Origin of the sequence: Ligilactobacillus sp. WC1T17, from assembly GCA_900110005.1 — a bacterium.
GTDB classification, from domain to species: Bacteria; Bacillota; Bacilli; order Lactobacillales; family Lactobacillaceae; genus Ligilactobacillus; species Ligilactobacillus ruminis_A.
The window spans coordinates 1-57671 of the sequence record FOCC01000006.1; the positions used below are offsets into that span (position 1 = coordinate 1).

Annotated in this window: 61 protein-coding genes and 1 other annotated feature (1 of these 62 running past the window's edge); of the genes, 16 read left to right on the forward strand and 45 right to left on the reverse strand. The window is 40.0% G+C overall.

Annotated elements, in window-relative coordinates:
- Positions 1 to 21 precede the first annotated feature (21 nt).
- The 3 genes from BMX26_RS04690 (at position 22) to BMX26_RS04700 (ending at position 1773) form a co-directional block, all read left to right on the forward strand.
- A complete protein-coding gene (locus tag BMX26_RS04690; protein ID WP_075530309.1) occupies positions 22 to 258 on the forward strand; it encodes a hypothetical protein in 237 nt (78 codons plus the stop codon).
- 127 nt (positions 259 to 385) lie between these two features.
- The gene (locus tag BMX26_RS04695; protein ID WP_075530310.1) at positions 386 to 565 is read left to right on the forward strand and encodes a hypothetical protein; all 180 of its coding nucleotides are present in this window, start codon (positions 386 to 388) and stop codon (positions 563 to 565) included.
- A 290-nt stretch (positions 566 to 855) separates the two neighbouring features.
- The gene (locus tag BMX26_RS04700) at positions 856 to 1773 is read left to right on the forward strand and encodes a winged helix-turn-helix domain-containing protein (protein WP_075530311.1); all 918 of its coding nucleotides are present in this window, start codon (positions 856 to 858) and stop codon (positions 1771 to 1773) included.
- A 141-nt stretch (positions 1774 to 1914) separates the two neighbouring features.
- Here BMX26_RS04700 and BMX26_RS04705 read toward each other — a convergent pair whose 3' ends face one another.
- From BMX26_RS04705 to BMX26_RS04735, 7 genes are all read right to left on the reverse strand, one after another.
- A complete protein-coding gene (locus BMX26_RS04705; protein ID WP_075530312.1) occupies positions 1915 to 4419 on the reverse strand; it encodes an ATP-binding cassette domain-containing protein in 2505 nt (834 codons plus the stop codon).
- Between the two features lie 85 nt (positions 4420 to 4504).
- Entirely contained in the window at positions 4505 to 5452 is a 948-nt protein-coding gene (locus BMX26_RS04710; RefSeq protein WP_075530313.1) for an IS110 family transposase, read from the reverse strand.
- Positions 5453 to 5955: 503 nt separating this feature from the next.
- Positions 5956 to 6966 (reverse strand): NADP-dependent oxidoreductase, encoded by a 1011-nt coding sequence (locus tag BMX26_RS04715; protein ID WP_075530314.1) that lies wholly within the window; start codon positions 6964 to 6966, stop codon positions 5956 to 5958.
- Positions 6963 to 7406 carry an Rrf2 family transcriptional regulator gene (locus BMX26_RS04720; protein WP_225355205.1) on the reverse strand — a complete coding sequence of 148 codons (444 nt, stop codon included), beginning with the start codon at positions 7404 to 7406 and terminating at the stop codon, positions 6963 to 6965. Before BMX26_RS04720 ends, BMX26_RS04715 begins: the two co-directional genes overlap by 4 nt.
- Before the next feature lie 456 nt (positions 7407 to 7862).
- Positions 7863 to 8378, reverse strand: a complete 516-nt coding sequence (locus tag BMX26_RS04725; protein ID WP_082272484.1) for a cyclophilin-like fold protein — start codon at positions 8376 to 8378, stop codon at positions 7863 to 7865.
- A 12-nt stretch (positions 8379 to 8390) separates the two neighbouring features.
- Positions 8391 to 9392 (reverse strand): alpha/beta hydrolase, encoded by a 1002-nt coding sequence (locus BMX26_RS04730; RefSeq protein WP_075530317.1) that lies wholly within the window; start codon positions 9390 to 9392, stop codon positions 8391 to 8393.
- Between the two features lie 20 nt (positions 9393 to 9412).
- Positions 9413 to 9628 carry a hypothetical protein gene (locus tag BMX26_RS04735; protein ID WP_075530318.1) on the reverse strand — a complete coding sequence of 72 codons (216 nt, stop codon included), beginning with the start codon at positions 9626 to 9628 and terminating at the stop codon, positions 9413 to 9415.
- Between the two features lie 122 nt (positions 9629 to 9750).
- Here BMX26_RS04735 and BMX26_RS04740 point away from each other — a divergent pair, with 122 nt between their 5' ends.
- Entirely contained in the window at positions 9751 to 10623 is an 873-nt protein-coding gene (locus tag BMX26_RS04740) for a LysR family transcriptional regulator (protein WP_075530319.1), read from the forward strand.
- Here the strand turns inward: BMX26_RS04740 and BMX26_RS04745 are convergent.
- The 4 genes from BMX26_RS04745 to BMX26_RS04760 all read right to left on the reverse strand — a co-directional run bounded on the left by BMX26_RS04745 (position 10616) and on the right by BMX26_RS04760 (position 13872).
- Complete coding sequence (locus BMX26_RS04745; RefSeq protein WP_075530320.1) at positions 10616 to 10858, reverse strand: hypothetical protein; 243 nt, start codon at positions 10856 to 10858, stop codon at positions 10616 to 10618. The two genes, BMX26_RS04740 and BMX26_RS04745, sit on opposite strands and share 8 nt — an antisense overlap.
- 57 nt (positions 10859 to 10915) lie before the next feature.
- Complete coding sequence (locus BMX26_RS04750) at positions 10916 to 11614, reverse strand: TIGR00266 family protein (RefSeq protein WP_075530321.1); 699 nt, start codon at positions 11612 to 11614, stop codon at positions 10916 to 10918.
- A gap of 422 nt (positions 11615 to 12036) precedes the next feature.
- Complete coding sequence (locus BMX26_RS04755; RefSeq protein ID WP_075530322.1) at positions 12037 to 12453, reverse strand: bis(5'-nucleosyl)-tetraphosphatase; 417 nt, start codon at positions 12451 to 12453, stop codon at positions 12037 to 12039.
- 81 nt (positions 12454 to 12534) lie between these two features.
- A complete protein-coding gene (locus BMX26_RS04760) occupies positions 12535 to 13872 on the reverse strand; it encodes an NCS2 family permease (protein WP_412771400.1) in 1338 nt (445 codons plus the stop codon).
- A 546-nt stretch (positions 13873 to 14418) separates the two neighbouring features.
- Here BMX26_RS04760 and BMX26_RS04765 point away from each other — a divergent pair.
- The 9 genes from BMX26_RS04765 (at position 14419) to BMX26_RS04795 (ending at position 19807) form a co-directional block, all read left to right on the forward strand.
- Positions 14419 to 14733, forward strand: a complete 315-nt coding sequence (locus tag BMX26_RS04765; protein WP_075530323.1) for a metal-sulfur cluster assembly factor — start codon at positions 14419 to 14421, stop codon at positions 14731 to 14733.
- Between the two features lies 1 nt (position 14734).
- Positions 14735 to 14971 (forward strand): DUF1858 domain-containing protein, encoded by a 237-nt coding sequence (locus tag BMX26_RS04770; RefSeq protein WP_075530324.1) that lies wholly within the window; start codon positions 14735 to 14737, stop codon positions 14969 to 14971.
- Positions 14961 to 16340 carry a DUF438 domain-containing protein gene (locus BMX26_RS04775; protein ID WP_075530325.1) on the forward strand — a complete coding sequence of 460 codons (1380 nt, stop codon included), beginning with the start codon at positions 14961 to 14963 and terminating at the stop codon, positions 16338 to 16340. The genes BMX26_RS04770 and BMX26_RS04775 overlap by 11 nt, the downstream gene beginning before the upstream one ends.
- Before the next feature lie 11 nt (positions 16341 to 16351).
- Positions 16352 to 17023 (forward strand): NAD(P)H-dependent oxidoreductase, encoded by a 672-nt coding sequence (locus BMX26_RS04780; protein ID WP_075530326.1) that lies wholly within the window; start codon positions 16352 to 16354, stop codon positions 17021 to 17023.
- Positions 17024 to 17184: 161 nt separating this feature from the next.
- On the forward strand, positions 17185 to 17352 hold the full coding sequence (locus BMX26_RS09605) for a hypothetical protein (RefSeq protein ID WP_180366055.1): 168 nt from the start codon (positions 17185 to 17187) through the stop codon (positions 17350 to 17352).
- Between the two features lie 507 nt (positions 17353 to 17859).
- Positions 17860 to 18021 carry a hypothetical protein gene (locus BMX26_RS09610; RefSeq protein ID WP_173648032.1) on the forward strand — a complete coding sequence of 54 codons (162 nt, stop codon included), beginning with the start codon at positions 17860 to 17862 and terminating at the stop codon, positions 18019 to 18021.
- Between the two features lie 191 nt (positions 18022 to 18212).
- On the forward strand, positions 18213 to 19235 hold the full coding sequence (locus tag BMX26_RS04785; RefSeq protein WP_075530327.1) for a Gfo/Idh/MocA family oxidoreductase: 1023 nt from the start codon (positions 18213 to 18215) through the stop codon (positions 19233 to 19235).
- A 134-nt stretch (positions 19236 to 19369) separates the two neighbouring features.
- On the forward strand, positions 19370 to 19549 hold the full coding sequence (locus tag BMX26_RS04790) for a hypothetical protein (protein WP_075530328.1): 180 nt from the start codon (positions 19370 to 19372) through the stop codon (positions 19547 to 19549).
- 15 nt (positions 19550 to 19564) lie between these two features.
- On the forward strand, positions 19565 to 19807 hold the full coding sequence (locus tag BMX26_RS04795; protein ID WP_075530329.1) for a DUF975 family protein: 243 nt from the start codon (positions 19565 to 19567) through the stop codon (positions 19805 to 19807).
- Positions 19808 to 19948: 141 nt separating this feature from the next.
- Here the strand turns inward: BMX26_RS04795 and pyk are convergent, their stop codons facing one another.
- From pyk to rpsU, 17 genes are all read right to left on the reverse strand, one after another.
- Positions 19949 to 21709 (reverse strand): pyruvate kinase, encoded by a 1761-nt coding sequence (gene pyk / locus BMX26_RS04800; protein ID WP_075530330.1) that lies wholly within the window; start codon positions 21707 to 21709, stop codon positions 19949 to 19951.
- A gap of 57 nt (positions 21710 to 21766) precedes the next feature.
- A complete protein-coding gene (pfkA, locus tag BMX26_RS04805; RefSeq protein WP_075530331.1) occupies positions 21767 to 22732 on the reverse strand; it encodes a 6-phosphofructokinase in 966 nt (321 codons plus the stop codon).
- A 383-nt stretch (positions 22733 to 23115) separates the two neighbouring features.
- A complete protein-coding gene (gene tsf, locus BMX26_RS04810) occupies positions 23116 to 24141 on the reverse strand; it encodes a translation elongation factor Ts (RefSeq protein ID WP_075530332.1) in 1026 nt (341 codons plus the stop codon).
- Between the two features lie 96 nt (positions 24142 to 24237).
- A complete protein-coding gene (gene rpsB, locus BMX26_RS04815) occupies positions 24238 to 25032 on the reverse strand; it encodes a 30S ribosomal protein S2 (RefSeq protein WP_075530333.1) in 795 nt (264 codons plus the stop codon).
- Positions 25033 to 25221: 189 nt separating this feature from the next.
- Entirely contained in the window at positions 25222 to 26208 is a 987-nt protein-coding gene (locus BMX26_RS04820) for a D-2-hydroxyacid dehydrogenase (RefSeq protein WP_075530334.1), read from the reverse strand.
- Positions 26209 to 26408: 200 nt separating this feature from the next.
- On the reverse strand, positions 26409 to 27137 hold the full coding sequence (locus BMX26_RS04825; RefSeq protein ID WP_075530335.1) for a GntR family transcriptional regulator: 729 nt from the start codon (positions 27135 to 27137) through the stop codon (positions 26409 to 26411).
- A gap of 175 nt (positions 27138 to 27312) precedes the next feature.
- Positions 27313 to 28431, reverse strand: coding sequence for an RNA polymerase sigma factor RpoD (gene rpoD, locus BMX26_RS04830; RefSeq protein WP_075530336.1), 1119 nt, complete (start codon positions 28429 to 28431; stop codon positions 27313 to 27315).
- Positions 28432 to 28452: 21 nt separating this feature from the next.
- A complete protein-coding gene (dnaG, locus tag BMX26_RS04835) occupies positions 28453 to 30285 on the reverse strand; it encodes a DNA primase (protein WP_075530434.1) in 1833 nt (610 codons plus the stop codon).
- Positions 30286 to 30454: 169 nt separating this feature from the next.
- Complete coding sequence (gene glyS, locus BMX26_RS04840) at positions 30455 to 32530, reverse strand: glycine--tRNA ligase subunit beta (protein ID WP_075530337.1); 2076 nt, start codon at positions 32528 to 32530, stop codon at positions 30455 to 30457.
- Positions 32530 to 33447, reverse strand: a complete 918-nt coding sequence (gene glyQ / locus BMX26_RS04845; protein ID WP_075530338.1) for a glycine--tRNA ligase subunit alpha — start codon at positions 33445 to 33447, stop codon at positions 32530 to 32532. Before glyQ ends, glyS begins: the two co-directional genes overlap by 1 nt.
- 305 nt (positions 33448 to 33752) lie before the next feature.
- Positions 33753 to 34517 carry a DNA repair protein RecO gene (gene recO / locus BMX26_RS04850; RefSeq protein WP_075530339.1) on the reverse strand — a complete coding sequence of 255 codons (765 nt, stop codon included), beginning with the start codon at positions 34515 to 34517 and terminating at the stop codon, positions 33753 to 33755.
- A gap of 37 nt (positions 34518 to 34554) precedes the next feature.
- Complete coding sequence (gene era / locus BMX26_RS04855) at positions 34555 to 35457, reverse strand: GTPase Era (protein ID WP_075530340.1); 903 nt, start codon at positions 35455 to 35457, stop codon at positions 34555 to 34557.
- 11 nt (positions 35458 to 35468) lie between these two features.
- Positions 35469 to 35885 carry a diacylglycerol kinase family protein gene (locus BMX26_RS04860; protein ID WP_075530435.1) on the reverse strand — a complete coding sequence of 139 codons (417 nt, stop codon included), beginning with the start codon at positions 35883 to 35885 and terminating at the stop codon, positions 35469 to 35471.
- Entirely contained in the window at positions 35866 to 36348 is a 483-nt protein-coding gene (gene ybeY / locus BMX26_RS04865; RefSeq protein WP_075530341.1) for an rRNA maturation RNase YbeY, read from the reverse strand. The genes BMX26_RS04860 and ybeY overlap by 20 nt, the downstream gene beginning before the upstream one ends.
- Before the next feature lie 3 nt (positions 36349 to 36351).
- Entirely contained in the window at positions 36352 to 37194 is an 843-nt protein-coding gene (locus tag BMX26_RS04870; RefSeq protein ID WP_412771401.1) for a PhoH family protein, read from the reverse strand.
- 286 nt (positions 37195 to 37480) lie between these two features.
- Positions 37481 to 37924 (reverse strand): GatB/YqeY domain-containing protein, encoded by a 444-nt coding sequence (locus BMX26_RS04875; protein ID WP_075530343.1) that lies wholly within the window; start codon positions 37922 to 37924, stop codon positions 37481 to 37483.
- A 22-nt stretch (positions 37925 to 37946) separates the two neighbouring features.
- The gene (rpsU, locus tag BMX26_RS04880) at positions 37947 to 38132 is read right to left on the reverse strand and encodes a 30S ribosomal protein S21 (protein WP_003694124.1); all 186 of its coding nucleotides are present in this window, start codon (positions 38130 to 38132) and stop codon (positions 37947 to 37949) included.
- A 218-nt stretch (positions 38133 to 38350) separates the two neighbouring features.
- Here rpsU and BMX26_RS04885 point away from each other — a divergent pair, with 218 nt between their 5' ends.
- Positions 38351 to 39160 carry a pyruvate, water dikinase regulatory protein gene (locus BMX26_RS04885; protein ID WP_075530344.1) on the forward strand — a complete coding sequence of 270 codons (810 nt, stop codon included), beginning with the start codon at positions 38351 to 38353 and terminating at the stop codon, positions 39158 to 39160.
- A gap of 82 nt (positions 39161 to 39242) precedes the next feature.
- Here the strand turns inward: BMX26_RS04885 and BMX26_RS04890 are convergent, their stop codons facing one another.
- From BMX26_RS04890 to BMX26_RS04940, 11 genes are all read right to left on the reverse strand, one after another.
- On the reverse strand, positions 39243 to 40013 hold the full coding sequence (locus BMX26_RS04890) for a hypothetical protein (RefSeq protein ID WP_075530345.1): 771 nt from the start codon (positions 40011 to 40013) through the stop codon (positions 39243 to 39245).
- 306 nt (positions 40014 to 40319) lie between these two features.
- Complete coding sequence (locus tag BMX26_RS04895; RefSeq protein ID WP_075530346.1) at positions 40320 to 41192, reverse strand: YitT family protein; 873 nt, start codon at positions 41190 to 41192, stop codon at positions 40320 to 40322.
- A gap of 2 nt (positions 41193 to 41194) precedes the next feature.
- Complete coding sequence (gene msrA, locus BMX26_RS04900) at positions 41195 to 41722, reverse strand: peptide-methionine (S)-S-oxide reductase MsrA (RefSeq protein WP_143454866.1); 528 nt, start codon at positions 41720 to 41722, stop codon at positions 41195 to 41197.
- A gap of 1 nt (position 41723) precedes the next feature.
- Positions 41724 to 42359, reverse strand: coding sequence for an HAD-IA family hydrolase (locus BMX26_RS04905; protein WP_075530348.1), 636 nt, complete (start codon positions 42357 to 42359; stop codon positions 41724 to 41726).
- A gap of 2 nt (positions 42360 to 42361) precedes the next feature.
- Positions 42362 to 43300, reverse strand: coding sequence for an alpha/beta hydrolase (locus BMX26_RS04910; RefSeq protein ID WP_075530349.1), 939 nt, complete (start codon positions 43298 to 43300; stop codon positions 42362 to 42364).
- Positions 43301 to 43309: 9 nt separating this feature from the next.
- Entirely contained in the window at positions 43310 to 43756 is a 447-nt protein-coding gene (dtd, locus tag BMX26_RS04915; protein WP_075530350.1) for a D-aminoacyl-tRNA deacylase, read from the reverse strand.
- Between the two features lie 15 nt (positions 43757 to 43771).
- Positions 43772 to 45988: a RelA/SpoT family protein gene (locus BMX26_RS04920; protein ID WP_075530351.1), complete on the reverse strand. Its 2217-nt coding sequence runs from the start codon at positions 45986 to 45988 to the stop codon at positions 43772 to 43774.
- 39 nt (positions 45989 to 46027) lie between these two features.
- Positions 46028 to 46354, reverse strand: coding sequence for a hypothetical protein (locus BMX26_RS04925; protein WP_075530352.1), 327 nt, complete (start codon positions 46352 to 46354; stop codon positions 46028 to 46030).
- 34 nt (positions 46355 to 46388) lie between these two features.
- Positions 46389 to 47129, reverse strand: coding sequence for an RsmE family RNA methyltransferase (locus BMX26_RS04930; protein WP_075530353.1), 741 nt, complete (start codon positions 47127 to 47129; stop codon positions 46389 to 46391).
- Between the two features lie 2 nt (positions 47130 to 47131).
- Positions 47132 to 48022: a 50S ribosomal protein L11 methyltransferase gene (gene prmA, locus BMX26_RS04935; RefSeq protein WP_075530354.1), complete on the reverse strand. Its 891-nt coding sequence runs from the start codon at positions 48020 to 48022 to the stop codon at positions 47132 to 47134.
- 12 nt (positions 48023 to 48034) lie between these two features.
- Positions 48035 to 48523, reverse strand: a complete 489-nt coding sequence (locus BMX26_RS04940; protein ID WP_075530355.1) for a DUF3013 family protein — start codon at positions 48521 to 48523, stop codon at positions 48035 to 48037.
- A gap of 126 nt (positions 48524 to 48649) precedes the next feature.
- On the opposite strand from BMX26_RS04940, the gene BMX26_RS04945 reads away from it, so the two are divergent.
- On the forward strand, positions 48650 to 49609 hold the full coding sequence (locus tag BMX26_RS04945; RefSeq protein WP_075530436.1) for a nucleoside hydrolase: 960 nt from the start codon (positions 48650 to 48652) through the stop codon (positions 49607 to 49609).
- Between the two features lie 12 nt (positions 49610 to 49621).
- Positions 49622 to 49972, forward strand: coding sequence for a hypothetical protein (locus tag BMX26_RS04950; RefSeq protein ID WP_075530356.1), 351 nt, complete (start codon positions 49622 to 49624; stop codon positions 49970 to 49972).
- A gap of 43 nt (positions 49973 to 50015) precedes the next feature.
- On the opposite strand, the gene greA is transcribed toward BMX26_RS04950, so the two are convergent.
- From greA to pheS, 6 genes are all read right to left on the reverse strand, one after another.
- Positions 50016 to 50486, reverse strand: a complete 471-nt coding sequence (gene greA / locus BMX26_RS04955) for a transcription elongation factor GreA (RefSeq protein ID WP_075530357.1) — start codon at positions 50484 to 50486, stop codon at positions 50016 to 50018.
- A gap of 98 nt (positions 50487 to 50584) precedes the next feature.
- Positions 50585 to 51244 carry a uridine kinase gene (gene udk, locus BMX26_RS04960; protein WP_075530358.1) on the reverse strand — a complete coding sequence of 220 codons (660 nt, stop codon included), beginning with the start codon at positions 51242 to 51244 and terminating at the stop codon, positions 50585 to 50587.
- A gap of 20 nt (positions 51245 to 51264) precedes the next feature.
- Positions 51265 to 52320 carry an endolytic transglycosylase MltG gene (gene mltG / locus BMX26_RS04965; protein WP_075530437.1) on the reverse strand — a complete coding sequence of 352 codons (1056 nt, stop codon included), beginning with the start codon at positions 52318 to 52320 and terminating at the stop codon, positions 51265 to 51267.
- Positions 52321 to 52571: 251 nt separating this feature from the next.
- Positions 52572 to 53840, reverse strand: coding sequence for a peptidase T (gene pepT, locus BMX26_RS04970; RefSeq protein ID WP_075530359.1), 1269 nt, complete (start codon positions 53838 to 53840; stop codon positions 52572 to 52574).
- A 59-nt stretch (positions 53841 to 53899) separates the two neighbouring features.
- Positions 53900 to 54131, reverse strand: a binding site (T-box leader).
- A gap of 87 nt (positions 54132 to 54218) precedes the next feature.
- Positions 54219 to 56633: a phenylalanine--tRNA ligase subunit beta gene (pheT, locus tag BMX26_RS04975; protein WP_075530360.1), complete on the reverse strand. Its 2415-nt coding sequence runs from the start codon at positions 56631 to 56633 to the stop codon at positions 54219 to 54221.
- 5 nt (positions 56634 to 56638) lie between these two features.
- Positions 56639 to 57671, reverse strand: partial view of a phenylalanine--tRNA ligase subunit alpha gene (pheS, locus tag BMX26_RS04980; protein ID WP_075530361.1) — the 3' portion only. 14 nt of this gene lie beyond the right edge of the window; the window shows 1033 of its 1047 coding nt (coding positions 15-1047); its start codon lies off the right edge, out of view; its stop codon occupies positions 56639 to 56641.

Consider the following 57671-nt stretch of genomic DNA (forward strand, 5'->3'; position numbering starts at 1 on the left):
CTATAAAGGTGGTGATAGCTAATGATGTTTGAAATGATTTTGCTTGATAATAACGATAAATCTGTAACATATGAAGTTAGGAATCATGATAAAAATATAAAAATAGATAATATCACAGTTAATAAACACGATAAAAGCTATGTACTTGAATCAGGAAAAAAGATTGATAATCAATTTATTAGCGCCACTTACAGGGTGATTTTGAAATGTTTGGAGGATGGAAAATATCCCAAGTCATATGCAAATGGCTGGGGATAGATAAGGCGGATTAATAATTTTAAGACGACTATTGCTAGTCGTCTTTTTTATGCCCTTTTTCCGAGTTGCAGGGCTAAAAAAACAGCCGAGATTACAGGCTCCCAGGCCTTAAAACGTGAGGTACATCATGGACGATGCAACAGTAACAGATGAAACAGTAGCTGACGTAAAGGCAACGGCAACTGCTCCGGAACAAAAGAAAGTTGACGCCGATGAGATTGTTAAAAAGCTTCAAAAGCGCATTGGATTGGAACAATCAAAGAAGAACAGTTACAAATACGACCCTCTAAAATTGGAGGGTCGTTAAACTTAAAACCTTTATTAATTTATCCATCTTGAAACTTGAAAGGTGTGTTATAATTTGTGTACACCAATTTCGGGGAATCTCTTCCCCTACTCTTGGTATTTAATTATTTGAAGAACCTAGTTACAATGTCTATCAAGTTATCAATCAAATTGACTACCACATCTATTATCATGATATAACTGATAAGTTTTTTGTAATCAGGTTCTTTTTTGCAAATACGACCCTCCAAAATTGGAGGGTCGTTAAACGTAAAACAGTGGAAGGGTGAATGAATATGGGAAGGAGTACATATGTCAGTTCCAAAATATGATGAACTAATGAAACCATTGCTTCTGGCAGTACAGGACGGCGGCATTTATAAGATCAAGGATGTCACTGCCACGCTAGCTCATCAGCTAAATTTGTCATCAGAAGATATGGCAGAGATGCTTCCCAGCGGGAGACAGACGGTATTCAAAAATCGTGTGGGTTGGGCAAAGACCTATCTGAAAAAGGCAGGCCTACTGGACAGCCCTGCCCGTGCAACGATTGTAATCACTGAAGCGGGGAAGAAGGTAGTTGCTGAAAACCCGAAGACAATAGACGCTAAGTATCTGGAGCGCTTTCCTTCATTCGTTGAGTTCAAATCAATTCCTGTATCAACAGAGGATGGTGGAGGGAATCCGACAGCAGAAGTTTCTAAAGACCTGACACCGGATGATCAGTTGGAAGATGCCTACAAGGAGATCAATGATAGTCTTGCATCTGATCTGCTTACAGAAGTTTTAAAAATACCGCCATATACGTTTGAGAAGTTCGTTGTCGACCTGCTACTTAAGATGGGATATGGGAAGGCAGATTTTGGAAGCCATGCAACAGTGGCATCAGGCGATGATGGAATTGATGGAATCATCATGGAGGATAAGCTTGGCTTTTCTCTCATCTACATGCAGTCAAAGGAGTGGGCGGTTGATAAAGTTGTAGGTCAGCCTGATATACAAAGCTTTGTGGGGGCAATAGCGGGAAAGAAAGGCGATGGTCTTTTTGTGACGACCGCGAGGTTTTCACAAAAAGCAAAGGATTACGCACATTCGCACCATATCATACTTATTGATGGAGAGCGTCTTGCCAATCTGATGATTGAGTATAACTTCTGCGTATCGACTCGAAAGACATTTGAAATAAAGGCTGTTGACACAGATGCGCTGGCAGAATATCAGGATGATTGAATATTTTAACAAATACGACCCTCCAAAATTGGAGGGCCGTTAAACTTAATTGTACATAAATGGTACTATATGCAGGCAGACAAACATAGGCACATATTTTCTAACATCGTGTCATATATTATGCGGGATTTATTTACCTAATTATATGTATTGCCCGGTAATGCTCTCATTAAACTGTTTGATTTCGTCAGGAGTGCCACCCGCAACAATCCTGCCACCCTCTTTTCCACCTCCCGGTCCCATGTCGATAATGTAATCGGCATTTTTTATCACATCGAGATCATGTTCAATAACCACTACAGTAGCGCCGTGATCAATCAAAGTCTGAAAAACATGCAGCAGTGTCCTCACATCCTGTGGATGCAGTCCGATCGTCGGTTCATCAAAAACAAATACCGAGTCGCTCTGTCCTTTCCCCATCTCGCTGGCAAGTTTTAAACGCTGCGCTTCACCGCCGGAAAGTCCCGGCGTTTCCTCCCCGAGAGTCAGATAACCGAGCCCTAAGTTGTGCAGCACCTGCAGCCGCTGCTGCACGAGTTTAAGCCCGCCGAGTGCGTGCAGAACTTGATCCACACTCATATTCATCAGCTCCGGCAGGCTGTATTCCTGTCCATCCTTTGCCTTGCGGCGGATTTCAAAAGCTTCCTTTCCGTACCGGGAGCCCCGGCAGTCCGGGCAGGGAATCTTCACATCAGGCAGAAACTGAACGTCCAGTGAGATTTCCCCTGTTCCGTCACAGGTCGGACAGCGGAGCTTTCCCGTATTATAAGAGAAATCTCCTGCCTTGAAGGAGCGTTCCTTTGCGTCCTTTGTTTTCGCATAAACTTTTCTGAGTTCGTCGTGGACATTGGCGTACGTCGCCACGGTCGAGCGCACATTGATGCCGATCGGCGTCGCATCGATCAGTTTGACCTGTGTGATACCTTTCGCTTCAATGCTTTTCACATGTGACGGCATCCTCTGCCCGCTGATCTTTGCCTTCAGCGCCGGGATCAGGCTTTCGAGCACCATCGTCGTCTTTCCCGAACCGGAAACGCCCGTCACCACGGTAAGCCGTCCCATCGGTATCCGCACATCCAGAGGATGCACCGTATGAATCTCCCCTGTTTCCAGATGTATAACACCTTTCTCAAACATCGAATCTGTCTGCAAAACCGGACGGATTCTTGCTTCATACTGATCGGATAGGAACGGCCCGATGACAGACTGCGGATTCTTCGAAATGTCTTCGATTGTTCCCTCGGAAATCACCGTCCCGCCGTCTGCTCCGGCTCCTTTTCCCATCTCGATCATCCAGTCAGCATGCTTCAAAACCTGTGTATCATGATCGACAATGATAACGGAGTTCCCGTCCGCCCGAAGATCGTCCATTACGCCGGTCAGGCCCTTGAGATTATAGGGGTGCAGACCGATCGACGGCTCATCAAGAACATAGAGAACGCCGGTCGTGCGGTTGCGGACTGCCCTTGCAAGCTGCACACGCTGCCTTTCACCGGTGGAAAGCGTCGAAGCTGCCCGATCAAGCGACAGGTATCCAAGTCCCAAATCCATCAGCCGCTTTGAGACGTCCATGAAAGATTCGCAGATGTTTTCCGCCATGGGACGCATTTCTTCCGGAAGAGAAGCCGGAACACCCTGCACCCAGGGAATCAGTTCCGAGAGTGTCATCGCCGTCGCCTCATCCAGGCCGATACCCAAAAGCCGCGGCGCGCGGGCGGCTTCCGAGAGCCTTGTTCCATGGCAGTCCGGGCAGACGTCTTCTTCCAGATATTTTTCGAGCCGCTTCATTCCCTTCTCGTTCTTGACCTTGGCCAGGGAATTCTTCACCGAATTAACCGCGCTGTAATAATTAAAATCCATTTCCGCAGGTTCCAGCGTATTCGGATTGACGTAGTGGATGTGGTGCTTCTTCAGCTCGCCGTGATAAACAATCTCTTTCTCCTCTGGCGTCAAATCACGAAATGGAACATCTGTCCGCACGCCCATCGTCCGCACGATATCCTTCATCAGTGACCACATGAGCGTTCCCCAGACGACGACTGCACCTTCATCAATTGTCTTAGAATCATCCGGCACCAGCGCTGCCTCGTTCACGGTCTGGGTGACTCCAGTTCCGCCGCAAGTCTTGCAGGCACCGGTGCTGTTGAAAGCAAGCTCCTCCGCGCCGGGGCCGTAGAATTTCGCGCCGCAGACAGGACAGGTGATTTCCTGCATGGCCGCGACCGAAAGAGACGGCGAACAGTAATGTCCGTTAGGGCAGCGGTGACTCGCAAGCCGGGAAAACATCAGCCGCAGACTATTGAGCAGCTCCGATAGTGTACCGAACGTGCTGCGGATGCCGGGAACTCCCGGCCGCTGGCGCAGCGCAAGCGCCGCCGGTACATACCGGACATCATCCACATCCGCCCGTTCCGCCTGCGTCATTCTCCGGCGCGTATAGGTAGAGAGGGATTCCAAATACCTGCGGGATCCCTCTGCATACAGCGCACCAAGTGCAAGCGACGATTTTCCCGAACCGGAGACACCTGCAATCGCTACAATCTCGTTAAGCGGTACATCTACATTGATATTTTTAAGGTTATGAACCTTTGCGCCGCGTACCTCGATATACTTTGGCAGCATCTTCTGTCTGATCTCACCGGACATAACAATTACCTCTTTTCCATTTACTTTTCCCTTCTTGTGATTCATGATCGTTGTTTTGTTCTTGGTATTGATATTGTATCATATTTCAAATCCATATCAAGTACGCAATAAGTGCCTTACCACTATGAAATCTTCTTATATCGCCTATCTCCGCAATCAGTTTAGGTGCCAAGACATCCCCAACACCTCCCATCGCTCGTACAGTTTCATATTCAGGAAGTGTCTTTGCTAGTTCTTTCATTCGTGTTATTATCTTCAGTAAGGTACTGTCGATTTCTCGAAGTACCCTTACTGCTTCCAATACCAGCATTTTGGTCGATGGGGTATTGGCAGGCAATGTTGGGATACCATCAGATGCAAGATCATAAAGCGTAGCTGCTTTTGATCGGTTCTGGTGGTATTTCTTTTCGGCAGCCCAGGAAATATAGTCCTCAATAAAATCTTCTTTGGTCATCGCCGTTATATTATCGAAATGCCAGTACCTCTCTACGAAATCACTTAGTTTGTCCTTCCCGTTGCTCTCACTCCAACTGTGAAACTCCTTCTTTACTCCTGGCATTGTATAATCCAGCATATGCATTAATTCAAGCAGTGCCTTTACGTGAAGCTCCATGTAATGGCAATACTGCCTTCCCAAAAGCTTTAGTTCTGAGTACACATCATCACTTACTTGATGGTTTTCCAAGCGATACCAGTTGTCAATTCCATAGTTCGCGATAGTGATTGAATCCTGCTTATCGGTCTTTACCCTTCTAAGCCCTCTGGATGCATACTCCTTCATTTCAAAAGGATTAATCACAGCCACAAAAAAGTTCTGGTCTTGAAGCACTGACAACATTGGCAGATGATATATGCCGGTTGCCTCCATAACTATACGAATTTCTCCATCCAGCCGCTGAATCATTTGAATCAGATTCTTCAGCTCACTCTCTGTGTGCCTTACCTCAAATGGGCTTGCGACAATCTCCCCATAAAGTTTTAGTATGCACACTGTACTCTTTCCCTTTGAAACATCAATACCTACGCTAATCATGCATAACCTCCTGTACTTGAATTAGTAATTGTTTACCACCCACACTTATTACCATTCATTTTAGTTGGTTACACGAGAGCTTATCCCTACCTGCTTAAGCGAATACTTATAATAAGGGGTTGGCTGACAGTTTTTAATGCCGGATGTAATAATCCAAAAAGCTTCTCGCCATACCAATTACTCCCCTTATTATAAAAATAAGTGCAGATGTCAGAGGTAATTACTCTCTAACAACTACACTTTTATGGTACTAAAAGCTCCTTTCAATGACAGTCGTGTTGTTCGTTATCACTGAAAGGAGTGTTCGTTTCCAATTATACCGTTAATTAATGATGCTTACATAAACTACCACAATTTCGATATTTATGTAAGTCCAAAAATTCCATGTTGCCTCGATTCCGAAAGCTTCAAGTAGTTAGGTGCGGACATTGATTGGTAAATGGTCCAAGAAAATGTCAGCACCCCCGATGTAATCCGGCACAGCCAGACGCGCTATTTTACATTTACGCATCATGAACTTTAATGATTGTTTTCCCTTTGGAGCCGCCTCGCTTTACCTTATCCAATGCCTCATTTACCTGATTCAGGCTGAATACAGCGTCAACAGAAGTTTCCAGCGGATGATCCTTGTCAAAAAAGCCGGCTATCTTTTCCAACTGATTCCCATCCTCATGTACAAAGAGGAAATCATAGGTCTGGTTCTTTGCCGCCGCCATTTTGTCATACTTTCTTCCGGCCAGCTGAAAAAGTATTTTCTTAATAAGCGGCATCCTGCTTCTTTTTGCGAACCTGCCATTTGGCAGTCCTCTTAGAGATACCAGATTGCCGCCATTTTTCAACACCTTAAATTCATCAGGAAGCGCACGGTCGCCAAGCGTATCAAGAACATGGTCGACATCGGCTAAAACATCGACGTAGTTTTCTTTTTTATAGTCAATGAATTTCTCGGCGCACAGTTTTCTTACCCGTTCTTCATTTTCCGCACTGCCATTTGTATAAACATGCAGTCCAAGACTTCTTGCTATCGGGATCGCCATCGCACCAAGACTTCCTGTTCCTCCGGAAATGAACACGGATTCTCCCGGTTTAACCTGCATGATCTCGAAGGCCTGCATCGCTGTAAGAGCAGTAAGTGGAACTGTTGTCGCCTCCTCAAAGGACAGATTGTCCGGAATATGAGCCAGAGCAGATTCTTTCACTGCGGCATACTCCGCAAATGCACCGATCTTTTTAAGCGGCATCCTGCCATACACCCGGTCACCGGCTTTAAAACGTGTTGCTTTCTTCCCAGCTTTTTCAACAATCCCGGAAAATTCATTTCCAATAATGAGCGGCACCTTATAAGGAACGATCAGTTTTACTTCCCCGCGGATGATCATATTGTCCAGCGGATTCACGCCCGCCGCCATAATATGCACAAGGATTTCATCATCCTCCGGAACAGGTACCGGAAGATCCTGAATTTCCAGATCTGTGCCCTTTTTGTCATAATGAGTTAAAACTGCTGCCTTCATTGTATGGCCTCCTTGTTATTCTTCCTGATATATTCCTGCATATTGCCAATACAGTCTGCGAGCGTCATGCCCTGTAATCTTTTTTCCACACTTTCTTCCATGTCCCGAAACATACCTCCGAGAACCGGTCGGATATTATGCCCGACAATACAGGCATCATTCGGATTCTGATGGAGATCAAACAGATGCAGGTTGTCTGTCTTCATGACGGCCCTGTAGATATCAAGTAGAGAAATATCTTCCGGCTTCCTGACAAGCCGGAAACCACTGACTCCCCGGCGCCCCTCTATGATTCCGGCTTTACTTAATCTTGTGGTAAGTTTCCGGATATAGCTTGCATTTGTACCAACGCTTTCCGCAATCTGATCAGAATTCATGGGAGTCTCTGATTCAGAAATCAGAATCAAAGTGTGAATGGAAGATGAGAATTTTGTATCCACCGTCATACCTCCACCGTATAAGTCGCGATATACTCTGTGTCTTCCGGAGTCTGGATGCCCTTCTCTAGATAATCTCTCACCTGGTTCAGTGTCTTCTCCGGAATTGCCTGTTCCTTATATGTTCGAACGCTCTTTCTATTTCTAATAATTTCTGTATTCATTTCATTTCTCGCTTTCGTTGTTATACCTGTATCTGATACAAATACATTATCAGATGTGATTATCTGTGTCAATAATCACTTACTGTCAGTTTAAAGGGCATACTACCCGCGGTTGATCCACAGCAAAACCGCAAATGAGGAACGAAATATCGTAATCATGTTTGTCCAGGCGAAGGGCAGACTGAATATAATATCGATTGCTGCCCTCAGGCTTTACTGTAATAGCCTCATAGCTCTCATTGAGCTTATTTACTCTGTTTACAGTGATGTCAACCTCAGTTCCCTGCTCATAAAATTATTCCGTGCTGATGGTTATCTTAACATCTCCATTAGAAAGAAGCTCTGCCATCTCTGCCTCATCCTTATCAGATATATGACCAAGCCTTGTGTATGACCAGCTGTTGGAGCCATAGAACACTACCATCTGATTGCCCGAATAAAGTACGATGTCACCTGACCTCGTTGTTGTCTGTTTATCATCTCGTGGCAAGCTCTGTCCTATGGAACCCACCTGTTCAAAACCGCCATACATTGACATCTGAATGGTAATATCACCATCTTTAGCCATATCCCGCAGTCTCTCTACAGCCTGATTGTCTTCCCAATCTACATTAACTTTTGTATCGCCGATTTTCATTGTCATAGAACTATCTCCAATAGCTTCATCTGCTGCTGATTCATCTTTTTCTGATGTTGATATTTCAGTTACTGCATTCTGATTTTCACCGGATTTTATTGTATTTCCTGAACAGGCGCTCATACAAAACATGATTGTCATACAGAATGCTATCAAAATCATGTTTTCTTTCATATCAAGCATCCTTTATTTCAAATTCTCCTTAAAGAAGCTCTCTAGCTTGTCAAATGGAATATAATCCTTATCTCCGCCATCATATAGATCTGTATGCACCGCATCAGGAATTATCATAAGTTCTTTATTATCAGCATACTTGCTGTCTTTTACCATATCTGCATATGCATCCTTTGAGAAATAACATGAATGAGCCTTCTCTCCATGAACAAGTAAAACTGCACTTCTGATCTCGTTGCTATATTTAAGAATTGGCTGATTAACAAAGGATTCACAACCGATTACATTCCAGCCACCATTAGAATTAAGGCTTCTCTTGTGATAACCTCTGTCAGTCTTGTAGTAATCATAGTAATCTTTTACAAAGAAAGGCGCATCCTCAGGAAGTGGGTCTACAACTCCGCCGCCAAGCTTATACTCACCTGCCTTAAGGTCTTCAAGTCTCTGAGCGCACATGGCAGCCCTCTTCTGATACCTTGCTTCTTCGCTGTCCTCTAAGTCAAAATATCCATTAGCATTTACTCTTGTCATGTCATACATTGTCATTGCAGCTGTAGCTTTGATCCTTGTATCAAGAGCTGCTGTATTTACAGCCATGCCGCCCCATCCACAGATACCGATGATTCCAATCCTGTCAGGATCTACTTTTTCATTAAGTGAAAGGAAATCAACTGCAGCCATGAAATCTTCTGTGTTGATATCAGGAGATGCCATATATCTTACGTTCCCACCGGACTCTCCTGTAAATGATGAGTCAAATGCTATTGTTAAGAATCCTCTCTCTGCCATTGTCTGAGCATAAAGACCTGAGCACTGCTCTTTAACTGCACCAAATGGCCCGCATACAGCAATTGCAGGGAGCTTACCATCTGCATTCTTTGGAACATACATATCCGCTGCAAGAGTGATTCCATATCTGTTTACAAATGTGACTTTGCTATGGTCTACCTTATCACTTTTCTTAAAGGTTTTATCCCATTCCGTTACAAGGTTCAGTTCTTCTTTTCTGATCATTTTACATTCCTCCGTTTTAATTACTTTTCTTTTTGAATCTGTCTTATCAAAAAATCCATGTTATCAACTTTCTTCTGACTGTCATGAAGTTCGTCCATCAGATGGCACCGGCATTTTCGTAAATCCCGAAGTAATATTTCGGTATCGCCTTCTTCATACATTTTCTTCATGAAGCAAATCTGTTTATCGTCACAGCCCATGTCAGTAAGGCTTTCAAGAATCTTTTTGGTTTCCATCTTTTTTGCTCCTTCTGATTTTATAGTAAATCCTTGACCAGGTTTTCGCTAATGAATAAAATAAATATCATGATATTCGTTTTTGGAATAACACTTTAATCGTCAACTTTTAGGAGTTTTTCATGGAAATAAAAAATCTCAGATATTTTCTTGCAGTTGCAAGGGAAGAAAATATGTCAAAGGCTGCTGAGCAGCTTCATGTATCACAGCCTACTCTTTCAAAGACATTAAAATCATTAGAGGAAGAACTTGGGAAGAAATTGTTTGTAAGGCACAGTTTCAGCATTTCGCTTACGGACGAAGGGATGCTTCTACGTGACCGCGCACAGGATCTTGTGGCTATGTCAGATAAGATCGAACAGGAATTTAGTTCCCTGGATGATATAACAGGTGGGGATATTTATTTTGGACTGGCCGAGAGCTATCAGATAAGATATCTTGCCAGAGAGATCTATAAGTTAAAAGAAAAATACCCCAACTTCACTTATCATATAACCAGCGGAGATACTGAGCAGGTTACTGAAAAGCTTGATAAGGGCATTTTAGACTTTGCTGTACTATGTGAAACACCTGACAGCAATAAATATGAATATGTTAAGTTTCCGGAAGCCGATGTATGGGGAGCAATCATATCTTCATCTCATCCCCTTGCAAAGAAAAAATTCATCCATGTCTCTGACCTGATAGGACAACCTCTATTTGTATCTGAACAGAGCTGGAACAATGAGATCAAAGTGTGGGCGAAAGACAAATATCCGGAACTTAAGCTTGAAGGCTCTTTCAGACTATCCTATAACGGCTCTGTATTTGCAAGGGAAAACCTTGGAATACTTCTTACATTTAAAGATCTGATAAATACCGAAGGGACTGACATGGTATTCAGACCTCTTTCACCGGAACTGAAATCAGAGCTATATCTCATTTGGAATAAGTATCAGACCTTTACTCCTATTGCCGGTAAGTTTCTGGAGCAGATAAAAAGGGCTTTCAAGTAATTTTCATGAATATTCCGGTGCGCCGGAGGCGCCTGTCCGGTAACCTGGGAGGCAAGCGTACGGCAGAATGAGAAGCATAGGGCCCCTCATGTGCGGCGGAGCCGCCAGCAATGACAAATACGACCCTCCAAAATTGGAGGGTCGTTAAACTAAAAGCTTCGATTTTCCTTAAATAGCTGTCCTCTGCAATTTTATCCCATTTAATAACTGCTGTCTGAATAAACTGGTTATTCATAATCTTCCCCCCTCTTCCGCCTAAAAACGACCATTCATCTGAAGGAATATTTTTATTTTAGCTATTCGATGTATCAGGCAGGTAGGCTGTAAGTGAATCAACTAAGCTTCTAAGGTTACGGGTTTGGATTAAGACACGACCATTGCCGTAGAATTGGTTAACCAGTCCTTCGCCAGTAGTAAAGCCGAATATTCCGGAAGCAACCTGAATATTGTAGTCCAGACTGCTATCCCAGGCTACAACATGTTCATTGTCAATCGTCAGCGGTCTGTCTTGAGTAACAGTCAATTCTATGATATCGCCGAAAGCCGAGACCAGCATATCACCTTGTCCTTGGGTTTCCATAACAAAAAATCCGCCGGTTCCTCCCAAAAAGGCCCCGTCCATATTTTGCGAAACCATATTATAGGAAACTGAGCTGTCACAAGCTAAAAAGACGCCGGTGTTAAGGCGATATTGGCGGCTGCCAATAGGCAGGTTGACGATTTTGCCGGGAACGGACGGAGCAATACCAATAAAAGCCCCTTCAGCCTGTCCAGTAGCATGGGTCATAAAGAAGCTCTCGCCGCTGGTTAAAGACCGCCCCAAAGCACTGAGTAACCCGCCCAGGCCGCTTTTATTGGTGTTCATCTTTCCTTGCAGTTCAACGTTTGAAGAATAGGCCATTGCCCCGCGTTCAACCTGAATAGATTCGCCATAGCCGAGGTTAACTTGTACAATCGGACAATCAGAATCGCCGAGAATTTGGTAGTCCATAAGATTTCCTCCTAAGATTTTTAGTCGCATTGGGGATTAAGCAATTCGTATTTATACCTAATGCTTTACACCCCCAATCGCACATTTTATTGTTCATCTTTCAAAATGATTTTACTGTTATCATCATAAGGCATACAAATGGAAAATACAAACTATAAAAGCCACGTGATGTGCGGAAGTAAACGCGGTAGTCTTTAAAATCAAGCCAAAATAAGCCTCCACCATATAGGCAGAGACTTATTTTTAAAGTTGAGCGACCTTTCATTTTTGATAAGCCGTATTTGCAACAGACTAGAGATTTGCATATTGAATTAATTCAAACTAATTTTGCTTAATCTAGATATGGTTGGTTTAGTGTCCCAAAAGCTATAAATGTTTTCTATTATAAATAACCGTGAATGAATTCCATTCACGGTTAGCAGTTATTTTCCAATTAGATAAGTATTAACTTGATCTAAAAGATCTTTCAAATTATCATATGTCAGCCGTTCTCTGGCATTTTGGTAGTTAAACCAGCCGGCATTCTTGATTTCTTCAGCTTGCAGGTGCAAGTCTTGATCTTTTGTTAATTCAGCTGTATAAAGGGTCATTTGCTTGCGGTTGCCATTGGGCAAGTCATATTCAGTGTAGACGGAAAAATCAGTTTGAATGGGAAGTTCTAGCGTGGTTTCTTCTTTAATTTCACGTTGAGCCGCTTCTAAAAGGCTCTCATTTTCTTCAATGTGTCCCTTAGGAAAGCCCCAAAAATGTCCTTTATTCATACTTTGCAACAGCAAGTACTGAATCTCGCCTGTTTTTTTGCGGTAAATAACAGCACCGCTGGTAATTTCAATTGCCATAAAAACGCCTCATTTCTTCATTTTATATCATCTTACTCTATATTAAGCCATAAAAAAACACCTGCCAAGCAGGTGTTTTTTTTATCCGCGACTTAAGACCCAGAAGAAGACCAAGAAGACGAAGAATAAAGCATACATTAAAGCTGGTACTTCTTTACCACGCTTAGCAGCAATCATGGTAATAGGGTAAGCAATAACCCCTAAAGCCAAACCATCAGCGATACTGTATGTCAAAGGCATGCCAACCACGATCAGGAAAGCAGGGATAGCAATTTCCAATTTATCCCAGTTAACCTTAGCCAAGTTAGAAGCCATCAAAACGCCGACAATAATCAAAGCAGGAGCGGTAACATGGGTAGTAACAACGGCCAGCAATGGTGAAAAGAACATCCCAAAGATGAAAAGGACACCGGTTGTCACTGCGGTTAAACCAGAACGGCCCCCAACGGCAATCCCAGCAGATGATTCAACATAGGCACCAACAGGGGAAGTACCTAAAACAGTACTAACCAGCATGGCTGAAGAATCAGAAATCAACGCACGGCCAACACGTGGAATACGGCCATCTTTGCCGATGAAACCAGCCTGAGTGGTCAAACCAACTAAAGTACCGGCAGTATCAAAGAAAGCAACCAATAAGAAAGTTAAAATAACAATGACTAATTGGAAGGAATTGATATCACTAATATGCTTTAAAGCAACCCCAAATGTTGGTGATAAACTTGGTGCTGCTGAAACAAATGATGTTGGCAAAGCAGTCAAACCAGTAACAATCCCGAAAATAGTAGCGATAACCATGCCGATAAAGATAGCACCGGGAACATTTAAGACCATCAGCACAGCAATGACGAGCAAACCGACAACAGTAACCCAAGTTTCGCCTGAGAAGCTGCCTAACCCAACTAAAGTTGCACTATTCTTAACAACCAAACCGCCATCTTGTAAACCGATAAAGGCGATAAACATCCCAATACCAGCAGAAATAGCATACTTCAAATCTTGCGGAATAGCATTAATGATAGCTTCACGCAAATAGGTTGCAGACATGATAATAAAGATGACTGCAGCGATAAAAGCACCAGCTAAAGCTGTTTGCCAAGGAATCTTCATTCCGATACATACTGAGTAAGCAAAAAAGGCGTTAATCCCCAAAGAAGGAGCTGTTGCGATTGGGTATTTAGCAACAATCCCCATCATTAAACAGCCAAAAGCTGAAGATAAGGCTGTAGCTGTGAAAACAGCGCCTTTGTCCATACCAGAAGCCCCAAGCACTGTTGGGTTAACGAAAAGAATGTAACACATTGAAATAAAAGTTGTAAAACCAGCCAATAGTTCGCGTTTTACAGTAGTGTCAAGGGTTTTAATATTGCCATCTTCATCCTTGACTTTGAAAAAATAAGACTTAATTGCGTCCACAATAATTCTCCTTTACTTCGGTAATTAATACCGAATTTCTATAATTGCATGGTTATACTATACAACATTCGCAAAAACATGTAAATACCTATTACGCAAATAATTAACGTTCGGATTTTATGAGAGCCTTTTCTTAAAAAAAGCAACATACTCTAAAAAACGTCGTCACGGCAAAAGCCGAACTTTATTGCTTAATTAAAAAATTACCGTACAATACGCTAAAATTTTTGTGTGACTGCAATAATTAAAAGTATCTTGTCATTGTCAGTGCTTTTTTCTAAAAATAATCAGGTACTTTATAACATAATCGACACCGTCAAAATTAGTAAAAACATAGGCTTAATTGAAGCTGGAAAAAAGCTGTTGAAAGACCAGCTTGTTTGATAAACTTGAACTACCTACGATCAAAATTCTTGCCGCTTGTTTTTTCCTTAACAACCTACAATAATTGCAAGCATTCCAACTTATTTGCTCAAAATTATTTGTTATAATAAACTTGCGGTTTCTGCAAGGTGAAATCATAAAAAATAAGTAAAGGAATTGATTGAAATGACCCAAGCTGAACAAGTTCAAGCAATTTTAACTGCCCTAAGCCAAGTCATCGATCCTGAGCTAGGGATTGACATTGTAAATCTAGGCTTAGTCTATGACATTGAACTCAGTGGCAGTACCGCCACTGTTACCATGACTCTAACTACCATGGGGTGTCCTTTAGGAAGCTTTTTAGAAGAAGAAATCAAACGTCAGGTTACCAATGTTGACGGTATCTCAGCTTGCCTAGTAAAAATTGTCTGGTACCCCGTTTGGACCATGGACAGAATTAGCGATCAAGGAAAAATAGCTCTCGGAATTACAGGTGAATAAAATGCAAAAAGTAATTGATTTTCAAGTACCAATTTATGAATTAGCTCAAAAATACCCTGACTTTGTTGATACAATGGTTGACTTAGGCTTTACCAAGATTAAAATTCCCGGTATGCTAACGTCGGTCGGCCGCATCGTCAATCTTAATAAAGGATCACGTGCCATGGGAATTGATAAGGATAAAATTAAAGCAGCTTTTGAAGCTAAAGGATATGAGGTGATTAATTTTGACAACTAACGATGAAAGTTTACAAAGGCAAAAAAAAATTGTCGAAATTTTAAATATGCTCCATCAAGGCGGCGACTTTGATGAAGCCAAAAAAATTTTCAACGACACCTTTGATTCCGTAGATGTCTCCGAAATCACTTCCGCTGAACGACAACTGATTGCCAACGGGTTAAATCCGCAAGAGATTAAAAATCTCTGCAACGTCCATGCTGCCGTTTTCAAGGGCTCTATTTCAAACGACAGCGCAACACCAGCCTTACAAAAACCTGGTCATCCAGTAGCAACGATGAAATTAGAAAATCTGATTATCTCGTCTTTGATTGATGATGAGCTTTTGCCAGTATTAAAGAAATGGCAGCAAGATGGTAAAAATGAAAGCTACCTCACCCGCATGCGCAAAGCTTTAGCCGACTTGGCCACCATCGACAAACACTATACTAGAAAAGAAAATACCCTCTTTCCTTTAATGGATAAATACGGTATCACTGCACCGCCGCAAGTAATGTGGGGCGTCGATGATAAGATTAGAGGCTTAATTAAGCACGCCAACCAACTGGTTAAGCAAGATCCCCTGCCTGATAAATATGAGATTGAAACCGCCATCGAAGCTGCCTGCAAAGAAGTTACCGAGATGATTTTTAAAGAAGAAGCCATCATGATTCCAATGCTCGATGAAGTAGCAACCTCACTTGACTGGCAAATGGTCCGCGAAGATGAGGAAAATATGGAATATACTTTAATTCCTAAACCTATCATGTGGAAGCCGACTACAGCTGAAATTGAAGCTGATAAAAACAAAGATTCTTCTGAAATCGCCAAGGAATTAAACAAGATGGCACAAAATCTAGCCGCCAACCAAAACCTGACTGCAGAAGAAACAGTACCTTATAAAAAAGACCCCGCGTTAGCCGCCGGAGCCCAAGATTTGGCTCAAGCCCAACTGATTTTGCCAGATTTATCGCAAGCGGCGGTTTCCTTCACCTCAGGCGGAAAATTGTCGCCTATCGAAATCGAAGCGATTTTGCGGGCTTTACCGCTTGAATTAACGTTTGTCGATAAAAATGACAACGTTAAATGGTTCACCGGCAATCCTAATCCAATTTTTCCACGCACTAAAAGTGTCTTAGGCCGGTCCGTCTTCAATTGTCATCCGCCTAAAGCCTTACCCCAAGTCAAAAAAATTTTTGCCGACTTTCACGCCGGCAAAGAAACGGTGGTCACCCGCTGGTTTAACCTGCATGATGAAAAATTCATCTACATCCAATACATGGCCATTAAAGATAGCCAAGGCAATTACTTAGGCTGTCTGGAATCGGTACAGGATATCAAGCCATTACGCGAACTAGATGGTGAAATGCGCCGTCCTAACCAAAAATAAGAGGTGTTTTCATGGAAAAAAATGCAATTAAAGAAGCTTTGCTCACTGGAGCCCACTTCAGACGAGCTATTCGCGAATATACCGACCAAAAAATTACTAATGCCGACCTTGATTATATTTTAGAAATCGGCCGCATGAGTCCTTCTTCAGTCGGTCTTTTAGACTGGCGTATTTTGGTCTTTAATGATGGGCAAAGTTGGAATGAAATTAGAAAACATGCTTGGGGAGCTCAAAAGTCAATCGAACATGCCGCTGATACTTTCATCGTCTTTGTAGCCCGCAAAGATGTCCGCTACGACGAATTGCTGACCCAAAATATTAAAGACCGTCACCTAGATCCTGCAGTTGAAGCTAAGGTTTTAAATAACTACCAAAAATTTCAATTAAATGATATGGAGATTCCCCAAAATGACCGGCTAGGCTTTTTTGACTGGGCTGCTAAGCAAACCTACCTTGCTTTAGGAGCAATGATGACTGCTGCTTCAGCCATCGGAATTGATTCTTGTCCGATTGAGGGCTTCAACCGTAAAGAAGTCAATGAAATTTTAACGCAGCAGCATTTAATTGACCCGCAAAAAGAAAGTGCAGCTGTGATGCTATCCTTGGGCTACCGCTTAAAAGACCCTAAACGCCCGCAAGTTAAACTATCTAAAACTGATTTTGCTAAATTTATTAATGATTAACTAGGCCGTCATTATTAATAACCTGCTTGATGAAATAGCAAAGCATTATCAATGAATAGGCATTGCTTTTTAAATGACTTGGCAAAATTCAGACCAAAATTTCCGCTGGCCCTGCAAAAAAAGTTGCTAGTGACCTGCAATGGGAAATTCCTGATGTTGTCATGGTCGGACCGCAAGTCAAATTTATGGTCCCCCGCCTAAAAGAAAGCCTCAAAGACAAGGCTAAAGACGGCGGTGATATTCCCGTCGAAATCATTGATGCACTCGATTACGGTCGTTTAAACGGCTCAACTGTGCTCAAAAGAGCTTTAGAACTGGCTGCAAAATAAAAAAAGATCACATCGCTTGTGATCTTTTTTTATGCATTTAACGCATAGTATAATACGCCATAATTACTGTTGCCAGCTGCTTTTTTTCGTATACTACAGTCATAAATTATAAAAAAGAAGCGATTTACATGACAACATACGCAATTTTAGCAGCTACCGGCCAAATCGGAAACATGACAACTTAATACCTCTTAGATTCAAGCGATGCCAACTTGGTCTTATTCGGCCACAACGTCTTAAAACGCCTGCAAACTTTTTCAAATAATCGGGTTAGTTTTGTTGATGGCGACTTGAAAAATAAAGTGGACTTAACCAAAGCTATCAGGGGGACGATGCCGTCTTTGTAGCCTTTGTGGCTGGCTGACCCGGATATTGTTAAGCCTTTAATCAAGGTCATGGATTGTCACAGAAAATGGCGGCTCTGCGGCGCCGAAGAGGACGGCTGCTGTTTTAGCCAAGGCAGCAGAAAGCGGGCAAGGCTTTAATATCTATGCCGGAGTCGGCTCAATGGATTCCACCGGTTACTCCATGACTCCGCAGATAAGGGCTATGAGAAAGCTTGAGGTTTTTGAAAATAAGCTTTCCTATCATACCGTTTCCGGTGCAGGTCATGACATGACTGCCGTCAAAAAAACACTTGGATTCTATGCAGACCGTTTTTTTAAATAACATGAAAAAGGACCTCTATTACAACCGCAATAGAGGCCCTTTGCTTAAATTGAGCCTGCAGGATGTATGCTTAATCTTTTTAGCTACTTCGTAACCATGGTTTTTACTTTAAAATTTCGAAATAAAAAACGTTTTCTCAAACATTTTAATTTTCTGTTATAATGAATGTATTAAATCTAAGAGGTGATCAAATGCTTAATATTGCTTACATTGGCAACGGTAAAAGTACTAACCGCTACCATGTGCCCTTTGCTTTAAAAAATGGTCGGTTTAACATTAAAACTATCTTTTCACGCCACAATGATTCTCCATGGCCTAAGTTAGCCAAAGTAACTTATACGAATAATTTAGATGATATTTTCAATGATCAAGAGCTTGGTTTAGTCGTCGTTACAACTCCTAGCGCTTTTCACTATGACTATGCCAAAAAATGCTTAGAACATAATAAAAATGTTTTAGTTGAAAAACCCTTTACCCAAACGGTCGCTCAAGCACAAGAACTCTTCGATTTAGCTAAACAAAAGGGGCTTTTTATCCAAGCTTATCAAAACCGGCGCTTTGACAGCGATTTTTTGACAGTCCAAAAAGTTATTGAGTCAAATAAGTTAGGTCAACTCATTGAAGTGGAAAATAATTATGACTACTTTAGGCCTGAAGTACCAGCTAACCAACAATCTTTAACCTGGGAAAATAGTTTCTTATATACCCATGCTTGCCACACGGTTGACCAAATTATCAGCTATTTTGGCAAGCCGCACAAAGTCAGCTATGATGTTCGACAAATTTTAGGTAAGGGCCGGATGAACGATTTATTCGACTTGGATTTTTACTATGACAATCCTTTAAAAGTGTCCATTAAATCCAGCTATTTTAGACTAACCAAACGTCCCAGCTTTGCTCTTTATGGCACCAAAGGTTCTTTTATTAAAGTTACTGAAGATAAACAAGAACAAGATTTAAAGCATTTTTATCTGCCTAGCCCAGATCATCCTGATTTTGGTTTAGATAAACCGGAAGATTATGGCATTTTAACTTATATGGACGCTGACAATCACTATCATCAGGAAAAAATTACCACTGTTTCCGGTGATTATAGTCGTTTTTATGAAGGAATCTATCAAAGTCTTGTCAACCATCGGCCTAAGTTAGTCAGCGATGAACAAACGCTGGCCCAAATCGAAATTTTAGCTAAAGGCTACTCGCTACTGCAATAAATTTATGAATTTTAGCCATTCTTACCTTTTGGGTTTTCATTTTTAGGGTATATTTGCTGTCAGCACCCTTTTTAAATAATTAACCACTTAACCGTAATCTACCCGTAACTAATGAAAATTTTAATCTACGCGATGTGTTTAAAATTATTTATGAGCTTTGCTTACAGCTGGTTTATGTCGGCGTAGCCTATACCACTTTAGATTGGTTTCGCCATCAAAAAGCTGATTTTTCCGCTCCTAAGCAGATGTTTAGCGCTTTTAAGCCTAAAATTTGGTTTAATATCGTCATGATTAACATTTTAACCGACGTTTAGCGCCTGCTTTGGACCTTGCTTTTAATAGTCCCTGGTATTGTCAAATACCTGGCCTATTCACAAGCCTATTTTATTTATAAAAATCAGCCTAAGCTAACCCCCAACCAATGTACTGAAGCTAGTCAAGAATTGGTGGATGGTCATAAAAGAGAACTTTTATTGCTAAAATTAAGTTTTCTGGGCTGGTTTCTTTTAAGTTTAGTCACGTTAGGTTTGGGTTTTATCTGGATCATTTTATTACAATGGGACAATGGCTAATTACTACAATCATTTAACCAAGAAATAGATGTAAACTGCTGCATTAGCGGCAGTTTTTTTGTACAAAAAAAGAGCCTTCATAAAGAAGGCTCCAAGCGCCGGTAAAATCCGGATCTTTACTCAACGCTCAATTATTTTTGATTAAAGTGCGTTTGATGCACCATGGTAAACAATACCACGACGTGAATCAACAGTTACCACTTCGCCATCAGCAATAAGTGATGTAGCGTTCTTAGCACCAACGATAACAGGAATACCCATTGAGATACCAACAACAGCTGCATGTGATGTTAAACCGCCGTTTTCAACAATCAATGCTGAAGACTTTTCGATAGCTGGCAAGTAATCCTTGTCTGTTGTAGATGTAACAAGGATACCGCCTTCGATAGCTTTCTTGTTTGCTTCATCAGCAGATGTAGCAACAACTGTCTTACCGATAACTGTTTCATCGCCAACACCTTGGCCTTCAACAAGCTTTGAACCGATAAGTTGAATCTTCATAACGTTGGTTGTACCTTTTTCGCCAACAGGAACACCGGCTGTGATTAAGATCAAGTCGCCTTCCTTAGCAAAGCCAGCCTTCTTAGCTTCTTCTGTAGCTAAGCTGAACATTTCATCAGTAGAAGCTGGTGTTTCAGCAACAACTGGGTAAACGCCCCAATTGATAGAAAGGCCACGACGAGTACGTTCGTCAAATGTAACAGCCAAGATGTTTGCATCTGGACGGTACTTGGAAATCATACGTGCTGTATGACCTGACTTAGTAGCAGCAACGATTGTCTTGATGTTCAAGTTGTTTGCTGTTTCAGCAACGGCACGGCCGATTGCTTCAGTAACGTCTGTCTTGTCAAAGTCATTAAGTGAGAATGACTTGTGTTGACGCAAAGCATTTTCAGCCTTAACGTCGATACGAGCCATAGTAGCAACAGCTTCTACAGGGTAGTCACCGTTTGCAGATTCACCAGAAAGCATTGTTGCATCAGTACCATCAAAGACAGCGTTAGCAACGTCAGATGCTTCGGCACGTGTAGGACGTGGGTTTTCTTGCATTGAGTCAAGCATTTGTGTAGCTGTGATAACAGGAAGACCTAAAGCATTGCACTTCTTGATTAATGACTTTTGTACCAAAGGAACGTTTTCTGCTGGAATTTCAACACCCATGTCACCACGAGCAATCATCAAACCATCAGAAACTTTCAAGATATCATCAATATTGTCGATACCTTCTTGTGATTCAATCTTAGGGAAGATTTGAACATGTTCCATGTGCTTTTCTTCCAAAAGTTCACGAATATCAAGCACGTCTTGTGGCTTACGAACGAATGAAGCAGCGATGAAGTTGATTTCATTGTCCAAACCAAAACGAATGTCGCTAGCATCTTTTTCAGTGATACCAGGAAGGTTGATGGAAACGCCAGGTGCGTTAACACCCTTACGTGAACCAAGCACACCTTCGTTCAAGACTTTACATACCAATTCATGGTTAGCTTCGTCTTTCTTTTCAATTTGCATATCAATCAAACCATCATCAAAAAGAACGTGGCCGCCTTCATGAACGTCATCATACAAGCCTGGGTATGTTACAGCAATCTTTTCATGTGTACCTTCAATGCTGTCATCCATGGAAATACGTACTTCGTCGCCGATTTCAAACTTAATCTTGCCTTCTTTTTGAACAGTGGTACGGATTTCAGCACCCTTAGTATCAAGCATCTTACCAACCATCTTGCCAGTAATCTTTTCAGCTTGGCTAACAAGGTTCATACGACCCAAATGTTCTTCATGATCACCATGAGAGAAGTTAAAACGGAATACGTTAGCGCCTGCTTCAATCAATTTTACAATTGTATCTAAATCAGAGCTAGCTGGTCCAAGTGTACTTACGATCTTGGTCTTTTTCATAAGTTGTTTATCTCCTTTAGTGTTACGATGTGATAAAAATTTACGCCATCAGGCGGATTAGAAACGAAGACGGTCATTTAAGTCAGCTAATGACAAGTCCGCCTTGTGTTTGTGGTTTTCCAACGTATCGATAATGTCATGTGCTTCTGGCTTGCCGTCGCGAATTCCAACAGCCAAACCACCCTTGCCTTCAAGCAAAAGCTGCACAGCATAATCACCTAATTGACTAGCTAAAACACGGTCCTTAGCAGTAGGAATACCGCCACGTTGTACGTGAGCCAAAGTTACAGCGCGTGAATCAAAGTCACCATACTTATCAAGTTCTTCCTTGAAAGCTTGTGCAGACATCACGCCTTCAGCTACGACAACTAAACCATTATCTTTGCCGTTTTTGCGGTTTTCAGTCAATTTATCGGCAATAGCCTTGATATCATATTCACGTTCTGGGATAACGATAGCATCTGCGTCTGCTGCAATCCCTGACCATAAAGCGATATCACCGGCGCCACGACCCATAACTTCAACAACAAAGACACGTTGGTGTGAACGTGCTGTATCATTAATACGGTCCAAAGCTTCAGTTGCAACGCTAACAGCAGTATCAAAGCCGATAGTAAAATCAGTACCTGGAATGTCATTGTCGATTGTGCCTGGAACACCGATTGAGTTAAAGCCATGCTTAGTTAATTTCATGGCGCCATGGTATGAACCATCGCCACCAATAACAACCAAAGCATCAATGCCTAATTTCTTAAGCATTTCAATCGCCTTAAGCTGAGTTTCTTCTTCTGCAAATTCTGGGAAACGTGCAGAGCGAAGAATTGTGCCACCACGGTTGATAATTCCATCAAGATCTTTTAAAGAATCGATCTTGAAAACATTACCTTCGACAAGTCCTTTATAACCAAGGTTGATACCATAGGCTTCAAGACCTGCATGCATTGCTGAGCGGGCAATAGCACGAACAGCGGCGTTCATACCTTGGGAGTCCCCACCACTAGTTAAAATACCAATGCGTTTCATTTCTTCACCTCAAGTAAAAATTCTGTAGTACTACATTCTCCAAAAACAATGGTATCACTTTTTTAAGGTTTTGTCTTGTTATTTAAGCAAAATTCATAAAAAAAGGATAATTATCTTTTTGGTAGCATTTTCGTAATGATTTTTTCGTAAAATTCCCTTAACATCAAAGCTAAGCCTTATCATGCATTATTTCACTCTAATCATAAATTTAAGCGGTTGCTTATATTCAGCTAGCTGCTATTTGCTAGTTAGAGAATAATATTCTCATAAAACGAGACTTATATAAGCAAAAACACTTATTAATACTGATTTTATCAAGAAATTAAAGCAAAATTCACTTAAAGCAAAAAAAGAGTTGAGAAAAAACTCAACTCTTCAAAAGTCTATTTAACTTGGCTCATAACTTCTTCAACAAAGTTATCGGCTTTCTTTTCGATACCATCACCAACTTCGTAGCGAACAAATTCTACTACAGAAGCGTTAACTGATTCAAGGTATTCTTCAACTGTCTTGCTATCATCCATTACATAGAGTTGAGCAAGCAATGTGTATTCTTGATCAACCTTAGTGTTGTCAAGCATGAAGCGGCCCATCTTGCCTGGGATGATTTTGTCCCAAATCTTTTCAGGCTTGCCCTCAGCCTTCAATTCAGCCTTGATATCTTCCTTAGCTTGTGCTAAAACTTCGTCAGTAATTTGTGCCTTTGAACCAAACTTCAAGTGTGGCAATGCTGGCTTGTTAACCAAAGCACGTGATTCGTTATCTTGGTCAATCTTGTGGTTCAATTGAGCCAATTCTTCATGAACAAAAGCTGGATCTAAGTCTTTGTATGACAATACAGATGGCTTCATAGCAGCAATGTGCATTGAGATTTGCTTAGCCAAAGTTTCGTCGCCGCCTTCAAGCACAGTGATAACACCGATACGGCCACCATTGTGTTGGTATGCGCCAAAGTGTTGTGCATCTGTCTTTTCAACAACAGCAAAACGACGGAAAGAAATCTTTTCACCGATAGTTGCAGTTGCTGAAACATAAGCAGCTTCCAAAGTTTCACCAGAAGGCATTGTCAAAGCCAAAGCTTCTTCGTGGTTAGCTGGCTTGCCTTTAGCAATAACTTCAGCAGTTGTCTTAACTAAGTCTTTAAATTGTGCGTTTTGCGCAACGAAGTCTGTTTCAGAGTTAACTTCAACAACAGCAGCAACGTTACCGTCAACGTAGATACCTGTCAAACCTTCAGCAGCGATACGGTCAGCTTTCTTAGCTGCCTTTGCCATCCCTTTTTCATGTAAGAATTCGATAGCCTTGTCCATGTCGCCTTCAGTTTCAACAAGGGCCTTCTTAGCGTCCATAACGCCGGCGCCAGTCTTTTCACGCAATTCTTTTACTTGAGCAGCAGTGATTTTTGCCATGATAAATGGCCTCCTTAAATAAGATTTATTTTAAAAAAGGCTATCCCAAGACTTGAGGCTTAAATACCCTCATCTGAGACAGCCTAAGTTTATTAACTATTCAGCATCTGTGTTTTCGTTGTCGCCTTCAACTGCTTCAACGATATCTTCGATTGAGTCAACTTTTTCGTCGTTAGCTTTGAAAGCTTCTTCAACAGGAGCTTGGTCTTCGCCTTGACGGCCTTCGATAACAGCGTCTGCCATCTTAGCTGTGATCAAACGAACGGCACGGATAGCATCGTCGTTAGAAGGAATCTTAACATCGATTTCATCTGGATCAGCGTTAGTATCAACCATAGCTACGATAGGAATGTTAAGCTTTTGTGCTTCTTTAACAGCAATACGTTCTTTGCGTGGGTCAACGATGAACAATACATCAGGAATACGAGGCATGTCTTCAATACCGCCCAAGAACTTTTCAAGACGATCGCGTTGCTTCATAAGCAAAGCAACTTCTTTCTTAGGAAGACGATCAAATGTGCCATCTTCTTGCATTGCCTTGATTTCCTTCAAACGCTTGATACGAGTTTGAATTGTGTTCCAGTTAGTCAAAGTACCACCCAACCAACGATGGTTTACGTAGTATTGACCAGCACGCTTAGCTTCTTCTTCAACTGCATCTTGTGCTTGCTTCTTTGTACCAACAAAGAGGATAACACCATCATTTGCAGCAGCATCCTTCATGAAGTTGTAAGCATCATCAATCAACTTAACTGTCTTTTGCAAGTCAATGATGTAGATACCATTACGTTCAGTGAAGATGAATTGCTTCATCTTAGGGTTCCAACGACGTGTTTGGTGACCAAAATGTACACCAGCTTCAAGTAATTGTTTCATGGAAATAACAGCCATAATTCAATTAACCTCCAAAATAGTTTTTTTATCCTCCCCTATGTTCTACGGCAAAAGACTTAACTTACGCTAAGCACCCTTTTGACCATCGCATAAGGTGTGAATTGTGCTTTTAAGCACTTTTTTTATTATACTTTATCAAAACTAGAATTGCAATAAAAAAAGGATACAAAATGTATCCTTTGAAAATTATTGAACAATTGTTTTAGCTGTCCCGGTTTCAACCACTTTTTTGGCTGATGCCAAGGAGACCTCAACCATATTTTGCACTGCTGTTTCAGTGTAAAAGGCGATGTGTGGTGATAAGACCACATTATCCATCGCCAAGAGTTCTTTAAACATCGGATCATTAATTGCTTGTCCCGATAAATCGTGGTTGAAAATCGGTGCTTCATTTTCGTAAGTATCCAAAGCGGCACCTTTAACTTTGCCATTCTTCAAAGCAGCAATTAAGGCCTCTGTATCAATCAAAGCGCCCCGTGCCGCGTTAACAATATAGACACCATCCTTCATCAATTTGATGCTGTCTTCATTGATGCAGTGGTAATTTTCATCAGTTGCCGGCATATGCAAAGTGATAACATCAGCTTGCTTAAATAATTCTTCTTGGCTGACATAGATGCCTTCTTTTTCCAATTGCGGATTTGGGAAAGGATCATAAGCAATCACTTTAGCACCAAAACCTTTATAAATTTGGATAGCTGCTCGACCAATCCGTCCAGTTCCCATTACACCAACTGTCATATGGCCTAATTCTTCACCAACAAAAGGTGCCCAGCGAAAATCTTGTTTAGCCATCCGTTGTCTGAACAAGTTTTGTTTGCGTAATAATTGCAATAATTGGGTAATCGTAAATTCAGCAATCGCATTTGGTGAATAGGCTGGTACATTGGTAACTGTAATGTTATATTTCCCAGCTGTTTCTAAGTCAACATTATCAACCCCAACATTGCGCACGGAAAAAACTTTAACGTTAAACTTAGCCAATTCATCAAATAAATTATCAGGATAATTACCGGTTTGAAAGCCCAAAACTGCATCATAGCCTTTAGCTTTGGCAATTGTCGTTGAAGTTAATTCTTCTTTTAGCAAAGTTACTTCAATTTTATTTTCCTTAGACCAATTTTCAAAATATTTGCGTTCATCATCGCGAACGTTAAATGCAACAAACTTCATGTCTTCCTCCCACATTAGCATAAGAAATTAATAAAAGTTATATTACTAAAATTTATAACAAGTATAAAAAAATTATCTTTCTATAACTTGCAACGAAATATATTGTATCATGAAACCGGATAAATAGCACCAAAAATTTTGCTTTTAACTTTTTTTTATAAAAAAACGGCTTTAAATCATATTTAAAGTCGTCATCTTTTTTAATTGTGCCCCAAGTTAGTCACATTCATTACAGTATAGCTGCGTTTATCGCCGGCAACATGGTTAATCGAATATTCAGCTGCCCGCCCATTAGTCATCCAAATAACCTGTTCAATTTCTAAAATCGGTGTCCCTTTTTTAACCGCTAAAAATTCTGCGTCTTCCGTGCTGGCTGCTAAAGCAGAAAATTTGCGAAAAGCATTGCCTAATTTAATACCCTTTTGCTTACGCATATATTCATAGAGCGATTTTTCACAGATTTCCTCAGATAATTCTGGGACAAGCTTAACTGGCAAATAAGTATGTTCAAAAAAGACCGGCTCGCCATCGATATAGCGAATCCGCTTGACCTCATAAACAGGATCAATTCGTTTCAAATTCAACGTTTGCTGCATGAATTCATCTGGCAACAAGACATCTAACGAAATCACCTTAGACGTGATGTGCTCGCCATATTCTTCATATCCGCCTCGCACATCATCAACTGCAATATCGGTTTCTTGGTTGACAAAAGGAATTTTACCTCTAACGTACGTTCCTAAACCTGATTGCTTATAAATCAGCCCTTCCTTAGCTAAACCATCCAATGCTTTTTTGACAGTCAGCCGGTTAACAGCAAATTGTGCCGCTAAAGTACTTTGATCAGGCAAAAGATCTCCTGTTTGATAACTGCCATCTTCAATTTGCTTACGAATTGCAGCTGCTATTTCTTGATACTTCGTTGCCATCAAATCATTCCGTTTCGTTTAGATTTATCTATTGGTTTAATTATATACTTTTCAAAGCAAAAAACAAGACTTGAATGAGATTTTGATTACAATTTACCGTAAAACATCTTTCTTCTTACTATCAAAAAGATATTTTTTATTAATAAAAAAGTAGGGAAAACCCTACTTTTATTTTTTATTCTAAGAAATCTTTCAATTGTTTTGAACGGGATGGATGGCGCAGTTTCCGCAAAGCCTTAGCTTCAATCTGCCTAATCCGTTCACGTGTAACACCAAAGACTTTACCTACTTCTTCTAGCGTTCTAGTTTGGCCATCTTCCAGGCCAAAGCGTAATTTCAAAACATTTTCTTCACGATCGGTTAACGTATCTAAGACACTCTTAATTTGTTCGCGCAAAAGTTGGTAAGCCGCATGGTCTGCCGGACTCGTTGCTCCTTCGTCTTCAATAAAGTCGCCCAAATGTGAATCATCTTCTTCGCCGATTGGTGTTTCTAAAGAAACTGGTTCTTGTGCGATTTTTAAAATTTCTCGTACTTTTTCCGTTGGCATATCCATTTCTGCACCAATTTCTTCAGGAATTGGTTCTCGGCCTAAATCCTGCAACATTTGCCGTTGAATACGGATTAACTTGTTGATGGTTTCCACCATATGCACTGGAATTCGAATCGTCCGTGCTTGATCAGCAATAGCACGGGTGATAGCTTGTCTAATCCACCAAGTAGCATATGTTGAAAATTTGAAGCCCTTGGTATAGTCGAATTTTTCAACAGCTTTCATTAAGCCCATATTGCCTTCTTGAATTAAATCAAGAAATGACATGCCCCGTCCAACATAGCGTTTTGCAATGGAAACCACCAGCCGTAAGTTTGCTTCAGCCAAGCGTTGCTTAGCTTCTTCATCGCCTTTTTCAATGCGTAAAGCTAATTCCTTTTCTTCATCAGCTGTTAATAAATTAACCCGCCCAATTTCTTTAAGGTACATTCTCACTGGGTCGTTGATTTTAACCCCAGATGGTGCTGAAACATCGCTCTTTGATAATTCCTTTTCGTCTTCTTTAGCCTTGATGAGACTTTGAGCACTTGGATTGCCTTCTTCATCCACAACTGAGATGCCTTTATCTTCTAAAGTTGCAATCAAATCTTCCATGCCGCTGGCATCTAAATGTACTTCAGCAAATTTATCAGCTAAAGCTTTATAAGTGATTTCATGTTTGTTCTTATATTCCCGCATCGTATCGCGTAAATTCTTTTTATATAAGGTTTCATCAAATTGATTATTTTTCTCTTCTGCCACAGTAGTTTCCTCCCTTAACGCTTATCTATTATCATCTGCAACTGTCTGTTTCAACTTGACCAGTTCAATGTATTGAGTCGTCAATTCCATTATTTTTGTAGGTTCATTTTGTCTTTTGGCCTGCTCCAGCTCCCTTTTAACACTTACCAACCGCGTATCTAATGGTGCTTCATTGTCAATGACGTAAATACAATCTTTCAATTCTTCTTCAGAATAGGCACCATAATCTTCCATTTCAATTGAAACAACTAATTTCTTTAAATTTTCATCACCAAGATAATCTAAAAATTGTCCGCCAATATAAGTCTGATATTTACTAAAATAGCCTTGAATTAGAAGGTATAAAGCCTGATAATCCACATTTTCAAACTGAAAAGACGGCAAATTGGCTACATATAAATAGGCATTGGGTTCATTGAGCAGGTAATGAATCAAGGTTCTTTGTGCTAATTCGACCTTTGAATAGTGCTCAGCATTAGTTACTTTGACTAGCGGCGACTCCAACTGTGCTTTGGCTCTTTGGCTGCCGGCTTCTTGCTTTAAAACGCGAAGCTGACTTGCAAGGCTGGCTTTATCTAAAGCAAATTCTCGTGCTAACTTGGTTAAAGTCAGCTCTACTTGCAAATCATCATCAACTTCAGCAGCTTGACTTAAAACATCAGTAATATAGGCCAACTGACCGCTTTCGGTCTGCAAATTGCGTCCTTTTTTGAAATATTCAAGGTAAAATTCTAAAACAGTTATCTGGTTTTCTTGACAATTTTTTTGAAAAGCTTGCGCACCATACTTACGGACAAATTCATCTGGGTCTAATTTTTCAGGCAACGCCACCGTCTTAACGGTAAAATGTCCCGCTTCATTTAAGAGCGTAATTGCCCTTTTAGTGGCTTCCTGTCCAGGATCATCTCCGTCATAGCAAATCAAAACTTCTTTAGCGATAGGCCTCAATAAGTAAATTTGCTCATCGGTTAAACTAGTCCCCATCGAAGCAATGCCATTGGTAATTCCGGCTTGATAAGCCGCCAAAACATCCATAAAGCCTTCAAATAAGAAAACTTGCCCACTTTTGCGAATTAGCCGTTTAGCCTTATCAAAATTAAACAGCAGGCGTCCTTTATTAAACAACACAGTTTCAGGCGAATTAAGATATTTGGGCGTTCGCTCATCTCTAACCAAAGCCCGCCCTGAAAAAGCAATTGTCTGTCCGCTAGCATTCCGCAAAGGAAACATCACCCGATTAAAAAAACGGTCTGTCAAAGTGCCATCGTTTTTTTCAATAAATAGGCCTGATTTGCGATGTAGTTGATAATCACCCAGCTGATGCGAACTGAAATATTCTGCTAAAATTTTCTGTTCCGGCGCAAATCCAAGATTGAACTCATCAATTAAAGCATCATCTAAGCCCCGCTGATGCAAATAATCCAGCGCCGGTTGCCCAATCTTAGTTTGCATCAAAATATAATGGTAAAGTTCAGCAGCTGTTTGATATAAATGCTTTAATTGTCCATTTTCAGAATTTTCTTGCTCGGTTGAGGCGGTATTTTGCGGTGAATATTGCTGGTCAATATCAATATTTTCCAGCTCAGCTACCCGATAAACCGCCTCAGGAAACGATAAGTCCTCCAATTCCATTAAAAAGCTAAAGACATTTCCGCCACGATTACAAGAAAAACAGTGGAAAAATTGTTTTTGCTCATTGACTGAAAACGAAGGTGTTTTTTCCGAGTGAAAAGGACATAAGCCAAACCATTCTTTGCCTGAACGTTGCAACTGGACAAATTGTCCAACAACATCCAAAATATTGGCTTGACTGCGCACATTTTCAATTACCGCTTCTGGTATTCTTTGGGCCAAAGACATTCCCCCCTTACTACGGGTTTAGAAAGGCCGTACACCATGGGCGCACGACCGCATTATCATTTATATAATCAATATCAATTTTACAATATAATTAAAAGTTAGACAAGCAAAATGACTCCAAACACTAAAAAAGGCAGGATAAATATCCTGCCTTTAAAAATTATTATTTAATGTTGAGTTTATCTAATGAACCAAAGGCTTTCGTCAAATCAGCCAAAAGTGACAATTGCGTCAAACGGTTGTTTTTGACTTGTTCATCTTTAGCCATAACCATTGTTTCATCAAAGTAAGCACTGATAACATCTTTCAAATCATGCAATGCTTGATATTTAGCTGCATAATCTTTTTGAGCAAAATCAGCCGCTGCCTTTTGATAAGCAGCAAACAAATCAGCTTCACTGTCATTTTCAAATAAGCTTTGATCAACATGGTCCATAACATGGTCAGCCTTATTAGCCAAACGCGTTACCCGCGTCAAAGCTTCAATGGTTTCCTTAAAGTCGGCATCCAAAGCATGTTCATTCAAACTAGCAGCCGCTTCTTTTACAGCAATAAAACTTGCCTGGTTATTACCATTAGCTGCTTCTAAAGCATCACGGCGCAAATCTTTGCGATTCAATACTTGGAAGACGCGATCAGAAACAAAGTTCAAAATCAAGTCATAGTTGGCTTCAGGGTTAATCTTAGCATAGAGGTCTGGTCTTTGTTCATAAGCGAATTTAACTGCTTCATGCAGCAAAGGAACTGAAATATCCCATTCTTTATCCAAAGAAATCCGCACAATACCTAAAGCTTGGCGTCTCAAAGCATAAGGGTCATTTGAACCGCTCGGAATCATCCCGGCACTAAAGAAGGCTTGAATACTATCAGTCTTATCAGCAATGGACAAAATTGAACCAACTACTGTTTGCGGTAAAGCACCTTCCGCACTCGTCGGCATATATTCTTCGCGCATAGCTGCCGCTACATCAGCATTTTCGCCGAATAACTTGGCATAAATTTCACCCATTACACCTTGCAATTCAGAAAATTCACCAACCATGCCTGTAACCAGGTCAAACTTATAAATTAGCGAAGCCCGCTTCAAATCGGCTAACTGTTCTGCTGACAAGCCTAATTTTTGCCCCAAGAATTGGGCAATCAAGCTGACACGTTCCATCTTTTCATAAATTGTGCCAATCTTATCGTGGAACATAACCTTCTTCAAGCGTTCAACATAATCAGCAATGGTTTGCTTTTGGTCTTCTTCATAGAAGAATTTCGCATCTTCCAGGCGTGCTGTTAACACCTTTTCGTTTCCAGAAACGACATTTTCCAAATATTCGCTGTTGCCGTTGCGAACTGAAACAAAATGCGGCAAAAGTTTGCCATTTTTATCCGTTACATAGAAATAACGTTGATTGTCCTTCATTGACGTAATTAAAACGGCATCAGGCACTGCTAAATATTTTTCATCAAAAGAGCCTGCAAAAACAGTTGGGTATTCAACCAAGTTGACAACTTCTTCCAACAAATCAGGATCAACCATGATTTGCCAGTCATTTTCAGCTGCCAAAGCATCAATTTGACTGGTAATCATTGCTTGACGTTCGCTGGCATCAGCAATTACTTTTTGTGCTTTAAGGCAGGCTGGATAATCATCAGCACTGGCAATTTCCACTGCTTGACCTAAGAAGCGGTGGCCTTGTGACGTTTTTCCAGTAGCCAAATCTAAAACATCAAATGACACTAATTCATCATCTAGTAAGGAAACCAGCCAGCGAATCGGCCGCACATATTCAAAATCATTGGTACCCCACCTCATCATCGTAGGAAATTTCATGTCCATGACAACATCTTTGACGCCTTTTAAAACGTCGCTAGCCTTTTGACCTGCGATAAACTTCTTCACATAAACGTATTCAACACCCTTTAATTCTTGAAAGAAGATATCATCAACACTGACACCTTGGCCTCTGGCAAAACCTTGTGCTGCCTTGGACCAGTTGCCATCTTTGTCGTAAGCAATTTTTTTAGCAGGTCCTTTAGCAACCTCAGAAATATCTTCTTGCTTATCAGCTAAGCCGATAACTTTCAAAGCTAACCGGCGTGGTGTTGAATATTTTTCAATTGTTTCATAGCTTAAACGGTTTTCCTTCAAAAAGGAGGCCATACGTTCTGCCAATTGGTTAATACTTGGTGTAACCACATGTGCTGGGATTTCTTCCAGCCCAATTTCAAGTAAGTAATTATGTGCCATTATTTTTCCTCCTTCAATAATTCTTGACGTAATTTCTCGTCTTTAATCAATGGGAAGCCTAATTTCTTTCGTTCCAAAATAAAGGCTTTAGCCACTGATTTCGCCATATTACGAATCCGTGCTAAGTAGCCGGCTCTTTCAGTAACTGAAACCGCACCACGAGCATCCAGCAAGTTGAAGGTATGGCTGCACTTTAAAATATAATCATAAGCTGGGTGAACCAAGCCGTTTGCAATTTGCTTTTTAGCTTCAACTTCATAAGTATCAAATAAGTTAAATAGCATTTCCTGGTTGCTTTCTTCAAAGGCATATTTAGAGTGTTCATATTCAGGTTCTTTGAAGATATCGCCATATTTAACGCCGTCAGCCCATTCCAAATCAAAAACAGAATTTACTTCTTGAATATATGAAGACAAACGTTCCAAACCGTAAGTTACTTCAACAGCAACCGGACGTACTTCCAGCCCGCCAACTTGTTGGAAATAAGTAAATTGGGTAATTTCCATGCCGTCAAGCCAAACTTCCCAACCGACACCGGCGCAACCCATGGATGGGTTTTCCCAGTTATCTTCAACAAAGCGGATATCATGTTCTTTTGAATCAATGCCCAAAGCCTTCAAAGATTCCAAATACAAATCTTGAATATTAGTTGGGTTAGGCTTCATGATAACTTGGAATTGATGGTGCTGGAACAAGCGGTTAGGATTTTCGCCATAACGTCCATCCGCTGGACGCCGCGAAGGTTCAACATAAGCCACATTCCAAGGTTCAGGTCCAATAGCCCGCAAGAATGTGTATGGACTCATTGTACCAGCACCTTTTTCAGTGTCATAAGATTGCATCAACATGCAGCCTTGTTTGGCCCAGAATTGTTGCAAGGTCAAAATAATATCTTGCATCGCTAATTTTTTAGCCATAAATAATACCTCCTAAATTTAAAAAAAGCGAAAAAATAACCGCAAGTCCACAAAAAAGTTCCTATGCAACGCCTGTGGTTACATAGGGACGACTTTTCGCAAACCGCGGTTCCACCCTACTTCTAGTCTAAACTAGCAGCTTAATTACGTTAGGACTCAAAAAGCGCCAATCAAAAGGTAATTTGCACCTGCTCTCACCATACCAGGCTCGCTTCGCCAATGATACCAATCATTTTCTTTTCTCATCGTCCCTATTCAACTGAAGTCTAGAATAGTTGAATTAAGCTTATTTGTCAAGCTTTTCGCTAAAATTTAATTTCATTCATTTCCTGCAAAAATTTTTTGGCTGGGATATAAATGCCAACTTGATCATTGTAAATCGTATCTAAAGCCTGTTTTAAATGCTGTTTGGTCTCATCTTTGACCTTAATTGAATTCAAACGCTTTAAATCCAAAGCTGAAAATAGTTGCAGATAATAAATTGTTCTAGCATCCAAATGCAGGCGGTACGGGTCAAGAGGCCAGTGTTTCTGACATAACAAACCACCATAGTTCTCTGAATAGTCAAACGGCCTTTGAGGATTTTGACAGACACTGCAATATCTTAACTCCGGTCTGACACCAAAAAGCGTCAACATTTGAACTTCCATAATGTTGGTGATAATAGACGGTTCAAATCCCTGATCAATCAGGGTTAAAGCTTGGTCAACCTGTCCAAACCACTTAGCTGCTAAACTGCTGTCTTCTTTGATACCAGCTTCAGCTAAACCTAAAATGTAGGATGCATAGGCATTTAAAAAAATATCTTGAAATATCTGCTGATATTGATCAATTTCTTTGCCTAAATTGAGATAAGACAAGCCTTGATCATTGATACTGCCAAGATAGCGGCCATGTGAAAAAGGCAGAATAATCGCACCTAAGCGAAAGCCTCTTTTCTTGACACCGCGAACATAAAAAGTTTTAAATCCGAAACGATCCGTAAAAATTTTAACCAGCATATCACGTTCCTTATAATCTCTACGTGACGACACAATTCCCAAAAATTCCTGTCCTTGATGTAAAACCATGCTTCCTCCTAAAAAAGGCTGGTTACCCAGCCTTTTTTTAATAGTCGTCTTGTTTGTAGCCCAATGATTGCAAATCAGCTTGCTTATCCTTCCAGTTAGGCATTACTTTAACCCATAATTCAAGATACACTTTATCACCAAGCATCAATTCAATATCTTTGCGGGCCTTTACCCCAATTGTTTTAAGCATTTTGCCGCCCTTGCCGATAATAATGCCTTTTTGACTGGAACGTTCTACAATAATCGTTGCTTGTACCAAAACCTTATCTTCAGCTCGACGCTTAATTCGATCAACGACTACAGCTACAGAATGAGGCACTTCTTCACGCGTTAATTCCAAAACTTTTTCCCGAATTAATTCACCGGCAATAAAACGTTCCGGGTGATCAGTTATTTGATCACCAGGATAATATTGCGGGCCTTGCGGTAAGTTATTCACCAAAGCATCCACAAATTCAGGGCAATTATTGCCATTCAAAGCTGAAATAGGATATACTTCTTTAAAATCTAACGCATCACGGTAATCATCCATTACTTCTAACAAATGGTTGGGATGAACTTTGTCAATTTTATTGATAACCAAATAAATCGGCTTTTTAACTTTTTTCAGCCGGTCAATAATAAAATCATCGCCACGACCACGCTTTTGTTCGGCGTTAACCATAAAAATCACCGCATCAACTTCGTTTAAAGTTGATAACGCTGACTCAACCATAAAATCACCTAAACGACTTTGAGGTTTATGAATACCCGGCGTATCAATAAAAACGATTTGTGCATCCGGTCTCGTATAGATACCTTGAATCTTATTGCGCGTTGTTTGAGCTTTATCGCTCATAATGGCAATTTTTTGCCCAATAACTTGATTTAAAAAAGTCGATTTTCCCACGTTAGGCCGTCCTAAGATGGCTACAAAACCGGAACGAAAATTATTTTCCAAAAATGATTACCTCACATTTTAATTAATTGTATTATTTTAGGTCCAAAAATTACTAAAGCCGTCACCACCGAAAACATAGCCGCTACCAGCACAGCTCCAGCTGCTATATCCTTGGCTTTTTTAGCTAAAGGATGCCTTTTGTATCCCGTCGCTAAATCGACGACATTTTCAATAGCTGAATTCCAAATTTCACTGGAAACAACTAAAAACACGCACAAAATAAGCCATAGCCACTCATATTCGCTCACATGGAAAAACAAGCCCAAGATTACGACCAAAATCGTGGAACATACGTGAAAGCGCAAATTACGCTCTTCTTTACACGCTGTTACCAACCCTTCTAAGGCAAAAGCCAAAGAGTTGATAAAATGGCGGTTTTTCCAATGATTGACATAACGGCGCTTTTTCTTATTCTCTTTTAAGCCCATAAGCATCTAAAATCTCTTTTTGAAGTCCAAACATCACTTTTTCATCCGCAGCTTTCATGTGGTCGTAGCCGTTAAGATGTAAAAAGCCGTGTACGGCCAAAAAGCCCAGTTCGCGATCTTCAGAATGACCTAAAAAGGCAGCCTGCTCTTTTACTTTATCCATTGAAATCATGATATCGCCAATATTTTTAGGCAAAACAAAATCAGCGTCATCAGGCAAAATAATGGGAACTTCATCTGGATTGTCCTCTTCAATTGCAAAACTGATTACATCCGTGGGTTTATCAACTCCACGATACTGTTTATTAATTTCATGAATATGTTCATTATCCATCAATGTCACTGACATTTCAGTATTCTCAGGCAAATGAATATATTTACCAGCAAAGTTCAAAATATTAGTCACTAATTCTAATTTATCAGCTGGAACACTGTTCGTTTCGTCATAAACTTCCAAATCCATTATTTATTCCTCAATTTCTTTAACTCTGGGTTCATCTTTTTCGTAAGCTTTGATAATTTCAGATACAACTGGATGTCTAACCACATCTTCAGCATTAAAATGTACAAAACCAATATGCGGCAAATTTTGCAAAATATGTTCAGCATCAACCAAACCTGATTGGCTATGACCATGCGGTAAATCAATCTGCGTTTTATCGCCATTAACAATCATTTTGGAACCAAATCCTAGTCTGGTCAAAAACATCTTCATTTGCGCTCGTGTTGTATTTTGTGCTTCATCTAAAATTACAAAAGCATTCTCTAAAGTCCGCCCCCGCATATATGCTAAAGGTGCAATTTCAATCACTCCGCGTTCAATCAACCGTTCAGTATGGTCAGCACCTAAAATCGAATATAAAGCATCATAGACAGGCCGCAAATAAGGATCAACTTTTTCTTTTAAATCACCTGGTAAAAAGCCCAATGATTCGCCTGCTTCGACAGCTGGACGGGTTAAAACTAAACGTTCCACTTCATGTTTTTTCAAAGCTGCCACAGCCATTACAACCGCCAAGTATGTCTTTCCTGTCCCTGCTGGTCCAATCCCAAAAACTAAATCATTGTGCTTAACAGCTTGAACATATTGACGCTGACTATAATTTTTAACCCTGATGCTTTGTCCTTTACGATTTTTTAACAGAACTTCGCTATAAAGGTCTAAAAAATATTCCAATGTGCCCTTTTGCGCCATTGTCATGGCTGAAACCACATCGGCATTACTAATTTGAATACCCTTTTCAAGCAAACGCAAAAGCTGGGTTAAAATGGCTTTTGCATTGTTAGCTAAAGCAGGTTTTCCCTTAATCTTAACGCGATTACCTAAGGACGTAAGTTCAATATTCAAACCTTCTTCAAGTAATTTCAAATAAGCATCATTAACACCAAACAATAAAACCGCATATTTAGGGTCAGTCAGGACAAATTCAACTACAGCTTCTTCTGTCAAAAAAATGCAACTCCTTTAACTGCTAAGCAGCTTAATCAGGTCGCCTGCAGTATATGCATACACGGCCATCTATTATGTATTATACTTAGCCCGAAGTCTTTTAGCAAATAAAAAAAGCCAGGGACAAACCCTGACTAAAAAATACTTACATAAGCATTTCTTTAACCGTAGCATTAACCAGCTTGCCATCAGCTTTACCTTTAAGTTTAGGCATGACAGCACCCATTACTTTGCCAAAATCCGTTTTCGATGTTGCTCCAACCGCTTTAATCGTTTCTTCAACTACGGCCTTTACTTCATCTGCACTAAGTTGTTGTGGCATATAAGTCTCAACAACAGCAATCTCAGCTTCAAGCTTTTGGACAGCTTCATCACGTCCAGCAGCTTTAAATTCTGCTAAGGAATCTTTCCGCTGCTTCAATTCACGAGATAAAACGCTGATTTCTTCATCAGCAGACAAATCATGTCCAAGGCTGATCTGCTCATTTTGGACCGCCGCCTTAAGCATCCGAACCGTACTCAAACGAGCTTTGTCCTTAGCTTTCATTGCAGCGACCATATCTTTTTGCAATGAATTTAATAAACTCATTACAACCTGCCTCCTCTAGAAACTAGAAACGGCGCTTGTTCTTGCGCTTTCTTGCTGCTTCGGACTTTTTCTTACGTTTTACACTTGGCTTCTCGTAAAATTCACGTTTCCGATATTCTTGCAAAGTACCTGTTTTTGAAACGGAACGTTTGAAGCGACGAAGAGCGTCATCAAGAGATTCGTTTTTGCGAACGACTGTCTTTGACATGGTTGTTTCCCTCCCTCCGAGCTTAAATGTAACCGTCTTATTGTCATAATCGTAACTCAACAGTTCTTTTCCATTATACATAAATGAGAATAGTGAGTCAATGATTTTTAGCAACTTTTATTTATTTGCACAAAATGCTATTTAAAATAATGAATATTGCTTGCAAAAGGTGTATAATATAAGAAAAGAAAGCGTTTTTATATTAGGAGGTTTTTTTTATGGCAGATGAAATTAATGTTTTTATTATTTCTGACTCCCTGGGCGAAACTGGTAACAATTTAGCCCAAGCAGCAATGGTACAATTTCCCAATGCCGCTTTTAAGGTCCAACGTTATCCTTTGATTAAAACCATTTCAATTTTAACCGGAATTATGCACCGGGCCAAGCGGCAAGAAGCAATCGTTGTGCATACCTTCTCTGATAATAAATTATCAGACTTTGCCAACCAGTTTTGCCAAAAAAATGGGCTTTATGTCATTGATGCGATGAGCAATCTGATTAATATTTTAGCTAAACGCACCGGACAAACTCCTTTGCACAAAGCCGGTATTAATCATAATACTGATAAAGAATACTTCAAGCGGATTGAAGCTTTGGAATTTGCGGTTACCTATGATGACGGCAAAGATCCGTCTGGTTTCTTGAAAGCCGATATTGTTTTATTAGGTGTTTCCAGAACCTCAAAAACACCGTTATCGCTTTATCTGGCTAACCACGGCTATAAGGTAGCTAACCTGCCACTAGTACCTAAAACTCATATTCCTGATGAAATTTACAAGGTTGATCCAAAAAAGATTTTCGGCTTAACAAACGACCCATCGATTTTGAATAATATCCGGCGTGAACGTATGATTGCATATGGCTTAAATCCTGACACCACATATTCAAATGTTGAAAATATTCAAGCTGAATTGGATTTTGCCCTTGATTTGTACAAAAAGCTGGGTTGTCCGATTATCAACGTTGCCAATAAGTCAATTGAAGAAACCGCCACGATTATCACAGAAAGTTTAAATGATAATGCCTAATTAAAAAAAGGAAGTTTACTTCCTTTTTTGGGCTAAAATAAAAGACTTAGCTTAAAAAGCTAAGTCTTTTTGCTATCTATTATTATCTATCAGCAAACCAAATGGTTAAAGTCGAGTTATAACTAGCTTGTTCACATGTTTGCCAACCAGCTGAATGCTGTGCTAACTTTTTGGATACTAAACCAAGGCCGGTGCCATCATTTTTAACACCATGCAAAACTTCCGTAACATGCATCACTTGACCATTGATTACAACTTTACTGCCAACAGTCAAACTTGAAAGTTGACTATGTGCTAAGCCAGCACGCTCAAACAAGTAGTAGTTTGGTAAACTAGTCCAAGCATAAACATTACCGTCAGCCGGAACTGAACCAGTACCGCTGAAGTTCTTGATAGGATAAGTATGTCCATTCAAGTAAAAGCCGCTAGTCGGAATTGTTTGACTTGAACTTGCTTGACTAGAAGCGGTTGCGGCCTGAGTACTAGCGGCTTGGGTGCTAGTATTTGTTGTTTGCGATGATGAACTGGCAACTGTTTGAGCTTTCGAGCTCGTTTGACTTGCTTTAGCCTGACTGCTCTGTACTTGTGAAGCAGTTGAAGTAACACTTGAACTTTGCTTACTACTTGAGCTGGCTACTTGTTGGCTACTTGCACTTGAATCATTTTTATCACTATTAATTGTTTCAATATTCTTCGTACTCTTAGCTGATTTAACGTTGATTGTCTCGGGCTGATCAATGAACGCTGCTAAAACATCACGGCTATTGTAAACCTGAAAACCGCCAATAACTGCCACCATAAGCGAGAGGGCTACCAAGACCTTTGTATCCTTTAAATTAAATAACTTTTTCATATCCAAAACACCCTCTCTGATAAACATATTTTTCTACACCTTTATTATGTCCATTTTTATTTAAGGAACCGTGAATCAAACCTTATTAAATATCGAGATGAATATGAAATATATAAGCGATATCTTTTTAAAAAATGACCTATTTGCGATATATATATAAATTAATAGTCAATAGCAGCTACTTGGCTCAAAATAAATTCATAATTATCGCAAAAATTATGTTATCAAGATATCAAAAAGAGGTATAAACGCTATTAATACAGCGTTTATACCTCTCAAAAAAATGAATATTTTATAAAATCAATATCAAGGTTCCGGCTCATAAAACCGTCCCATAATATGGACATTTTCGGCAATACTTACAAAAGCATGTGGATCAGATTCGGCCATTGCCCTTCTTAATTCAGGCTGTTCATAGCGCGAAATAACTGTAAACAAAATCGTTTTTTCATCATGTTTATAAGCGCCCTCAGCCCCATGAACAATGGTAATTCCGCGTCGAATGCGGTTTTGCAAGCAATCAATAACACTTTTGGGTTTATTGGTTACAATCATGACCTGCATTTTTTGTTGCCGCGTATAAACCATATCTAAAACCCGTGCATTAATAAAAATACTTAAAGCAGAATAAAAGGCATACGGCCAGCCAAAAACGGCCCCAGCGGCTAACACGATAAAAAAGTTAAAAGCCAAGTTAACTGATCCAACACTTTTACCGGTGTGCTTTCTGACGGTCAAACCTAATATATCCAGACCACCCGTTGAAATACCGTTTTTTAAAGCCATTCCGGTACCAAATCCGTTAATTACAGCGCCAAAAATCGCACAAATAATCGGATCTTTGGTTAAAGGTACAGGATTAATGGCTTTAATCATCAATGATGAGCAAAAAACCGCTAAAATAGTGAAAAAAGTAAAACGGTGCCCAATTTGAAACCAAGCTAAGATAAACAAAGGAATGTTCAAAACAAATAACATCACCGCTGTCGATAGCTGGTAAGGCCAATGTTGGCTTAAAGTGGAAATCAGCTGTGCCAAACCTGTAATCCCCGAAGAATAGATATGTCCAGGATCCCAAAAAAAGTTCATTGCAATTGAGACTAAAATTCCATACAAAAAAGCTGTAGTAGCCTTCGTAATCATTGTATGCTGTCTGATTTTTTCTTGCAGTTCATCCATGGCTAGTTCTTTTCACCCCAATGTGCTTCAATAAATTGGCTACGACCCTGCTTTTCTTCAAATAACAGACGCTGCGGGTTTTTTTTATAAAAATCCTGGTGCTCTGCTTCAGCCTCATAAAAGGGTCCAGCTGCTTCAATTTGCGTAACAATCGGCTTTTTAAATTGCCCGCTTTGCGCTAAATGTGCTTTAGAAGCTTCAGCTTTTTGCCTTTGTTCTGCGTCAGCTACAAAAATCACAGGTCGATAGTTAGAGCCACGATCTTGAAACTGGCCCATCGCATCGGTTGGATCTGTTTGATGCCAATAAATAGTTAACAATTCATCATATGAGATAATTTGCGGATCAAAGGTAATCTTAACTGCTTCAGTATGACCGGTTGTCTCCTTTTTCACTTCTTCATAGGTTGGATTAGCCACAAAACCGCCCGTATAGCCCGAACGAACGGAAATAATACCCGGCATTTCATCAAAAGGTTTGGTCATACACCAAAAGCATCCGCCGGCAAAAATAGCTGTTTGTTGTGTCATTTTAATCATCTGCCTCATCTATAATTTCACTTAGTCTGCGCACAACCCGTTCCGGTTGACAAACATCAGCCGCAATTAAACAATCAGGATCAAATAAAATTCCACTGATTTTTGCATTGTGACCTGCTTCAATATCCAAGGTTCGGTCACCAACCATAACCGCTTTTGAACGATCAACGTGATATTTTTCAATTAAAAAATTTAACGAATCAGGTGCCGGTTTTCGCTTAAAAGCATCATCTGCTGTAACAAAAGCTGTAAAATATGGCGTCAAATCTTCTTTTTCTAGTAATTGCAAGGCACTGCGATTGCGGTGGGTTAACAAAAAATTGCGTCCCTTTAAAAAGGCAATCTTTTTTAAAACTGCGCTAGCACCCTCAAAAGGTTTTGCGTCCTCTCTTAATTCACTTTCAATTTGACGATAGTCTTGTTTGACCTGCTTTTCTTTTACTTGCGGATACAACTTGAGATATTTACTAAAACAATAGCGGACGGATTCAACCCGCATCAAGTAGTAAATTTCTTTTGGGTCAAGGGTTACTTTTTGCTTTGAAAAAGCTTGGCAAAAGGCTTTGACCATCCCCGCATAAGTATCATATAAAGTTCCGTCAAAATCCCAAAAATAATCTTGATACATGTCTAATCCTTTCGTTTTATAATCCAATCCACTGCCAGATTCATAGCTAAACGACAAGCGTTGGTTTTATCGAGCATATTGAGCATCATAAAATCATGAATAATCCCTTGTATCCCAACTTCAACCACATTTACGCCGGCATCGCGCATCTTTCGCCCCATCGCTTCACCTTCACTTCGTGTAACATCAGCTTCGGCCGTAATAATTAAGGTTTCCGGCATTAAAGCCAACTGTTTTTTGCTAAGCAAAAGCGGTTGATAAAGCGCATCTTTTGCCTTATCCGTTCCTAAATACTGTTGCCAAGCCCATTTCATCTGTTCGCGTGAAATACGGTAGCCACCGGCAAATTCATAATAAGATGAATTGTCAAAATACGCACTTACAACAGGATATAAAAGTAAAAGCTTATAAATTTTAGGTGCTGTGGCAATGTATGCCAAACTCAAAGCTAAGCCTCCACCAACGTCATCGCCGGCACAGATAACCCGTTTTAAGTCTAACGAATATTTATCTTTGAGCCAAGACAAAGCTTCAAAACCAGCTTTGATTTGCTTTAACTGGGCAGGTGCTTTACTTTCAGGAGCTAGGCAATACTCGGGAAAAACAACACAGACCTGGCCACGATTTGCTAGCTCTGCTAATAACTTATGGTAGCAAAAAGCATCACCTGAAATAAATTGTCCCCCGTGTACAAAATATACTACACTTAACTTATCTTTTTGCTGATAGTTTGTGGGAAAGAATAACTGCAAAGTTAATTTTTTTTGATCTTCATCCAAAATTTTTTCCGTCATTATCGTAACTTCATGCTGATAGACTGGCATTTTTTGCAGTAAATTAAGGCGCTCACGCCAAGCCTTCAACCCAATCGTGGTCGGAATAAATTTCTCGCTTTGCTGACATAAATCCAGCGCCGCCTTTTCTAACGAAATAAGCCCCATATAATCCCCCTACTTATGATCAGTATCAAAAATAATCGTTACAGGGCCGTCATTAATCAAAGAAACTTGCATATCAGCCCCAAACTGCCCTGTCTCTACTTTAATACCTTGTTGACATAATTTTTGGTTAAATAATGCATAATTTTGTGCAGCCGCTTGTGGTGCTTGTGCTGCAGTAAAACTAGGCCGATTGCCTTTTCTCGTTTGCGCATATAAGGTAAATTGTGAGATTGACAAAATCGCTCCGCCAATATCTTGCAGACTCAAATTCATTTTTCCCTGTTCATCAGCAAAAATGCGGCAATTAATAACTTTGCGGACCACATAATCGATCTCAGCTTCACCGTCACCGTCCTCAAAACCTACTAACAGTACTAAGCCAGCATCAATTTGCCCTACGACTTTATCTGCAATACTCACACTCGCCTTTTTAGCTCTTTGCAAGACTACTCTCACTTAAAACGCTCCTTTTTAATGGATAATTCGTTTAACAACATACACATCCGGTACCCGCTTGATATTATCAATCACTCTTTGCAAGTGGATTTTATCTCTAATACCGACTGTTACCGCAATCGTAGCTATCTTATTGTGGTCAACCCGGCCATTAACAGAACTCAAATCCTTAGTAGCTCCATTGATAGCTTGCAAAACATCATTTAAAAGGCCGGAACGATTATAGCCTTCAATTTCAAGGTCAGTATTATACAAAGTATGCACATCAGGAATACCAGCCCAGCTAACATCAACTAATCGTTGGCCTTGAGTTTCAGAAACTTTGACATTAGGACAATCTTTGCGATGAACCGAAACGCCGCGGCCTTTTGTAATGTAGCCGACAATATCATCACCGGGAATCGGGTTGCAACAATGACTCAACCTTACCAGCAAGTTATCAATTCCCTGAATGACCACGCCTTCTTCATTAGTACTCTTAGCCGGTTTCTTGCTAATTTCTTGATGATCTTCTAGCAAGGCTTTTTCTTGAGCTTCTTTGCGTTCTTTTTCTTTTTGAGCCCGAATATCTTCAGTCAAAATATTAATAACGCCTTCAGTTGCCATTTCACCAAAGCCTAAAGCTGCATACAAATCATCCAAAGAGCCCAAATGCTTCTTAGTTAAGACCCGCTCGATATTTTTCTTATTGTTCATAATTTCATGCGGTGCAAAACCACTTTCAATCAGCTTTTGATCTAAAATATCACGACCACGATCAATATTTTGAATACGATCTTGTTGTTTAAAGAAGCGTTTGATTTTATTTTTTGCTTTATTAGTATGCACTAAATCGAGCCAATCACGGCTAGGTCCAGCGGAATTTTGCGAGGTTAAAATATCCACAATATCGCCATTTTTGACCTGATAATCCAACGGAACAATCTTGCCATTAACTTTGGCACCTGTGGTATGATTACCAACTTCAGTATGAATTGAATAAGCCATATCTAATGGGCCGGAGCCTTTAGGCAATTCAAAAACATCGCCTTTAGGTGTAAAGACATAAACCCGGTCACTGAATAAATCGCCTTTGACACTTTCCATAAATTCATTAGCATCATTTGATTCATTTTGAAATTCAATGATTTCCTTAAATAAGTTAAGCTTATCCCCCGTCGTTGTCATCTTAACTCCGTCGGTCTTGCCTTCTTTATAAGCCCAGTGAGCAGCAATACCATATTCAGCCACTCGGTGCATTTCTTCGGTTCTAATTTGAACCTCTAAGGGCTTGCCTTGCGGGCCGATAACGGTCGTATGCAGTGATTGATACATATTGGCCTTAGGCATCGCGATGTAATCTTTAAACCGTCCCGGCATCGGCTTCCATTTAGTATGGATAGCACCTAACACGGCATAGCAATCTTTAATGGACTTAACAATCACCCGGACGGCTAACAAATCATAAATCTGGCTAAATTGCTTATGCAAATCCTTCATCTTATGATAAATCGAATAAATATGTTTAGGCCGGCCGTAAATATCGCAATCTAAATGTAAATCAGCAATAGCATCTTTAATTTCAACGATTGCTTCATTAATGTATTGCACTCTTTCTTCACGCTTAGAGTTCATCAAATGAACAATACGGTAATATTGCTGAGGATTAAGGTAGCGCAAGGAAATATCTTCCAATTCCCATTTAATCGTACTAATACCTAACCGATCAGCCAAAGGAGCGTAAATTTCCAAAGTTTCATTGGCAATCCGCCTTTGCTTATCAGGACGCAAATGGCCTAAAGTTCGCATATTGTGCAAACGGTCAGCCAATTTAACGATAATAACCCGCAAATCTTGGGACATCGCCAGCAAAAGTTTCCGATGATTTTCAGCCAACTGCTCTTGATGCGACTTGTAGCGAATCTTGCTTAATTTAGTCACACCATCAACGATCACTTCAACGTCATGCCCAAACAATTCGCCCACATCACCCAAGGTAACCGGTGTATCTTCCACAACATCATGCAAAAAACCGGCACACACTGTCTCTGGATCCATCTTCAAATCAGCTAAAATTCCCGCTACTTGAATGGGGTGTAATATGTATGGTTCTCCAGACTTTCTGAATTGTTCACGGTGAACGTAAGTCGCAAAATCACACGCTTTGCGTACCATCGCAACATGCTCTTTGTTCATGTACTTTTCGCACATTTCAATTACATCTTGCGCACTCCATAAATTTTCTTTTTCCATATGATCAACTCCTAGTCTAAAAATGAGAACCTAATAATACTAGTCTTTAGTTATCCCATAAGCAGCATAGCTGATACCTAAATATGCTAGTGTAAAATACTGGGCATAACTATCAAAAAAGAAGCGATAGCCTATAAAATAAACGATGGGAAAAAATAATAAAACCCAAAAACGATCATTTTTCTTACCAGCATATAAACCGGAGAATACAGCATAAACAACATAGATACCGTATAAAATAAAGGCTATTTTATTGATATCAGTCACATCAGCATATACAAATAAAATCGGGACTACAAAAGCCAACGCCAAGGAGACAGCTACATACCATCCAATTCTTGGGAGACTAAGTTCACTATTTCTCATCAATTAACCTCACTTCATTACTTTTGTTAATATTTTACTCTAATTCAAGCGCAAATGAAAGAGCTGCTAAAAAGTACAAGGGGGCTGTTTCCGTCCGCATAATCCGCGGTCCTAAACCTGCCATTAAAAAGCCTTTTTGCTTGAGTAAATCCGTTTCTTTAGGGCTCAAACCGCCTTCGGGTCCAAAAACAGCATACACTTCTTTGGCATCTTTCTTTAATAGCTGCATCGCTTTTGCCATACTGCTTTTTTCGCCTTCTTTAGCCGCTTCTTCATAAGCACATAAACCAACTGTCGCTAAAGGCAAGTCAAGTTGATTTAAATTCTCCATAAACTTGATTTGCGGAATATGCACCCGGTGGGATTGTTCCGCTGCTCCCTGGGCAATTTTAGCTAACCGTTCGAGTTTTTTTACCTGCTTTTTTTCATCCCATTTAGCTACTGACCAGTCGCCTTTAAAAAAGGTAATCGTATCAGCACCTAATTCAGTAGCTTTTTGAACGACCCACTCAGCCTTGTCTTTTTTGGATAAACCGCAAAACAGATGGGCCCTAACCGGTAATTCAACGACAGGCTTTAAAACTTCAACTTCTTTGACAAAAGCTTTTTTGTTTTCCAGCTGGCTGATTTCAACCACATGGACTAATTCATCTGGTGTCACTAATTCAAACCGTTCGCCTACTTTCATCCGCATCACTACGATTGCATGCCTGTAAATCTCATTTGGCAAAGGGTTTTGCGCTTTCAAATCCTCATTCAGAAAATATCTTTGCATACTCATTCACCTGCTTTAGCCTTATGCGCAATAATTGAAAACCAATCTTTCATTTGCAGAATTTGATCAATAGCAAAGCCTTGAGCTTGTAGCTGTTCTTTGATTACTTCAACTTTATCTCTAATGATACCCGAAGTAATAAAAATGCCGCCTTCATTTAAACAAGCATAAGCCTGCGGAATTAAAGGCACAATAATTTCGGCTAAAATATTAGCACAAATCAAGTCAACCTTAGTGTCGATACCTTTTAACAAATCATTAACGCCAACATCAATCTGCTTTTTAACAGCCGGATTTAAGTCTAAATTAACTTTGCAGGCTTTAATAGCTTCATCATCAACATCATAAGCTGATGCCTTTTTAGCACCTAATAGGCACGCTGCAATACTTAAAACACCTGAACCGGTCCCCACATCAATCAAGGTTTCGCCGCCGCGAATGCTGGTTTCTAACGCTGCCAAAGCTAGTCTAGTTGTCGGATGCGTTCCTGTCCCAAATGCTTTACCAGGATCAAGGCGCATAATTAATTCGCCTGCCTGCTTTGGTTCATAATCTTCCCAGCTAGGTACAATCGTTAAATAACGGGTAACTCTGACTGGATGGTAATATTTTTTCCAAACATCCACCCAGCTTTGATCATCTTCTTTAGTCAAATAAACTTTCGCTTTGCCAGGGTTAAGGTTAAACTGCCGTAAAAGCTGTACTTTTTGCTGCAAGTCTTGGGCTAATTCAGCTAAAGCAACTTTGGCCGGAAAATAAGTAATAATTTTAACATCATCATCTCCTGCCTTGTCATCGATTTGAACTCCTCCAGCACCATTTTCCATCAAAAGATTAATGACAGCATCACTGGCTTCTAACGTTGTTTCAACGGTTAATTCTGTCCATTCCAAAAAAATTCCTCCTTAAAATTTCGGATAAGGCAAATTGCCTTGTTCTGTATTATCCGTTTGGGCAACTTTAGCAGCATATACTTCAGCTGACCACTCTAATTCAAAAGTTTCTTTACTATCATCAGCCAAAAAAGCAGCCAGCTGCATTTGACCTTGTGTTAAAAATTCTTTTAAATAATTGAAAAAGGCTTTGCCATGCCTCCTAGTCCAGCCTTTTTTACCGTCAAAAGGCAGGCAAATTAAAAAATCATCCGGCTGGTAGCCGGCTAACCCTTTAGTCTGATCATACAGCAATATGTAATCATTAAATGAAATAACTTTTTCAGCTGATAAAACGCCATCTAGATCGGTCAGCTCTTGACCAGTTTCATTTTCAATATAAAAAGTAATTTCTAACACAAAAGCATGCCGCTTTTTATCCCAATCAAGTGTCAAATCACCATTAAAGGGTAAAGCTGCCAAATTTTCATTTAAAAAATGCAGCAAATCTTCTTTAAGCATATTATCCCTCATTTCTAGCTATAGAAATATCATACCAAAAATATTGGATAAATCCACGAAAAATCCCCTATTAACGTTGAATTTCTGCTACACTAGAGGTAATCTTGACAATTTGGAGTGATTTTTTTGGCAAAATACAAAATGATCTTAGATCTCGACACAGGTATTGATGATGCCTTAGCTATCGCCTATGCTTTAGCCGCACCAGAATGCGATTTAATCGGGATTGTTTGTTCTTATGGGAACCTGCTTGTTGATGGCGCTGTCCAAAACAGTTTAAATCTTTTAGAGATGCTTGGTCATCCCGAAGTGCCTGTTTTCCGCGGTCTTTCCCATTCATCTACCACTGATAGTTTTTCAGTTATGCCTGTTAGTCAACTTATTCACGGCAAAAATGGGATTGGCGAAGTTGAACTTAAGCAAGCCGACCGCCAAGTTGAAAGCATGTCCGGTGTCGACTTCTTTATTGAAGCAGCCCACAAATATCAAGGGCAATTACTGATTGTGCCTACAGGTCCTTTAACTAACCTGGCCGCCGCCATTAAAAAAGATCCTGAAATTGTTGATTTAATTGGACACGTTACTTTAATGGGCGGGGCTTTGACAGTGCCTGGCAACGTTACTGCTGTAACTGAAGCCAATATTAATCAAGATCCAGAAGCCGCTGATGAAGTCTTCAGAAGCAAGCTTCCTTTGACGATGATTGGCTTAGACGTAACTACCAGAACTTTATTAACCAAGCAAGACACCAAGAAATGGCGCGATTTAAACACTCTTTCTGGTCAAAAATATGCTGACTTAACCGACTACTATATTGATGCTTATAAGGTAACCAGTCCCCACTTAGGCGGTTGCGCTTTGCATGATCCTTTAGCTGTAGCCTGTGCTGTTGACCCTAGCCTTGTTCAAACAATTTATTTAAACATGAAAGTTGATACTGAAGGTGCCTTTAGAGGTCGCACAATTGGCGATGAAACAAGAATCAATGATGAAGCACGTCAAACTCAGGCAGCTGTAAATGTTGATGTTGATCGTTTTGTTTCAACCTTCATGCGTTATTTGACGGACCTTTTTGCTAAGCATTAAAGGAGCAAGCTCATGGTCTTTTTTGGTCTGACGCTTTATATAGCTTGGCTTTTATTAGCCTTGTTAAATCTGATTAGGCAACCTCAGAACCGTAAATTTTCTTACCAGCAGGCTTTTTTCGGCAGACGTTTATGGTATTTAAATATTAGAAATTACCTGCTCTTGATTGCGCTTTATCTTTTGGCAATCTGGGCACCCTTAAAATTAGTTTTTTTGTTGAGTATTTTGACAGCTGTTTTCTTATTTGGACTTAGCCTCAGAAACTTCTTTAAAAGAATTGCTAATCCTTATGCTGATATCTTTTTAATAATTTTAAGCATCATTTTATTTTTAACAGCTTACAAATTTATTTTAAAAGTTTAAAAAAAGACCATCTCTTGAAGAGATGGTCTTTTTTTATGCTTACTTAATCAACTGCAATAATCTTAACATTCATTTCGCCGCCCGGTGTTTCAACCACAACGGTTTCTCCCACGCTATGTCCTTCTAAGCCTTTAGCAATCGGTGATTCATTAGAAATCTTACCATTAAAAGGATCAGCTTCAGCAGCACCGACAATTTGGTAAGTTTCTGGTTCATCGTCTTCTTCTTGGAAAGTAACCGTCCGACCAATAGCAACTTCACCTTCAGCTACGGCACCATTGTCAATGATTTCCGCATGGTTAAGCATATTAGTGACTTCTTTAATGCGGCCTTCATTCATTGATTGTTCATCTTTAGCAGCTTCATATTCGGAGTTTTCAGATAAATCACCAAAGGAACGGGCAATCTTAATCCGTTCAATAATTGCAGCCCGTTTAGTGGTCTTTAATTCTTCAAGTTCTTTTTCGAGTTTTTCTTTACCTTCTAAGGTCATTTGAAATGTTTTTTCAGCCATAATGCACCTCTGATTTCTTTAGTTTAGCAAGCTTAATTATAGCACAAGTCCAATAAAATTTCAGAATCAGACTTGAAAATTTAACCGGTCTCTTTTTATTAGGCCTTCTCTTCATCACTATGCCGATTCAAAATATCTCTAACCTTAGCGACCAAGATATCGATAGCAACTTGGTTTTGACCGCCTTCAGGCACGATAATATCAGCATAGCGTTTCGTTGGTTCAATAAATTGGTGATACATCGGTTTAACCGTATCCAGATATTGGCTGATAACAGATTGCAAAGAACGGCCGCGTTCTTCCAAATCCCGGCTGATACGGCGAATAATTCTAATATCATCATCAGTATCAACGAAAATTTTGATATCCATCAAATCACGCAAACGTGGATCATTCAAAACTAAAATACCTTCTACAATGATGACTTCTTTAGGGTCGGCATGAACAACTTCTTTACTGCGGTTATGCTGTACATAATCATAAACAGGGATATCAATTGATTTCCAAGCCAATAAATCATTCAATTGTTCGATTAGCAAATCAGTATCAAAAGCATTAGGGTGATCATAATTGACCTTAACCCTTTCTTCAAACGGTATTCCTGTTTGATCCTTGTAGTAAGAATCTTCTTGAATCATCAAAATGGAATGTCCATTAAGCGAATCAAAAATTGCCCGAGATACTGAGGTTTTACCACTACCGGATCCACCAGTAACACCAATAATTACAGGACGTTTTTGCTTTTGACTATCTGACATGATAAGTTTTCTCCTTAATGTTAATTGTTATCTTGTGAAAGTTTTTTTGTAAGTGCAAGGTGTTCAGCGTAAGTCTTGCTGAAATAAACCTTACCCGTCTTCATATTAGCAATAAAGTAAAGATACCCTTTATCTTTATCAACCGGATTCAATACAGCTTTAACTGATTGGATACTTGGACTGTTGAATGGTCCCGGCCCAACTCCATAATTTTTGTAGAGATTATAGGGCGAATCAACCTTTAAGTCTTTATATATGACATTAGTCTTATGTTTGCCTAAAGCATACAAAACTGAAATATCAGATTGAATCATCATATTTTTTTCGAGTCGATTTTCAAAAACCCCTGCAATCTTATAACGGTCAGCAGCGGTTACGCCTTCACGTTCAACCAGTGAAGCTAAGGTTAACACCTTATGCACGGTCATCTTATTTTGCGCAATTTGCTTATAGTATGGTGAAAGCATCTGATCAGTTTTAGCAGCCATTTGTGTCACCAGCTGCTTCAAGGTTGTTTTTTGCTGTACCGTATAAGTTGCCGGATACAAATAACCTTCTAATTTATAACGCACATTTTTAGCATTAACTGCTGAAGAAAGCAGTTGTGGATACTTCTTAACTAAGCTATTAATAAAATCTTGATCATTAACGAGCTTCAAAAAGTCTTTCTTTTTGAATTTGGTATTTTTGGCAATAACATCGCCGATTTGATCAATTGTTACCCCTTCGCGAATCAGTACCTTGCCTGAACTAAGTGGGTAGCTTGAGCCGCCCTTTTGCAAGGCTTTAGCAATTTGTGCCAAGCTCATCGAAGGCTTCAAAGCGTAATAACCGGCCTTAAAGCCGCTCTTCTTTTCGGTTTTGACATAATAATCAAAAACAATGCCGCTCTTGATAACCTGCTTTTTTTCTAAAATAGCACCAATTTGTTTATTGGTACTGCCAATAGGAATTTTAACTTCAATAACCTTATTGGAATTAGGGTGTAATGGCTGTTTGGCTGTTTCAAAGTAATGGTACCCCATGGAAATAACCAAAATAACTAAAATAGCAATTAATGCTAACACGCCAGACATGATTTTTTTTGCTGTTGTTAATTTCGCTTTAGGGGTAGTCTCATCTTGAGCTGTATCTAGCGAATTTTGTGTATCTGCTGTTTCATTTTGAACCGCATTTTCATTATTTTCATTTGGTTCAACTTGGTTTTCATCTTTTTTGTCCACCAACAACCGCTCCTTCCAGAACTCTATCCCTTTAATTATATCAGAAGGGAGCATAAAAGCAAGATTTTTTCACATATAAATCTTGCTTTTGAAACAAATTTTCACTAGGCTAATGGGCGCTCATCCCGTGTAGTTAAGGTTTGTCTGACATGTTCTTTGGTAATTTCAACGATTGTTTGCGCAGTTAAAACCATTTGCTCACTCGTAATATATTCATATTGGCCATGATAGTTACCACCGCCATTGAATAAGTTAGGTGTTGGAATGCCTTTGGCAGTAATGAAATTACCGTCTGTTCCACCGCGAAATGGCGTTACTTTGGGTGTTAAACCCAAATTGCGATAAGCATCCAAGGCTAAATTAACTACATATGGATGGTCAATAACGGAATTGGCAATATTTTCATATTGGCGCCGTAAAGTAACTAAAATCCGGGGATGATCTTGTTCTCGATTCAATTTAGCTGCTAATTCTTTAACGAAGGCTTCTTTTTGTAAAAATTTTTCCCAATCAAAATCACGGATAATCAAATCAATTTCCGCATGTCCCACCGAAAAGCTGGCATTATTAACCAAAATAAAACCTTCTTTGGCCTGGGTTTTTTCAGGAACCTGATCTTTAGGCAAAGCCGAAATAAACTGGTTGGCAATTAAGCCAGCGTTAACTAAGAGACCATAGGCATTACCGGGATGTACTGACGTTCCTTCAATTTCGACATGCGCACTAGAAGCATTAAAAGTTTCATACTGCAATTCTCCTGGCTGGCCATTATCTAAAGTATAAGCAAATTCCACGTTAAAATCCTTAGGATCGAACCTTTTGCCTCCCAGGCCTATTTCTTCATCCGGCCCAAAACCGATATCGATTTCGCCATGTTTAATTTCAGGATGTTGCTTTAAATAAGCTAATGCACCAATCGCTGCCACAATTCCCGCTTTATCATCTGTTCCTAGTAAAGACGTTCCATCAGTTGTAATCAGCGTTTGGCCTTTTAATTTTTTTAAATCTGGAAATTCATTTGGGTCTAAAACAATTTTCTTGGCTTGATTTAAGACAAGTTTTTCACCATCATAATTTGGATGAACCTGCGGATTAACCCCTTGAGCATTAAAGTCAGCCGTATCTAAATGTGCAATGAAGCCTATCCCAGATACAGCAGGTGTATTAGCGTACAGCTTTCCAATCACAAAACCCGTTTTTTCGTTATAATAGGCTTCATCAAGTCCTATTTCCTGCAATTTGGCGACAATTTTATGCGCTAACACTTCCTGGCCCGGAGTCGTTGGTGTCTTATCTTTAAACTGATAATCCGAGCGTGTATTGATTTTGACATATTCAATAAATAAATTTTGAAGTTTAGTTTTAAAATCCATTTTTACACCTGCTTTTTTATTTTTAATTAAAAAACGCCCCTAAGTAGCCTAAAAAACTACTTCGGGACGCTTTTGAGCGTGTTACCACCCTTTTTTAACAGTATCTCGCAATACTATCCTCAGTAGGTAAAAATACCTTAGTTTTGATAACGGTACCTGCCGCAAATTGCTCGTTTAGCTTGCAATTTATCTGCTCAAAGACCATCTTCAATACCTTGCCTGGCGAATCTCAGCTAACTCCGCTCTCTGTACAGGCTTAAGAGTATTTACTTATCTTCTCAATGCTCTTTTAATTTTTTTAATAGAATGTTAACTCACAATTAATCAAAAGTCAAGCAAATGGTATAAAAAAAGCGGATTAAAAATCCGCTTTTTATTTTAACGCATCAATGCATTAAATTCTTCTTTTAATTTGGCAACAATCTTATCAACAGGGCGGTTGACATCTTCATCAGTCAAAGTTTGGTTTAGATTGCTGAAAGTCAAAGAATAAGCTAATGACTTAAAGCCAGCTCCAATATTTTCACCTTGATACAAATCAAACAATTCAACCTTTTGTAAATTAGCACCACCGTTTTGACGAATGCAATCAACAATCTGTTGATTCGTTACTTCATTTGGTACTACCAAAGCAATATCACGGGATACCGTTGGGTACTTGGAAATTGGCGTGTAAATAACATCTTTCTTAGGCGCATCAATTAATTTTTGTAAATCTAATTCAAAGACATAAGTCCGCTTAATTTTATATTCCTTAACCACACTGGGATGAATTTCACCAACATAGCCGATAAAATCGTCATCAAGATAAATATCAGCCGTGCGTCCTGGATGCATAGCTTCATGCTGTGCACTAGCCTTGTATTCTATCCGGCCTGACAAAGCCATCGCATTAAAGAGATAATCTAAAACCCCTTTTAACAAGTAAAAACCAGCCGCTAATTTATCATCATGCCAAGTTGATTGACGGAATAAACCGGTAATTGCTCCGGCCAAGTGTTCAACTTCTCTTGGCCGATCATTATCTTTATCACGCAAAAAGACGCGTCCCTGTTCATACAAGGCGACGTTTTCAACCTTATGAGCTGAATTGTAAGCTACATCATCTAACAAGCCAGAAATAAGGTTCATCCGTGCTGTCGTCCGATCACTAGTCATTGGGAAAGCCAAAGAAGTTACTTCGGCTGGTTCCATGGCAAAACGGCGGGCCTTTTCTTCAGTTGTTAAACCATAGGAAATAGCTTGGTTTAACCCCGCTGCTTCAAGCAAATGACGGGCTTCACGAATCATCTTTTGCTGATAAGTGTAATGACCTGGCGTTGTCGGTCCCATTGGTAAAGTCGTTGGCAGGTTATCATAGCCGTAAATGCGCGCTACTTCTTCAATCAAATCAGCTTCGATAGCAATATCCCAGCGGCGAGCCGGTACACTGACTTCAAAAGTATCAGCTTGATTAGAAATCTTAAAGCCTAAACGCTTAAAAATAGCTTCCACATCAGTTGCACTCAAGCTAGTACCTAAAACTTTATTAATCCGTGCTAAAGTGATTGTGACTTTGGTATCAGTAATTTGCCGTTCATTAGCTTGTGCAACACCGGCCACAATTTGTCCTTCACCAAGGCTGGCAATAAGTTCGGCACAAGCATCCAATGCTTCTTGCACAGTAGCTTGGTTAATGCCTCTTTCAAACCGCATAGAAGCTTCTGAATGAAGATTTTCGCGCCGCGAAGTTTTTCTAATATTATGTCCATTAAATACCGCTGATTCCAAAGCAACCGTCGTCGTCTTATCAGTGATTTCTGTGGCCAAGCCGCCCATCGTCCCGGCTAAAGCCACCGGAACATCACCATTAGTAACAACAATATCATCTGCTTTTAATGTACGTTCTTCACCATCTAAAGTAACCAGCTTTTCGCCTTCTTTAGCTAACCGTACAACAACTTGCTTCGAAGCTAATTTAGCATAATCGAATGCATGCAAAGGCTGACCATAGTCAAGCAAAATATAGTTGGTAGCATCAACCACATTATTAATTGGCCGAATGCCCGCATTCCACAACCGCTTTTGCAGCCATAATGGACTAGCTTTAACTTCGACATTCTTAATAATCCGCATCATGTATGGTGAAACAAGTTCTGCCGGTGCTTTCACACTGACATAATTTTCAACTGAATCATTAGCATCTTCGGTAATCTCCGGGTGTTTCAAAGTAACTTCTCGGTTATAAATAGCAGCTACTTCATGAGCTACCCCGCGCATGCTGAGCATATCACCACGGTTAGGTGTAATATCAACATCAATGATATCTTCATCCATCCCTAAATAAGGATATACTGGTTCGCCTGGAACAGCATCGGCCGGCAAAATATAAATGCCATCTTCATATTTGTTGGGTGCGATACTATCGTTAAAGCCGATTTCTTGCAAGGCGCAAATCATCCCTTGTGAAACCACACCGCGCATCTTAGATTTCTTAATTTTAACATTGTTAGCAATACGTGAGTTAGGCAAAGCAACAATAACTTTTTGACCAGCAGCCACATTAGGAGCGCCACAAACAATTTGGTATGGTTCGCTTTCGCCAACATCAACTTGGCAGATATGCAAGTGATCAGAATCAGGATGATCCTTTGTTTCTAAAACATGCCCTACTACAATTTTTTTCAAGCCGTCTTGCATCTTATAAGTATCGTCAACTTCGACAGCGGTCCGTTCAATTTTTTCTGCTAAAGCTAATGGATCTAAATCATCAACTTTAACATATTCATTTAACCATTTTGTTGAAACTTTCATCTTGCCTATCCTTTCTTAGAAAATTGACTTAAGAAGCGCACATCGTTCAAGTAGAATTCCCGAATATCGTCAACCCCGTATTTCAACATGGCAAAACGATCAGGCCCCAGGCCAAAGGCAAAGCCACCGTAAACCTTAGGATCAATTCCTGCCATCGTCAACACATTAGGGTGCACCATACCAGCACCTAAAACTTCAATCCAGCCGCTTTGCTTGCAGACACTGCAGCCTTGACCACCGCACTTGAAGCAGGAAACATCAACTTCAACGGATGGTTCGGTAAATGGAAAATAACTTGGACGCAAGCGAATTTCACGGTTTTCCCCAAAAATAGTCTTAGCAACTAAAGCTAAAGTACCTTTTAAATCAGCCATAGTGATATTTTTATCGATAACCAAACCTTCGACTTGATGGAATTGGTGAGAGTGGGTAGCATCGTCAGTATCACGACGGTATACCTTACCTGGTGAGATCATCTTTAATGGACCTTTAGAAAAATCATGTTTTTCCATTGTACGAGCTTGCACAGGAGACGTTTGCGTCCGCATCAGCAAACGTTTGTTAATATAAAAAGTATCTTGCATATCACGGGCAGGGTGATCTTGGGGCAAGTTTAACATTTCAAAATTATAGTGATCTTCTTCGATTTCAGGACCATCAACAACTTGAAAGCCCATGCCTAAAAATAATTTTTCAATTTCATCAATAACCTGCATTAAAACGTGTGGTTGGCCTTCTTTTACTGGAACACCAGGCAAAGTCACATCGATGGTTTCAGCTTCTAACTTCTTAGCCATTCGTTCAACTTCAAGTTCATCAACTTTTGCAGCAATTGTTTTGGCTAATTCATTTTTGATAGCATTGGCAAAACTACCGACCTTAGGCCGTTCTTCAGCGGATAAATCACGCATGCCGCGTAAAACTTCCGTGATTGGCCCTTTTTTACCCAATAAGGTCACACGAATATCATTAACACTTTTGAGATCTTGAGCTTGATTAATTTCTTTTAATCCCCGTTCTTTGAGCTCTTCTAGTTTT

Excerpts from the sequence above, each read along its gene's own strand:
- BMX26_RS04690 (WP_075530309.1), top strand. The coding sequence starts at position 22 with ATGATGTTTGAAATGATTTTGCTTGATAATAACGATAAATCTGTAACA.
- BMX26_RS04695 (WP_075530310.1), top strand. The coding sequence starts at position 386 with ATGGACGATGCAACAGTAACAGATGAAACAGTAGCTGACGTAAAGGCA.
- BMX26_RS04700 (WP_075530311.1), top strand. The coding sequence starts at position 856 with ATGTCAGTTCCAAAATATGATGAACTAATGAAACCATTGCTTCTGGCA.
- BMX26_RS04705 (WP_075530312.1), bottom strand. The coding sequence starts at position 4,419 with ATGTCCGGTGAGATCAGACAGAAGATGCTGCCAAAGTATATCGAGGTA.
- BMX26_RS04710 (WP_075530313.1), bottom strand. The coding sequence starts at position 5,452 with ATGATTAGCGTAGGTATTGATGTTTCAAAGGGAAAGAGTACAGTGTGC.
- BMX26_RS04715 (WP_075530314.1), bottom strand. The coding sequence starts at position 6,966 with ATGAAGGCAGCAGTTTTAACTCATTATGACAAAAAGGGCACAGATCTG.
- BMX26_RS04725 (WP_082272484.1), bottom strand. The coding sequence starts at position 8,378 with ATGAAAGAAAACATGATTTTGATAGCATTCTGTATGACAATCATGTTT.
- BMX26_RS04730 (WP_075530317.1), bottom strand. The coding sequence starts at position 9,392 with ATGATCAGAAAAGAAGAACTGAACCTTGTAACGGAATGGGATAAAACC.
- BMX26_RS04735 (WP_075530318.1), bottom strand. The coding sequence starts at position 9,628 with ATGGAAACCAAAAAGATTCTTGAAAGCCTTACTGACATGGGCTGTGAC.
- BMX26_RS04740 (WP_075530319.1), top strand. The coding sequence starts at position 9,751 with ATGGAAATAAAAAATCTCAGATATTTTCTTGCAGTTGCAAGGGAAGAA.
- BMX26_RS04745 (WP_075530320.1), bottom strand. The coding sequence starts at position 10,858 with ATGAATAACCAGTTTATTCAGACAGCAGTTATTAAATGGGATAAAATT.
- BMX26_RS04750 (WP_075530321.1), bottom strand. The coding sequence starts at position 11,614 with ATGGACTACCAAATTCTCGGCGATTCTGATTGTCCGATTGTACAAGTT.
- BMX26_RS04755 (WP_075530322.1), bottom strand. The coding sequence starts at position 12,453 with ATGGCAATTGAAATTACCAGCGGTGCTGTTATTTACCGCAAAAAAACA.
- BMX26_RS04765 (WP_075530323.1), top strand. The coding sequence starts at position 14,419 with ATGACCCAAGCTGAACAAGTTCAAGCAATTTTAACTGCCCTAAGCCAA.
- BMX26_RS04770 (WP_075530324.1), top strand. The coding sequence starts at position 14,735 with ATGCAAAAAGTAATTGATTTTCAAGTACCAATTTATGAATTAGCTCAA.
- BMX26_RS04780 (WP_075530326.1), top strand. The coding sequence starts at position 16,352 with ATGGAAAAAAATGCAATTAAAGAAGCTTTGCTCACTGGAGCCCACTTC.
- BMX26_RS09605 (WP_180366055.1), top strand. The coding sequence starts at position 17,185 with ATGGTCGGACCGCAAGTCAAATTTATGGTCCCCCGCCTAAAAGAAAGC.
- BMX26_RS09610 (WP_173648032.1), top strand. The coding sequence starts at position 17,860 with ATGGATTCCACCGGTTACTCCATGACTCCGCAGATAAGGGCTATGAGA.
- BMX26_RS04785 (WP_075530327.1), top strand. The coding sequence starts at position 18,213 with ATGCTTAATATTGCTTACATTGGCAACGGTAAAAGTACTAACCGCTAC.
- pyk (WP_075530330.1), bottom strand. The coding sequence starts at position 21,709 with ATGAAAAAGACCAAGATCGTAAGTACACTTGGACCAGCTAGCTCTGAT.
- pfkA (WP_075530331.1), bottom strand. The coding sequence starts at position 22,732 with ATGAAACGCATTGGTATTTTAACTAGTGGTGGGGACTCCCAAGGTATG.
- tsf (WP_075530332.1), bottom strand. The coding sequence starts at position 24,141 with ATGGCAAAAATCACTGCTGCTCAAGTAAAAGAATTGCGTGAAAAGACT.
- rpsB (WP_075530333.1), bottom strand. The coding sequence starts at position 25,032 with ATGGCTGTTATTTCCATGAAACAATTACTTGAAGCTGGTGTACATTTT.
- BMX26_RS04820 (WP_075530334.1), bottom strand. The coding sequence starts at position 26,208 with ATGAAGTTTGTTGCATTTAACGTTCGCGATGATGAACGCAAATATTTT.
- BMX26_RS04825 (WP_075530335.1), bottom strand. The coding sequence starts at position 27,137 with ATGGCAACGAAGTATCAAGAAATAGCAGCTGCAATTCGTAAGCAAATT.
- glyS (WP_075530337.1), bottom strand. The coding sequence starts at position 32,530 with ATGGCACATAATTACTTACTTGAAATTGGGCTGGAAGAAATCCCAGCA.
- glyQ (WP_075530338.1), bottom strand. The coding sequence starts at position 33,447 with ATGGCTAAAAAATTAGCGATGCAAGATATTATTTTGACCTTGCAACAA.
- recO (WP_075530339.1), bottom strand. The coding sequence starts at position 34,517 with ATGGTTTTACATCAAGGACAGGAATTTTTGGGAATTGTGTCGTCACGT.
- BMX26_RS04860 (WP_075530435.1), bottom strand. The coding sequence starts at position 35,885 with ATGGGCTTAAAAGAGAATAAGAAAAAGCGCCGTTATGTCAATCATTGG.
- ybeY (WP_075530341.1), bottom strand. The coding sequence starts at position 36,348 with ATGGATTTGGAAGTTTATGACGAAACGAACAGTGTTCCAGCTGATAAA.
- BMX26_RS04875 (WP_075530343.1), bottom strand. The coding sequence starts at position 37,924 with ATGAGTTTATTAAATTCATTGCAAAAAGATATGGTCGCTGCAATGAAA.
- rpsU (WP_003694124.1), bottom strand. The coding sequence starts at position 38,132 with ATGTCAAAGACAGTCGTTCGCAAAAACGAATCTCTTGATGACGCTCTT.
- BMX26_RS04885 (WP_075530344.1), top strand. The coding sequence starts at position 38,351 with ATGGCAGATGAAATTAATGTTTTTATTATTTCTGACTCCCTGGGCGAA.
- BMX26_RS04890 (WP_075530345.1), bottom strand. The coding sequence starts at position 40,013 with ATGAAAAAGTTATTTAATTTAAAGGATACAAAGGTCTTGGTAGCCCTC.
- BMX26_RS04895 (WP_075530346.1), bottom strand. The coding sequence starts at position 41,192 with ATGGATGAACTGCAAGAAAAAATCAGACAGCATACAATGATTACGAAG.
- msrA (WP_143454866.1), bottom strand. The coding sequence starts at position 41,722 with ATGACACAACAAACAGCTATTTTTGCCGGCGGATGCTTTTGGTGTATG.
- BMX26_RS04905 (WP_075530348.1), bottom strand. The coding sequence starts at position 42,359 with ATGTATCAAGATTATTTTTGGGATTTTGACGGAACTTTATATGATACT.
- BMX26_RS04910 (WP_075530349.1), bottom strand. The coding sequence starts at position 43,300 with ATGGGGCTTATTTCGTTAGAAAAGGCGGCGCTGGATTTATGTCAGCAA.
- BMX26_RS04920 (WP_075530351.1), bottom strand. The coding sequence starts at position 45,988 with ATGGAAAAAGAAAATTTATGGAGTGCGCAAGATGTAATTGAAATGTGC.
- BMX26_RS04925 (WP_075530352.1), bottom strand. The coding sequence starts at position 46,354 with ATGAGAAATAGTGAACTTAGTCTCCCAAGAATTGGATGGTATGTAGCT.
- BMX26_RS04930 (WP_075530353.1), bottom strand. The coding sequence starts at position 47,129 with ATGCAAAGATATTTTCTGAATGAGGATTTGAAAGCGCAAAACCCTTTG.
- BMX26_RS04940 (WP_075530355.1), bottom strand. The coding sequence starts at position 48,523 with ATGCTTAAAGAAGATTTGCTGCATTTTTTAAATGAAAATTTGGCAGCT.
- BMX26_RS04950 (WP_075530356.1), top strand. The coding sequence starts at position 49,622 with ATGGTCTTTTTTGGTCTGACGCTTTATATAGCTTGGCTTTTATTAGCC.
- greA (WP_075530357.1), bottom strand. The coding sequence starts at position 50,486 with ATGGCTGAAAAAACATTTCAAATGACCTTAGAAGGTAAAGAAAAACTC.
- udk (WP_075530358.1), bottom strand. The coding sequence starts at position 51,244 with ATGTCAGATAGTCAAAAGCAAAAACGTCCTGTAATTATTGGTGTTACT.
- mltG (WP_075530437.1), bottom strand. The coding sequence starts at position 52,320 with ATGTCTGGCGTGTTAGCATTAATTGCTATTTTAGTTATTTTGGTTATT.
- pepT (WP_075530359.1), bottom strand. The coding sequence starts at position 53,840 with ATGGATTTTAAAACTAAACTTCAAAATTTATTTATTGAATATGTCAAA.
- pheT (WP_075530360.1), bottom strand. The coding sequence starts at position 56,633 with ATGAAAGTTTCAACAAAATGGTTAAATGAATATGTTAAAGTTGATGAT.